This window comes from Curtobacterium sp. AB451 (assembly GCF_050585845.1).
GTDB lineage: Bacteria > Actinomycetota > Actinomycetes > Actinomycetales > Microbacteriaceae > Curtobacterium.
Genome location: NZ_JBOBQG010000003.1, coordinates 459,418 through 515,327, shown reverse-complemented (window position 1 = coordinate 515,327; position 55,910 = coordinate 459,418). Strand labels below are relative to the sequence as shown.

Below are 55,910 nucleotides of genomic sequence, written 5' to 3'. Positions count from 1 at the left end.
TCTCGGCCGCGGCGATGTGGAAGTCGGTCTGCACGCGGGCGCCGGTCGCGAGCCACCGGGCGACCTGCACCACCGACCGCAGCCCGTCGACGACGAAGAACGCGCCGACCGCGGCGACCACGAGCACGGTGGTCTCCGACGGACGGAGCGCCACCCAGAGCGCGAGGGCGTCGAAGCCGAGCACCACGAGGATCCCGAACCAGTTCCGCACGAAGCAGAGCGCGACGAGCCCGACGACGCCGAGGACCACGACGGGCAGCCACCTCGACCCGTGCAGCACCCCGGTCACGAGCAGCACGCCCGCCCAGAGCGGCGCGCTGTACCCGGCGTACAGGTTGAGGATCCGCACGAGCCAGCGGATCCCGCCCGGCACCCTGCCGAGCTGGACCCAGGCCTCGCCGGACCCGTCCGGGTGGAGCTCGATGCGCCGGATGCGCCCGCCGAAGGGCACGACGACGACGGCGTGCCCCACCTCGTGCGCGATGGTCGCGGCGATGCGTGCCACGCGACCGACGAACGGCACGAACGGCAGGAGCGCGCCGACGAGGAGCGCGACGACGACGAGGGGTGGGGCTGCGGTGGTCAAGGCCCAAGGATCGCAGCACCCTCCGTGGAGAACCCGGCAAGACCCTGGGGGAGCGACGGCGGCGCCAGCGTCGCGGCGATCACGATGATCGTCGCGACGATGGCGAGCGCCGTGAGGACGGCGAGGAACACCGTCAGGCGGTTGAAGCGCGTGTGCCTGGCTATTCGACCGTCACCGACTTGGCGAGGTTCCTCGGCTTGTCCACGTCGCACCCGAGCTGGAGGGCGAGTTCGCGGGCGAGCATCTGCAGGGGGACGACGGCCTCGAGCGGGCCCCACGGCGCGGTCGCACGACCCCAGGCGAGGTCCCCGACGACGCGACGACCGAGCGCCGGGATGTCCGACCCCTCGCCGCCGATCGTGATGACGAACCCGCCGCGGGCCCGGACCTCGGCGATGTTCGCGCGGAGCCGGTGGTCACCGTGGTCGACGACGACCACGGGGGTGCCCTCGTCGACGAGGGCGAGCGGGCCGTGCTTCAGCTCGCCGGCCGGGTACGACTCGGCCCACCGGTAGCTGAGCTCCTTGAGCTTCAGGGCACCCTCGGCGGCGTACGGCAGTCCGGCACCGCGCCCGAGGAAGAGGAAGCCGGTCGCGTCCTTGACGCTCGACACGAGCAGCGGGATGCGGTCGGCGGCGATCGCGGCGGCGTGGTCGAGGCGTGCGGGGAGGTCGGTCAGCTCGCCGACGAGCGCAGCGGCGCGTTCGCCGTCGATCCGTCCGGAGGCGACGAGTGCCGAGATCACCGCGGCGACACCGACGACGACCTGGGCGGTGAACGTCTTCGTCGCCGCGACGCCGATCTCCGGACCGGCGTGGCAGTCGAGCACCGCGTCCGCCCGCCGGGCGAGGGACGAGTGCACGTTGTTCGTGAGCGCGAGCACCGGGTGCCGGTCCTCGAAGCGGTCCAGGGCGCGGAGGACGTCGGCGGTCTCGCCCGACTGGCTGATGGCGACGACGAGCGTCCCCGGTCCGAGCACCACCTGGTCGGCCTCGCTCGCGACGACGATGTCGGTCGGGACCCCGCCGATGCTGCGGAGCGCGGTGGCGATCACCTGCCCGGCGTTCAGGGAGGTGCCGCACGCGACGATGGCCAGTCGGTGGAAGCCGGGGAGGCCGAGGCCGACCCACGTGCTGCCGTCTGCGGCCCCCCGTGCGAGCCGGTCGAGGAGCGAGGCGACGACCTCGGGCTGCTCCTCGATCTCCTTCGCCATGTGGTCCGGGTGGTCGCCGAGGTCGAGCGCGGTCGCGGCGAAGGGCGACGGCGTCGGGAACGGCACCGGGACGGTCACCCCGGAGGACGACCACGTCCAGGCCTCACCGAGTTCGACGACGTCGCCGTCGCGGAGCGCCACGAACGTCTCGCACCACTCGGCGACGGCCCCGATGTCGCTCGCCACGAAGTCGCCTCGGGCCGAGCGGGCGACGACGAGCGGGGAGCGTTCGGCGGCGACGACCATGCGGCCGTCCCGGGCGTCGAGGACGACGATCGCCCACGAGCCCTCGAGCTGCGCGGTCGCGATCTGCACCGCGAGCATGAGGTCCGGGTCCACCGCGAGCGCCCGCTCGACGAGGTGCGCGATGACCTCGGAGTCGACGTCCGACGAGAACACGTGTCCCTGTCGTTCGAGCGTGGCACGGAGCTGGTCGGCGTTCTCGACGATCCCGTTGTGCACGATGCTGATCCGTCCGGAGCAGTCCGCGTGCGGGTGGGCGTTCGTCTCGCGCACCACGCCGTGCGTCGCCCACCGGGTGTGCCCGATGCCGATCCCCGTCAGCGCGTCGCCGGACCGCGCGGCGACGAGCGTGCGCAGGTCACCGACGCGGGACACCGACCGGATGGTCTCGGTCCCGCCGTGGGCGGTCCGGACGGCGATGCCCGCCGAGTCGTACCCGCGGTACTCGAGGCGTTCGAGTCCGTCGAGCAGGTAGGGGGTCGCGTCGCCGGCGACGCGGGCAGCGATGATGCCGCACATCTTCGGGTCCCTTCGGATGGGGAGGAGCAGCTCGGGTGGGGGAGGAGCCTTGCGGCACCGACCGCCGTCGGGTCTGCCGTGCGTCCGGTCCGCCGGCCCGGGCCGCCGCCCGTCCTCGGATCAGGCGAGGACGGACGGCGGCGTTCGTGGGCCGACGGTTCGGGTACCGGACGGGGTACCACGGGCTGGCTCCCGGGGGAGCGCGGCGGTCGGTGCACCAGAAGCATCACCCGCGGTCGGTGACACGGCAACGGTCCTCGCCCGCTCTTGCGGTTCACCGCGAGCGGTCCTCCGTTCGGGGGACGGTGCGTGCGGAGTCCCGCAACCCGCATCGACGGCCCGCACCGACGACGAACGGGAGGCGCGGTGCCAGCTGGCACCGCGCCTCCCGTCCTGTGGAGCTCCTGTCCGGACTACGTGAGCAGCGCGACCAGGTGCGAGCGCGACCGCGCGCCCACCTTGCGGTAGATCTGCGTCAGCCGCAGCTCCACCGTCCGTTGCGACATGAACAGCGACGAGGCGATCTCGCGGTTGCGGTACCCCTCCGTCACCTTCTGCACGACGGCGCGCTCCTCCGCGGTGAGCGAGGTGAGCACCGCCGAGGCGTCCGGCGCGCTGCGCGGCGTCCCGGGCAGCTGTGCGGAGAGGACCGGACCGGAGCGGACGGACGACGGCGAACCGAAGACCGGCATCGCGACCGTCGCCGCCGGGGTGGCGAGCGGACGCCGGAGCCCCGCCGCCTCGTACGCCGCCGCAGCGGCCGCGCCGAGACGCGGACGCTCCGTCGGGCTCCCCACCGCAGCGAGCGCCGCGAAGGTCCGAGCACGCTCGAACTGCGAGTCGTGCGGCTGGAACAGCTCCAGGGCACGGCGACGGGCGGTGTCACGGGTGGTGTCGTCCGCCACGAGCGCGAGGCTCCGCGCCAGCACCAGGGCGCCCCAGCGGGACGGACGGGCGTGGTGGTCCGCCGCGAGCCGGGCCGCGATGGTCCGGGCATCGTCGATGCGGTCGAGGCGCGTGTACGCCTCCACCAGGTCGCCGAGGTGCCGGAGCACCGCCGGGTTCCGCAGTGAACGACCGATGGCGTCGGCCGCCTCCAGCGAGGCCGCGGCCTCGTCGAGCCGACCGTCGAGCAGGAGCACCCGGCCACGCAGGGCGTGCAACTTGGCGGTCGCACCCCACAGACGGTTCGTGGAACGCTGCGCGAGGCACCGGTCGATGACCTCGAGCGCCTCGGGGGACCGCCCCTCGGCGAAGTGCCGCCACGCGAGCGCGATGGCACGGGACGGCTCGCGGAGCCGCTCCACCACCGACGAGCCGGCCTCCCACACGTCGATCGCGCGGAGCGCCTGCCGGAAGTTCCCGGAGCGCACCTCGTTCTCGGCGGACAGGTAGCGCGCCGCCTCGGTCCAGACCGGCATGGCCTCCTGGCCACGGGCGAGCACCAGGGCGAACACCCGGCGGGCGCTGCGGTACCGCTCGGCGATGCTCAACGCGTGGGCGAGGAGCAGCAGCGCCGGGTCGGACATGCCCACCAGCGTCGTGGTGGACAGCCCGTCGTGCAGGGCGGTGTCGGCCGGGAGGGTCCCGTCGACCGCGGCGATGAGCTCGTGCGCGGTCTCCGTGATCTCCCGGGTGTGCGCCGATGCCGACCGCCGGAGCGGTTCGGCCCGGGCGAGCAGGTCGCGGGCGTGGTCGAGTTCCCAGGCCTCGGCCCGGAAGCAGGCGACCATCGCGAGGAGCCCCGCGAGTGCGTCCGCCTCGGCCGCGTTCTCCGGGTCCACCGGCACGAGGAGCTCGTCCGCGTGCACCGCGTCACCGCTGAGGTACTGCACCGAGTACGACAGCCGGAGCCGCCGGGTCTCGTCCGCGGTCGAGCGGAACGGCCGGATCGCGGCGAGGTACCGTGCCGCGAAGCCGAGCAGGCGGTTCGCGAGCAGCGCCTCGGCGACACCGAGGAGCGCGACGTGCTCGTCCTCGTGCCCCGAGCCGATGTGCAGTGCGCGCTCGGTGAGCACGACCGCGGCCTGGGCGTTGCCGTCCACCACGTACGAGCGGGCCGCACGGAGCAGCGCGACCACGTCCGGGACGTCGTCGACGAAGCTGCGGTGCCACGCCGCCGCACGCGGGTCGGACTCGGCGCTCGCCGCGGCGAGCTCGGTGTGTGCGGCACGGCGGTCCCGGGCGGGCATCCGCCAGTACAGCGCGGAACGCACCAGGGGATCGCGCACGGTGACGGTCTGTCCCTTGACGGAGACGAGTCCGGCGTGGGCGAGGTCGTCGAGCTCGTCGCGGTCCCAACCACTGGTCTTCGCCACGGGGACGAGCGCCAACCGCGCCAGGACGTCCAGATCTCGTCCTGCTGCGGAACCGAGCGCCAGGGCCGCGATGGCCTCGGTGGTCGGGGTGGGTCGGAGCGGCAGCACGAGCGGCTCGGAGCCGTTCAGCTGCTCGCGGCTGAGCACGGCGAGCTGCTCGCGCAGCGCGCCCGGGTTGCCACCGGTCTCCTCGGCGAGGACGGCGAGGACGCCGTCGTTCGCCTCTTCCGGTGCCATGGCACGGGCGAGCACGAGTGCCTCGTCCGCCGGCAGCGGTTCGATCCGGAGCGTCGGCAGGGCCGCGAGCGGTCCGTCCGACGGCACGGTGCGGACCGTGGCCACGACGCGGAGTGCGGTGCCGGCGAGCCGGGACGCGAGGAACGCGATGAGCTCCTGGCTCTCCACGTCCATGCGGTCGAGGTCGTCGATCAGCACGAGCGTCGGCGGCAGGGTCAGGGCGTGCACGGCGTCGAGGAAGTCGTGCGCCGCTGCCAGCCCCGGCGTCTGCCGGTCGGTGGGTGCGCCCCCCTGGAGGAGGTGCGCGATGTGGGCCGTCGCACGCGGATCGTCGAGTGCGGTGAAGAGCGAGGTGACGCCGGCCAGTGGCCAGTGGGACTCGCTCCCGTTCACACCGACGCGCACGACGGGGAGGGAGACGCGGTTGGACACCGCGTCGAGGACGCTGCTGCGTCCGGAACCAGGGTCGCCGACGACGACCATCGCGGACTCACGAGGGAGTACAGCGAGGGTCGCGATCCGGTCGACCTCGAGACGGCGACCGGTGAGTGCCATGACTCACCGGCCTCCGGGTCCGGAAGCGGATGCAGCGGAGGAGAAGGACCGGTCGGAGGCACGGCGGGTGACCGCGCGCAGAGCCGGGCGTGGGGCACGCAGGGAAGAACGCGCGCCGGAGCAGTCGGATTCGGAATGCGGATGACGAGTGAGGGTGCACTCGGTTCCGCTCGGGAACGATGAAGTCATCGTCTGTATCACCCCTCGGGTTAGGGTCTTCGGACGAAGCACGACCGGTCTGGCGGGCCGTTCGGAGCTAGGGACTCCGACGCGGTTCCCGACCTGTCGCCTGGAAGCAAGATAACTCAGGTTCTGGCCGCGGTGGCCGTTCCCCGCAATCCCTTGTCCACCGTCCGTGTCCCCAGTCCGGGGGCCGTGTGCCCCCCTCGGGGGTCGTTTCGCGCTTGACGTCGCCGGATCGCGGTACGAGATCGGGGTACAGCGGGCGTCCGTCGTGGGGTGGACCGGTGGGTGGGGGTTGGGTGGGCGGGCGGGTCGGTCGGGCGGGCCGACTCGGAACGACATTGTCGCTGTCGTGCGACATCGACGTTGTCGACCGCGCGCGGCCGCAACTGTTGCACGCGCGGTGTAGCGACGAGACCGCTGTCGTGCGACATCGACGTTGTCGTACCTCGGCCCGCGCAACAGTTGCACGCGCTGGACGGTCTCCGCGGTCAGCGGCGGATGACGTCGACCACTGCGTCGTGCACGAGGCCGTTCGTCGCGAGCGCACTGCCGTGCCAGGGGCCGGGGTCGCCGTCGAGCGAGGTGAAGCGCCCGCCGGCCTCCTCGACGATCGGCACGAGCGCCGCCATGTCCCACGGCTTCAGGTCGGGTTCGCCGGCGACGTCGAGGACGCCCTCGGCGACGAGCATGTAGGACCACATGTCGCCGTAGGCCCGGGTACGCCAGACCCGTCGGGAGAGCGTGACGAGGGCGTCGAGGCGGTCGTCGTCGTCCCACTGCTGGATGCTGTTGTAGCTGAGGCTGGCCTCGGCGAGGGAGTCCACGCCGGACACGTGCAGGGGGCCGTCGAAGGAGTGCGCACCGAGGCCCTCGGCCGCCCACCAGCGCTTGCCGAGGGCCGGCGCGCTCACGACGCCGAGGACCGGCCGGCCGTCGACCGCGAGGGCGATGAGGGTCGCCCAGACCGGCACGCCGCGCAGGTAGTTCGCGGTGCCGTCGATCGGGTCCACGACCCACTGGCGGTGTCCCTCGCTGACGGCCTCGGCCCCGGTGTCGGCCGTGGTCTCCTCGCCGAGGAACGCGTCGTCCGGGCGTTCGGCACGCAGGCGCTCGCGCAGTGCCCGCTCGACCGCCTGGTCGGCGTCGGTGACGTGGGTGCTGTCGGCCTTCTTCGACACGTGCAGGTCGGCGGCGCGGAACCGCTCGAGGCTGATCGCGTCGGCGGTGTCGGCGAGGGAGCGGGCGAAGTCCAGGTCGGCGCTGAGGTCCACGGACGCCAGCGTAGCGGCCTACGCCGCCACGACCTCCTCCTCCTCGAGGGCGGTCACCTCGTGCTCGCGGGCGATGCGGGCACGGCGGGCGACGAGCCCGTGCACGACGACCGCGAGCAGCACGGCCGCGGCGAGCCACAGGGCCAGGACGAGCGACGAGCGGCCGAGGGAGGCGCCGGGGAAGTACTGCAGGTCCTGGGCGGCCTGCAGCCAGGCGGCACCGCTCCAGAACGCGTTGAGCCCGGCGAAGAAGCCCGGCTGGAACGCCGGCTGGAAGATCCCGCCGGACGACGTGAAGTTCAGCATGACGAACAGCATCGTGAGGATCGGTGTGGTCCAGCGGCCGAGCAGCGGGTGGAGCCCCACGCCGAGCGCGACGATGATCGCGTCGTACATCCACGCGAACAGGAAGACCTCCCACCGGTTCGTCGTGATGATCCCGTACAGCGGACCGGCGATGAGGATCCCGATGCCCGCCACCACGCCCGCAGTGGCCAGGCCGACGACGGCGGTCCAGAGCGGGCGGAGTCGGGTGGCGAAGGCGGCGACGGCGATCGCGGACGCGTAGCCGCCGACGCTCAGGGCGACGAGCAGGAAGAACAGGCCCTGCCCGGTGGTGTCCTGGTCGCCGGCGGGCACCACGTCCTGCACGGTGAAGGGCAGGTGCGACCGGTACGCGATCGGCATGAAGATCTTCTGCGCCGCGCTCGCGGTGGTCTCGGACGCCGCGGTCGAGACGTAGAGGGTCGCGCCGGTCGCGGTGGGGGCGTAGACGGCGGCGAGGTCCCGGTCGCGCACCTGGCGCTCGGCCTCGGCGGTCGACGCCACCACGTGCGTCACGAGCGCGCCGTCCGACTCGTCGGTGACGGTCTGGGCGAACACCTGGGTCGCCGCGCCCTGTCCGACGATGCCGACGGGGAGGTCGTGCGGCGTCGGGGCGTGGAAGGCGCCGAGGTAGGCCAGTCCCATCCCGACCGCGAGGAAGAGGGGGACGAGGATGTGCGAGCCGAACCCGAGCAGGGTGCGGCCGAGGTGCTGCGGTCGGAGGGTGGACCCACCGGCAGGGCGGCGCGTGGCCCTGGGGGACCGGGCCGCCGCGTGGGCGTGCGGCTGGGCGGGGGTGGTGTGCACGTGCGACGTCGTCGTCGTCATGGGGGAGGACGGTGCGTCGACGGCGGAGGTCGGCGCAAAGTTGTACTTTGCAACTTCAGACACGAAGGGCAACTGTACAACGTCGGTGCAGACCTGTCGACCCTGGCGGGGCCGTGCGCGGTCCTACTCGGTACCCGGGTCCTCGGCGCCCATGCCCGTGAGCAGGGCGCGGAACGAGTCGAGCCGCTCGACCCCGGTCGGGCCGAGTTCGCCCGCCTGCACCCGGTCGACGATCTCCCAGTCGTGCGCCTGGTCGAGGGGGATGCCGTCCGCCGGCTCCCGGACGGGGACCGCGTGCGACGCGAACGCCCGGAAGACGTTGGCGGGGTCGACGTGGCCGAGCCCGAACGAGCGGACCCCGGGGGTGTCGATGATCCAGCCGCCGTCGCGGACCCGCAGCGCGATCGACGACGACGAGGTGTGGCGACCGCGACCGGTCACCGCGTTGACGACCCCGGTCGCCCGGGACGACCCGGTCAGCGCGTTCACGAGCGTCGACTTGCCGACGCCCGAGTGCCCCACGGTCACGGTCACCCGGTCGTCGAGGACCTCGTGCAGGGCGTCGAACGGGACGTCGTCGGACCGGCTCGTCACGATCCGCAGGTCGAGGCAGTCGAAGTGTGCGAGGAACGCGGTCGGGTCGGCGAGGTCCGTCTTCGTGATGCAGAGGATCGGGTCGAGGCCCGCGTCGAAGGCCGCCACCAGGTACCGGTCGATGAGGCGTGTCCGGGGCTCCGGGTCGGCCGCAGCGACGACGACGAGCATCTGGTCGGCGTTCGCCACGATCACGCGCTCGACGTCGTCGGTGTCGTCGGCGCTCCGTCGGAGCAGGGTGGTCCGCTCGGCGACCTTCACGATGCGCGCGAGCGAGCCGGCGTCCCCGGAGACGTCGCCGGCGAGCGACACGTGGTCGCCCGTGACGACCGACTTCTTGCCGAGCTCGCGGGCCTTCGTCGCCGTGATCACCCGCTCGTCGTCCGCGCCGGAGGCCACCAGGACGCCGAACCGCCCGCGGTCGACGTTCGTCACCCAGCCGGTGGGGGCGTCCTCGTACGTCGGGCGGACCTTCGTGCGCGGGCGGTTGCCCTTCGGGTTCGGTCGGACGCGCACGCTCGACTCGTCGTACTGTCCGTACGGCTCGTCCGCGTCGGAGTCGTCACCGTCGACGTCGTCCCACCAGCTCATCGTCTCAGGCCCCCGCGTCGCCGGTCGCGACGAGCGCCGCCCACAGCTCGGGGAACTGCGGCAGGGTCTTCGCGGTCGAACCGATGTCGTCGACGGCCACGCCGTCGACGACGAGCCCGACGATCGCCCCGGCCGTCGCCATCCGGTGGTCGTCGTACGCGGCCCAGGCGCCACCGTGGAGCGCGGCAGGCTCGATCCGGAGGCCCTCGGCGCGTTCGTGCACCGAGCCTCCTGTGCCGTTGAGGTCCGCTGCCAAAGCGGCGAGGCGATCCGTCTCGTGCCCACGCAGGTGGCCGATCCCGTCGATCTCGGACGGGCCGTCGGCGAGGGCCGCGAGCGCGACGAGCGCGGGCGCGAGCTCGCCGCCGCGGCTCAGGTCGAGCAGGAGGCCGGGCAGGGAGGCGCCACCCCGCACGCCGACACCGCCGTCGAAGACGAGGTCGGCGCCGTCACGGGTCACGGTCGCGCCCCATCGGGGCAGGAGCGTCTCGAGGTCGGCACCGACCTGGGTCGTGGCCGTCGGCCAGGTCCGGATGCGGACCGTCCCGCCGGCGACGAGGGCCGCCACGGCGAACGGTGCGGCGTTCGACAGGTCCGGCTCGATGGTCACGTCGCGTGCGGCGATCGGGCCGGGGTGCACGACCCACTCGCCGACCGCGGGTTCGTCGACGCGGACGCCACGGGCACGCAGCGCGGCGACGGTCATCTCGATGTGCGGCATGCTCGGCAGGCGGTCGCCGACGTGCGTGAGGTGCAGCCCCTCGTCGAAGCGCGGTGCCGAGAGCAGCAGCCCGGAGACGAACTGGGACGAGGCCGATGCGTCGATCGCGAGCGACCCGCCGCGGACCGACCCGGTACCGGTGAGGGAGAACGGCATGGCGCCGCCACCGTCGTCGGTGACGTCGACGCCGAGGTCGACGAGGGCCTGGATGATCGCGTGCATCGGGCGCTTGCGGGCGTACGGGTCCCCGTCGATCGTGACCGGGCCGACGGCGAGGGCCGCGAGCGGCGGCAGGAAGCGCATCACGGTGCCGGCGAGACCGCAGTCCACCCGGACGTCGCCGTGCATCGGTGCCGGCGTGATCCGGAGGTCCGGGCCGTAGGGGTTCGGGGCCTCGCCGGGGCCGGGGGCGACCTCGTCGACGCCCACGCCGAGCTGGCGGAGGGCCTCGACCATGAGCGCCGAGTCCCGCGAGTGCAGCGGCAGCCGGATGGTGGACGGACCGTCGGCGAGGGCCGCGAGCACGAGCTCGCGGTTGGTGAGCGACTTCGACCCCGGGAGCGACACGTCACCGCGTAGCGGACCCCGCGCGAGCGGTGCGGTCCAGGGCTCGGTCGGGGACTGGGAATGCGTCGTGACTGCCATCGGTTCACAAGGGTACTGAACGCACCGGGAGGATCAGTGGCGACAGCGACACTCGTACGACCGCGGACGACCATGCCCGCCGTGCCGACGACGCTCGGGGGCACCCTCGGCCTAGACTCGACGGCGATGACGACCGACGAACCGCACGCAGCACCGCACGACCTGGTCGAGGAGACCGAGGCGCAGCTCGACGCGGTGTCCGACGAGGCCGAGCTGCGCGACGACGCAGCCGACGAGCGCGACGCATCGGACGCGGACGACGCGACCGACGAGGTCGTGGCGCTCGGCCAGGACGACACCGCCGACGCGGTCGTGGACGCGAAGACGGTCTCCGAAGGCGAGCTGCGCGCCCTCTTCGAGGACCAGGCGCTCCCCTTCATGGACCAGCTGTACGGCGCGGCGATGCGGATGACCCGCAACCCGGCCGACGCGTCCGACCTCGTGCAGGAGACCTTCGTCAAGGCCTTCGCCGCGTTCCGGCAGTTCCGGCAGGGCACGAACCTCAAGGCCTGGCTGTACCGGATCCTCACGAACACGTTCATCAACACGTACCGCAAGAACCAGCGCAACCCGTACCAGGGCACGATCGACGAGCTCGAGGACTGGCAGCTGGGCGGCGCGGAGAGCGTGACGCAGTCGATCTCGGCGCGCTCCGCCGAGGCCGATGCCATCGACCACCTGCCGTCCTCCGCCGTGAAGGACGCGCTGCAGGCCATCCCCGAGGACTTCCGGATGGCCGTCTACTTCGCCGATGTCGAGGGGTTCTCCTACCAGGATATCGCCGACATCATGAAGACCCCCGTGGGGACGGTCATGAGCCGCCTCCACCGTGGCCGCCGGCTCCTCCGCGGGCTCCTGGCCGACCACGCACGTGAGACCGGCATCGTCCCGGACGCAGCGTCGACGGCGACGATGCGCGGACGAGGCCGGAAGGTTGCCGCGGCGTCGAGCCGCGTCGAAGGGAAGGAAGCGCGATGAGCGGCTGCGACTGCTCGAAGGCGAAGGCCGAGCTCGAGGAGTTCCTGCACGGGGAGCTCTGCCGCGAGGACGCGGCGGACATCCGTGAGCACATGGAGGACTGCGAGGACTGCACGACCGAGCACCGCGTCGGCGTCGTCCTGATCGAGACGGTCCGTCGCGCGTGCAAGGAGACCGCGCCCGAGGAACTCCGCACGGAGATCCTCGCCCGCATCCGACTGGAGCAGGCGACCCACTGAGCGTCCTGGCAGCCGTCGTCACACGGGCGGGGCTGTCGGTAGTGTCGCGGGCATGACCCTCTCCGTCGAGTCGATCACCACCTGGTCCGACACGGACGTCTCCGACGTCGCCGCCCTCGTCCGCCTGCTCGGCCACGAGGTCGACGACGCCGCGATGCGTGCCCGCCTCGAGCGGCTCACGCCCGAGGCCGGCCACCGGACCTGGCTGGTGCGGGACGACGACGGTCGCGCGATCGCCGTCGCCGGCGCCCAGGTCACGTGGGCGTACGCCAGCGACGAGCCGACCGCGCAGCTGCTGCTCATGGTGGTCGACGAGTCGGCCAGGAGGCTCGGCACGGGTTCCGCGCTCATCGGCACCTTCGAGGCGTGGGCGGTCGAGCAGGGCGCGCGTCGCCTCAGCGCGGTCAGCGCCGCGGCCACGGACAGCGCGCACCGCTTCTACCAGAAGCGCGGCTACCACGACGCCGGGGTGCGCTACACGAAGCTCCGGTGACGATCGCGCGGGCGCCCATCGCGCCAGCGCTGATGGCGCGGGCGCGATTGCGTGGGCGCCCATCGCGCGGCCGCTGATCGCACCCCCTGACGAACACTGCGCCCCGTCGAGACGGGGCGCAGTGTTCGGTGCGGGGCGCGCTCTGGCCCTCGGGATCGCCGGGGCGTCGGCGATCCCGACGGCCCCCGGAGCGTCGGCGAGCCCGACGGACGCCGGGGCGTCGGCGAGCCCGACGGCGCCCGGCTAGCCCAGGGCCTTCGTGATGACCTCGGTCGCCTCCTGCGCGGAGCGCTTCGAGGAGCCCGTCGCCGGAGCGGCACTCGCAGGGCGAGCGGCGACCGACAGCGGGCGGCCGTCGAGGTGCGGCGACAGGTTCATGCAGACGAACGGCCAGGCGCCCTGGTTCTCCGGCTCCTCCTGCGCCCAGACGACGTCGGCCTCCGGGTAGCCCGCGAGCACCTCGAGGATCTGGTCGAGGGGGAGCGGCGCGAGCTGCTCGAGCCGGACGAGGGCCACGTCGGTGACGCCGCGCTTCTCGACCTCGGCGCGCAGGTCGTGGTGCACCTTGCCGGAGTGCAGGACCACGCGGCGGACGGCGGACCGGTCGGTCACGCGGTCGTCGTCGATGACCTCGGCGAAGGTGCCGCTCGTGAACGCGTCCACCGGGCTGGTCGCCTGGCGGAGGCGCAGCATGGCCTTCGGGGAGAACACGATGAGCGGCTTCTGCGGACGCTCCCACGCCTGGCGGCGCAGCAGGTGGAAGTACGACGCCGGGGTCGACGGCCGTGCGACCACCATGTTGTCCTCGGCGCAGAGCTGCAGGTAGCGCTCGATGCGCGCCGACGAGTGGTCCGGCCCCTGGCCCTCGTAGCCGTGGGGGAGCAGGAGCACGAGGCCCGAGCGCTGTCCCCACTTCTGCTCGGCCGACGAGATGAACTCGTCGATGACGGTCTGGGCGCCGTTCGCGAAGTCGCCGAACTGCGCCTCCCACAGCACGAGGGCCTCGGGGCGCTCGACCGAGTAGCCGTACTCGAACGCCATCGCGGCGTACTCGCTGAGGAGCGAGTCGTAGATGTACAGGCGGGCCTGGTCCTCGGTGAGGTTCGCGAGCGGCAGCCACTCCTGGCCGTTCACCCGGTCGTGGAAGACGGCCTGGCGCTGCACGAACGTGCCGCGGCGGGCGTCCTGCCCGGCGAGCCGGACCGGCTTGCCCTCGACGAGGATCGAGCCGATCGCCATGAGCTCGGCCATCGCCCAGTCGACGCCGCCGTTCCGGGTCATGTCGGTGCGCTTGGTCAGCAGCTGCTGCAGCTTCGGGTGGACCTGGAAGCCGGCCGGCGGGTTGCTGTGCGCGTCGCCGATCGCCCGGACGAGGTCCTCGGAGACGGCGGTGTCGTGCACCTCGACCTCGGAGTCGTCGCGCTGTGCCGCCGGCCGTTCGAGGCCCTGCACGGCGCCGTCGTCGTCGACCGTGACGACCGGGATCGTGCCGGTCTGGGCTTCGTGGGTCTCGGCGAAGGCGCGTTCGAGGCGGTCCTGGAAGTCGCGGTGCGCCTCGTCGTACTCCTCCTGCGTGATGTCGCCGCGGCCGACGAGGGCCTCGGTGTAGAGGGTGCGGACGGAGCGCTTCGCCTCGATGAGGTTGTACATGAGCGGCTGCGTCATCGAGGGGTCGTCGCCCTCGTTGTGCCCGCGGCGGCGGTAGCAGATGAGGTCGATGACGACGTCGCGGTGGAACTCCTCGCGGTAGGCGAAGGCGAGCTCGGCGACGCGGGCCACGGCCTCGGGGTCGTCCCCGTTCACGTGGAAGATCGGTGCCTGGATCGTCTTCGCGACGTCGGTGGAGTACACCGAGCTGCGAGCCGACTCGGGCGGGGTGGTGAACCCGACCTGGTTGTTGATCACGAGGTGCACGGTGCCGCCGGTGCGGTAGCCGCGCAGCTGCGACATCTGCAGGGTCTCGACCACGACGCCCTGTCCGGCCATCGCCGCGTCGCCGTGGACGAGCACCGGCAGCACGCCGAACGTGCCGGGTGCCTGGCGGTCCTGCTTCGCGCGGACGATCCCCTCGAGCACGCCGTCGACGGCCTCGAGGTGGGACGGGTTCGCGGCGATCGTCACGGGGATGGCGGTGCCGTCGCTCGCGCGGAAGACGCCCTCGGTGCCGACGTGGTACTTCACGTCGCCCGATCCCTGGCCCGAGACGGTGCCGGGGAGCGCCGAGCCCTCGAACTCGCGGAAGATCTGACCGTAGGTCTTGCCGGCGATGTTCGTCAGCACGTTGAGGCGGCCGCGGTGTGCCATGCCGATCGCGACCTCGTCGAGGCCGGCGGTCGCGGCGTGCTGGATGAGCGAGTCGAGGAAGGCGATCGTCGACTCGCCACCCTCGAGCGAGAAGCGCTTCTGGCCGACGTACTTCGTCTGCAGGAAGGTCTCGAACGCCTCGGCCTCGTTGAGCTTGCCGAGGACACGGAGCTGCTCGTCCTTCGAGGGCTTCGAGTACGGCACCTCGATGTGCGCCTGCACCCAGCGGCGCTGCTCCGGGTCCTGGATGTGCATGTACTCGATGCCGACCGTGCGGCAGTAGGCGTCGCGGAGGATCCCGAGCACGTCGCGGAGCGGCGCGTTGGTCGTGCCGGCGAGCCCGCCGGTGACGAACTCGCGGTCGAGGTCCCAGAAGGTCAGTCCGTGGCTCTCGATCTCGAGGTCCGGGTGGGTGCGCTGCCGGTACTCGAGCGGGTCGATGTCGGCCATCAGGTGCCCGCGGACGCGGAAGCTGTTGATGAGCTCCTGCACGCGCGCGGTCTTGTTCACCCGGTGCGCGAGGTCGACGTTGATGTCGTTCGCCCACTGGATCGGCTTGTAGGGGATCCGGAGCGCCGAGAAGATGTCCTCGTAGAAGGCGTGCTCGCCGATGAGCCGCTCGTGCACCTTCTTGAGGTACTCGCCCGACCCGGCGCCCTGGATGACGCGGTGGTCGTAGGTGCTCGTGAGCGTGATGGTCTTGCCGATGCCGAGCTCGACGAGCGTCTTCGCCGCGGACCCCTGGAACTGTGCGGGGTACTCGAGCGCACCGGCGCCGATGATCGCGCCCTGCCCCTTGGTGAGGCGGGGGACCGAGTGCACCGTGCCGATGCCGCCGGGGTTCGTCAGCGAGATCGTCGTGCCCTGGAAGTCGGTCGGGGTGAGCTTGTTGTCGCGGGCGCGCTTGACGAGGTCCTCGTAGGCGGAGAGGAACTGGCCGAACGTGAGCGTCTCGGCGCGCTTGATGCTCGGGACGAGCAGGGACCGGGTTCCGTCCTTCTTCGGGACGTCGATCGCGATGCCGAGGTTCACGTGGGCGGGGGCGACCACGAAGGGCTTGCCGTCGCGCTCCTCGTAGAACACGTTCTGGCTCGGGAACTCCTTGAGCGCCTGCACCATCGCCCACCCGATGAGGTGCGTGAACGAGATCTTCCCGCCGCGGGCCCGACGGAGGTGGTTGTTGATGACGATGCGGTTGTCGATCATCAGCTTCGCCGGGATCGTCCGCACGCTCGTCGCGGTCGGGACCGTGAGCGAGGCGTCCATGTTCGACGCGAGCGTCTTCGCCATGCCCCGGAGCGGGGTCGCCACGTCCTCGTGGGTCTCCTCGTGGTGGTCGGCCTCGTCGTTCGCCTCGGCCGGGATCGGCTGCGGGGTGGGCTGGCGCGACGTGGTCTTCGCCTGGATCGGCCCGGCCTTCGCCTCGCCGGGGGCGTCACCGGTCGCGGGCTGCTGGGTCGTGGACTGCTGCTGCTCGGGTGCGGCCGGCGCTGCGGGGGTCGGGCTCGACGTGGCGCTGCCCTGGGTGCGGTGGTAGCTCTCGAGGACCGGCCACCAGGACTTGTCCACGGACTCCTTGTCGGCGACGAACTGCTCGTAGAGCTCGTCGACGAGCCACTCGTTCGCCCCGAATTCGCCCGCGGTCTCGTCCGTTCCGGTCAGATGGCTCGACACAGCCGATCGCCCACTCTCCGTCGATAGATGCTCGTGTGTGTCGTGCGTGGCAACCCTGCCTCGCACAGGTGCCAAGCCTAGCCGCTCGCGGATGACCGTTCGGTGTCAGGCGGAGGCGGGTCGCGCACGGCGAGGGGGTGTCGCGCGTGTCGCGCCGGAGGCGTGCCGAGCCGCCCCGACCGACCACCCCGACCGGCCACCCCGCATCGCCGTACAGTGGGGCCCATGAGGTTCTACGAGACGCGGCCGACACACGACCTGACCTACTCCGACGTCTTCCTCGTCCCCAGCCGGTCGGCGGTGACGAGCCGGTTCGACGTGGACCTCTCGGCGAACGACGGATCCGGTGCGACCATCCCGATCGTCAGCGCCAACATGAACTCGGTCACCGGGCCCCGCCTCGCCGCGACGCTCGCCCGACGCGGCGGCCTCGGCGTCCTGCCGCAGGACATGCACCTGCAGGACCTCGACGCCGCGATCCGCTGGGTCAAGGAGCAGCCCGTCGACTTCGACACCGCCTACGACATGGGCGCCGACACCACCGTCGCCGAGGCGCTCGAGCAGCTGCTGCCCGTCGCCGGCCGCGGGGTCGTCGTGCGGGACGCCGCTGGTGCGTACCTCGGCTGCGTCCCCGCCGGTCGACTCGGCACCGCCGGACCCGACGCGACGCTCCGCGACCTGCTGCACGGCGCCTCGACCGCGATCGACGCCGAGGACGCCGGCACCCCGCGGCACGTGTACGACGTGCTGAGCGCCGCCGAGGTCGACTTCGCGCCGGTCATGCGGCACGGCAAGGTCGTCGGCACGGTCAGCCAGACCAGCGCGATCCGCTCCGACATCTACCGCCCCGCGGTGGACGCCTCCGGCCGCCTGCGCGTCGCCGCCGCGATCGGCATCAACGGCGACGTCGCCGCCAAGGCGCAGGCCCTCGCGGCCGCCGGCGTCGACGTGCTCGTCCTCGACACCGCGCACGGCCACCAGGAGGGCATGCTCCGCGCGCTCCGCACCGTCGCCGCCCTCGGGCTGGACATCCCGCTCGTCGCGGGCAACGTGGTCACCGCCGACGCCGTCGCCCACCTCGTCGAGGCCGGCGCGAGCATCATCAAGGTCGGCGTCGGACCCGGCGCGATGTGCACCACGCGCATGATGACCGCCGTCGGGCGCCCGCAGTTCTCCGCGGTGCTCGAGACCGCCGCCGCCGCCCGCTCGCTCGGCGCGCACGTCTGGGCCGACGGCGGGGTCCGGTACCCGCGCGACGTCGCGCTCGCCCTCGCGGCCGGCGCCTCCGCCGTGATGATCGGCTCGTGGTTCGCCGGGACGCTCGAGGCGCCGGGCGTGCTCCGCCGCGACGCCGCGGGCAAGGCCTACAAGGAGAGCTGGGGCATGGCGTCGGCGAAGGCCGTCCGCGAGCGCTTCGAGCGCCTCGACCCGTACGAGCGGGCCCGCAAGGCGCTCTTCGCCGAGGGCATCTCGTCGTCGACGATCTACCTCGACCCGGAGCGGCCGAGCGTCGAGGACCTGCTCGACATGATCACCACCGGTGTCCGCAGCTCGGCGACGTACGCGGGCGCGTCCTCGCTCGCCGAGTTCTCCGAGCGGGCGCTCGTCGGCATCCAGTCGGCCGCCGGCTACGAGGAGGGCAAGCCGCTCCCCGTCAGCTGGTAGCGCGCGCCAGACTCTCGCGCTGAGCGACAGCTCACGGGCGAGGCAGCGCGTGACGTGTCGCTGGGCGCGAAACGCATGCCGACGCCGTGGTCGCGACCACGGACGGACGGGAGGCGCGGTGCCAGCTGGCACCGCGCCTCCCGTCGATCAGTCGCGCGCGGCTACCGCCGCCGGGTCGCGTCCTCGACGGTGCCGACGAGCTCCTCGAGGATGTCCTCGAGGAAGAGCACGCCGAGCGTCCGGCCCTCGGCGTCGAACGCCCGGGCGACGTGGCGGCCCGCGGCACGCATCGTCGCGAGCGCGTCCTCGAGGTCCATCTCCGTGTAGAGCGAGATGAGCTGCCGGATGCGCTTGGGCGGCACCGGGTCGTCGTACTCGTCGGGGCGGAGGTCGATGACGTCCTTCACGTGCACGTAGCCCGTGGGGGAGCCGTCCTCGGCCACGAGCACGTACCGCGAGAACCCGCGCTGCGCCACGGCCCGTTCGACGTCACCGGGGGTGGCGTCCTCGGGGAGCGTGACGAGCTCGGCCATCGGCACGGCGACGTCCTTGACCTTCTTCTCGGTGAACTCGAACGCCAGGGCGAGCTTGCCGTCGTCGGTGAGGGTGCCCTCGCGACGGGACTGCTCGACGATGGTCTGCACCTCTTCCACCGTGAACGCGCTGACGGCCTCGTCCTTCGGCTCGACCTTGAACACGCGCAGCACGGCGTTCGCGGCCTCGTTCAGGCCGACGATCACCCAGTGCAGGCCGTGCCCGATGTACCAGAGCGTCGGCACGAGCAGGAGCGCGGCGCGGTCCGGCATCGAGAACGAGATGTTCTTCGGCACCATCTCGCCGAACACCACGTGCAGGAACGAGACGAGCAGCAGGGTGAAGACGAACGCGACCGTGCCGATCACCTCGGCGCTCCACCCGGTCAGGTGCAGCGGGACCTCGAGCAGGTGGTGGATCGCCGGCTCGGACACGTTGAGGATGAGGAGCGAGCAGACCGTGATGCCGAGCTGCGTGGTGGCCAGCATGCGCGTGGCGTGCTCCATCGCCCAGAGTGTCATCTGCGCGGCCTTGGAGCCCTCCTCCGCACGCGGCTCGATCTGCGAGCGGCGGGCGGAGATGACGGCGAACTCGGCCGCGACGAAGTAGGCGTTGCCGAGCAGCAGCACGACGAGCCAGAAGATGCCCCACCAGTCGGAGCTCATCGGGTGCTGCCCTTCGTCGTGGTCTTCGTGGCCGGGGTCTTCGTCGCGGGGATGATGATGCCCGTCGCCGGGGTCGGGGGCGGGGTGGGCGTCCAGCGGATCCGGTCGATGCGGCGGCCGTCGAGGCGCTCGACGCGGAAGACGCCGTCGTCGAGCCGGACCTCGTCGCCGACCACCGGCAGGCGGCCGAGCGTCGACATGATGAAGCCGCCGACGGTCTCGTACGGGCCGTCCTCGGGGACGGTCACGCCGGCGCGGTCCTCGAGCTCGTCGGGGCGCAGCAGCCCGGGGAACGTCAGCCAGTCGCGGGAGCGGACGACGTCGATCCGCGCGCGGTCGTGCTCGTCGGACACCTCGCCCACGATCTCCTCGATGAGGTCCTCGAGGGTCACGACCCCGGCGGTGCCGCCGTACTCGTCGACCACGATCACCATCTGGTAGCCGCGACCGCGGACCTCGGTCAGGAGGGTGTCGCCGGGCATCGTCTCGGGGACCCGTTCGGCGTCGGTCATGAGGGCGCCGACGGGCACCTCCGGACGCTTCTCGCGCGGGACGGCGACGGCCTGCTTCACGTGCACGATGCCCACGACGTCGTCGGCGTCCTCCTCGATCACGGGGAACCGGCTGAACCCGGTCCGCCGTGCGAGGGCGATGACGTCGTCGGCGGACTCGGAGACCCGGATCGTCGACAGACGCGGGCGCGGGGTCATCACGTCGCTCGCGCTCAGCTCGGAGAACGAGATGGTGCGCTCGAGGAGCGTCGCGGTGTCCTGTTCGAGGGAGCCCTCGGACGCCGACCGACGGAGCAGCGAGGTGAGCTCCTCGGCGCTGCGGGCGCCGGACAGCTCTTCCTGGGGCTCGATCCCCATGGCGCGGAGCACGGCGTTGGCGGTGCCGTTCAGCACGGCGACGGCCGGCTTGAACACCGTCGTGAACGCCACCTGCAGGGGCACGACGAGCTTGGCGGTCTGCAGGGGCAGCGCGAGCGCGAAGTTCTTCGGCACCAGCTCGCCGAGGATCATCGACAGCAGCGTCGCGATGACGAGCGCCACGATCGAGCCGACCGTCTCGACGATCGCCTCGGGGAGCCGCATCGCGAGGAACGGCGCCTCGAGCAGCTTCGCGACCGACGGTTCGAGCAGGTAGCCGGTGAGCAGCGTCGTCAGCGTGATGCCGAGCTGCGCGCTGGACAGGTGGGTCGAGGTGACCTTCAGCGCGCCGATGACGGGCGCGAGGCCGGTCTCGCCGCGGTCGCGCCGTGCCTCGACGTCCGCGCGGTCGAGGTTGACCAGCGCGAACTCGGACGCGACGAAGACGCCGGTGCCGAGCGTCAGCAGGATGCCACCGATCAGCATGACGATGTCGATCGGGCTCATGATCCACCTCCCGCAGGGCGCGAGGGAGTGCAGCTCACCGAGTGAGCGGCGGATGAGTGAGGCGAGGAACTATTCGGAGGATCGTCCACAGTGCTACCCATCGTACTGCCTGGCGCGGGTCGGAACCGAGAGGACGTACAGGATGCGGGTCGCGCCTCCCGGACCGCGGGTGGTTCCAGGAGGCGCGACCCGCGTCGCGCACGCGGCCTACGCCGTGACGCGGGCGCGGTGGTACTGCTGCGGCTCGTAGTCGACCCTGACCCCGAGCTCGGCGGCGGCGCGGAGCGGGAAGGCCGGGTCGCGGAGGAACTCGCGGCCGACCATCACGACGTCGGCCTGGCCGGTCGCGACGATCTGCTCGGCCTGGAACGCGTCCGAGATCATCCCGACCGCGATCGTCCCGATGCCGGCGTCGCGCTTGATCGCGTCGGCGAAGGGCACCTGGTAACCCGGCCCGACGGGGATCGGCGCGCTGGCCACGTTGCCGCCGGTCGACACGTCGGCGAGGTCGGCGCCGTGCTCGGCGGCCCAGCGGGCGACCTCGGTGGTCTCCTCGAGCGTCAGCCCGCCCGGGGTCCAGTCGGTCGCCGAGAAGCGGACGACGACCGGGAAGCCCTCGCCGACCTCGGCACGCACGGCGTCGAGCACCTCGAGGAGCGCGCGGGCGCGGTTCTCGAGCGAGCCGCCGTAGGAGTCGGTGCGGTGGTTGCTGAGCGGCGAGAGGAACTGGTGCAGCAGGTACCCGTGGGCGGCGTGGATCTCGACGAGGTCGAAGCCGGCCTCGACCGAGCGGCGTGCGGCAGCGGCGAACGCCAGGGCCACCACGCGGATGTCCTCGACGGCGAGCTCGCGCGGCTCGGCGTACCCGTCGAAGGCGACGGCGGACGGCGCGACGGTCGACCAGCCGCCCTGCTCGGCGGGCACGGACCCGTGCGTCGGCTCCCACGGGCGGAACGTCGACGCCTTGCGGCCGGCGTGGGCCAGCTGGACGCCGGCGGCGGCCCCCTGCGCGTGGATGAAGTCGACGATCGGGCGGAACGCGTCGCGCTGCTCGTCGTTCCAGAGGCCGAGGTCCTGCGGGCTGATGCGCCCCTCGGGCACGACACCGGTGGCCTCGACCACGACCGCGCCGGCACCGCCCTTGGCGAACCCGCCGAGGTGGACGAGGTGCCACGGGGTGGGCAGGCCGTCCTGGGCCTCGGCCGAGTACTGGCACATCGGGGAGACCCAGATGCGGTTGCGGACGGTGAGGTCACGGATGGTGATCGGTTCGAACAGGGCGTACGTCACGCGGGCTCCTTCTCGGCGGTCGCACCGGTGTCCGCGAGTCCCAGCAGGAACGCGCGGAGTGCGGCGGGCGACGTGTAGTGGTGGCCGACCGCTCCGATCGCTTCCGCGCCGGCGGCGTTCTCGGCCCTGTTGTCGACGAACACCATCTGCGCCGGGACGATTCCCAGTCGCTCGCACGTGTCGTGGTAGATCGAGGCGTCCGGCTTCAGGACGTGCTCCTCGGCGCTCACCACGACCGTCTCGAACAGGGAGCCCATCGGGGACCGGCGGTACGGGTCGCCGAAGTCGAACCCGGCGTTCGAGAGCAGGGCCAGTCGGGTGCCGGCGTCGTGCAGCTCCTCGACGATCGCGAGCGTGTCCGGGTCGACCTCGAACCAGCCGGTGAAGTCGATCGCCCAGAACCGGTGGATCTCGGCGGTGCTCCACGTCCGGCCGGTGCGCTCGGCTATCGCGCGCCAGTACGCCAGCACGGAGAGGTCGCCGCGGTCGAGGTCGTGCCGGAGCTCCTGGTACACGGGGAACAGCTCGTCCGCCGGCACCCCGGTCGCCGCGACGAGTGCGTCGCGGGACGCGTGCGGCGTCCGGCTGATCACCTCGCCGTAGTCGAAGACCACCACACGACCGGGCAGGAACAGGCTCATGCGCTCCACCGTAACGTGGCGGTCGTGAACGACTTCGTCCCCTTCGCCCCGACCGACGCCGCCGCCTGGACCACCGCCCCGCACGGCGACTCCACGAAGTACCGCCGCGGGGTCCTCGGCGTCGCGACGGGCTCCGACCAGTACCCGGGAGCCGCCGTGATGGGGGTCGACGCGGCGGTGCACACGGGCGTCGGGATGGTCCGGTACGTCGGACCGTCGCGTGCGTCGGACCACGTGCTCGCGCGGCGTCCCGAGGTCGTCGCCGGGGTCGGCCGGGTGCAGGCCTGGCTCGTCGGCTCGGGCATCTCGGCGGGCTCGCTCGACGACCTGGACGACGTGACGGCGGAGGGGTTCCGGCACGCCTCGGACGACGGGGTCCCCGTGGTCGTCGACGCCGGCGCGATCCCGCTCGTCGAGCTCGGGCCCCTCGCGGTGCTGACGCCGCACGCGGGGGAGCTCGCCGGCGTCCTGCACGAGTCGCGGGAGTCCATCGAGCAGGACCCGGCCGCGGCAGCGCTCCGGGCCGCCGCGCAGACCGGGAGCGTCGTGCTCCTGAAGGGGTCCGCCACGCACGTCGCGACGCCGGACGGGTCGGTGCGGCTCGTCGCGTGCTCGGCGACGCCGTGGCTCGCGGCCGCCGGCGCCGGGGACGTGCTCGGCGGGGTGCTCGGGGCGCTGGTCGCGGCCCGGCAGGGAGCCGCCGAGGCGTCCGGGTCCACGCTGACGCCGTCCGACCTCGCCCACCTGGCGGCGACCGCGGCGGTGGTCCACGGGATCGCGGCACGGCGGGCGTCCGGCGGCGGACCGTTCACCATGACGGCACTGATCGAGCAGCTGCCCGGGGTGGTGCGCGACCTCGTCGTCGCGGGCGACGCTCGGGGGTAGGGGCGGGGCGGGGCGGGCGGCTGGACCGACTCGGAACGACATGTCCGACGTCGTACGACAGCGGAGAGGTCGTTCGTTGCGGGCGCAACGGTTGCACGCGCGCGGCTGCGACATCGCCGCTGTCGTACGACAGCGCAGGGGTCGTTTGTTGCTGGCGCAACGGTTGCAGGCGCGCGGTTGCGACATGGCCGCTGTCGTACGACAGCGCAGGGGTCGTTTGTTGCTGGCGCAACGGTTGCAGGCGCGCGGTTGCGACATGGCCGCTGTCGTACGACAGCGGGACGACGCCCCGGACGCACGCACATCTGGGACGGAGCGGGATGACGCTCTGGGCGCACGCGCGTGCGGGGACGGGAGGTGCAGTGCGGGCCGGCACCGCGCCTCCTGGCCGTCAGATGGTCACGTCGACGGCGTGACGCGCGTCGGGCGCGTCAGCTCGCAGGGGTGGCGTGCACGAGGAACTCGACCGCACCCGCGTCGTCGACCTGCACGAAGCCGAGGCTGGGCGCCTGCACGCCGAAGTCCGAGAAGGTGACCGGGATCGATCCGGAGACGTCGACGCCGTCGCCGTTCAGCCCGACCTCGAGCGTCGCGGTGACCGACTTGCTGACCCCGTGCAGGGTGAGCCGGCCCGTGGCCTCGACCTTCGTCGTGCCCGAGCCGGAGGGGACCGCGTCCGCGATCGGCTCGGTGAGGGTGAAGGTCGCGGTGGGGAACGCGGACGTGTCGAGTGCCGAGTCGCGGAAGTACGAGTCGCGCTGGGCCGAGTCCGTCGTGATGTCGGCGACCTGGACGGCGATGGTGGCCTTCGTGATGGCGGTGCCGTCGACGGTGGCGCTGCCGGTGACGCGGTCGGTGCGTCCGGTGACGGTGACGTCCGAGCCGTTGAGGACTTCGTGGACGCGGTACCCAGCCTCCGAGTCGCCGCCGACCGTCCACGTGCCGGACAGGTCGGCGGTGTCGAGCGTCGAGGGTGCGCGGCTCGCGGCGACGCTCGGCGCTGCCGACGCCTTCGCGTTCTCGCTGCTCGTGTAGAGCTTCGTGGCGACGACCGCGGCGACGACGCCGACGACGACGACCGCGGCGACGACGGCGATCCAGATGACGGCCTTGCGGCGCCTGCGCGGGGTGTCGGAGGTCACGAGGGGAACGGTGACACGTCATGCTCGGGGGAACCTGTGACGGGCGTGCCGCTCCGCTCGACCGCTACGCTCGTCCGGTGCAGAGGACGGTGGAGCGGTCGGCGTGGCGCTCGCGGTGGCGCGCCCGGTGGCCCGAGGTCGTGGCCTTCGTCGTGGCGTTCGCCGTCGTGCACGCGGTGCTCTGGTGGTCGACGTCCGTCTCGGCGAACCTGCCGCTCGGCGACGTGACCATCACCTACCGCCGGTGGATCGAGACGGGCCACGCGTCCGGCTTCTGGGTCGGCATCGACGAGGACTGGGTGTACCCGATCCTCGCGATCGTGCCGATGGCTGCCGCCGCGCTCGGGGGAGTCGCGTCGATCGGCACCGGGTGGCTCGCCCTGATGATCGTGCTCGACGCCGTCGCCTGCGGGTTCCTCTGGCGCTTCCGTGGCCTCGGCGTCCGCGTCGTGTGGTGGTGGCTCGCGTTCCTGCTCGCGCTCGGCCCGATCGGCCTCGGCCGCATCGACACCGTCGCGACCGTCCTGGGCCTGGTCGGTGTCGCCTTCGTCGCGTCGCGTCCAGCGGTCGCCTCGGCGCTCTTCACCGCCGGCGCCTGGACGAAGGTGTGGCCCGCGGCGCTCGTGGGCGTCCTCCTCCTGCTCCGACGGGGGCACCGCCGCGGAGTGCTCGCCGGGGCGGTGGTCCTCACGGCGCTCATCATCCTCGTCGACGTGCTCTACGGGGGTGCGGCGCACCTGCTCTCGTTCGTCGGCGAGCAGAGCGGTCGCGCGCTGCAGATCGAGGCGCCCCTCGCGACCCCGTTCATGTGGGCGGCGGCCCTCGGCGTCCCCGGTGCGGCGGTCTACTACGACCAGCAGATCCTGACGTTCGAGGTGTCCGGCGCCGGGACGCACGCGGCAGCCGCGGCGTCGACGCCGCTCATGGCCGTCATCGTCGTCGGCGGGGTGCTCCTCGCCCTGTGGGCCGTGCGCCGCGGAGCCCACCGGGCCGAGGCGGCACCGCTGCTCGCCCTGCTGTTCGTCGCCGCGCTCGTCGCCGCGAACAAGGTGGGGTCGCCGCAGTACATCGGCTGGTTCGCCGTGCCGATCGTGTGGGGGCTCGTCGCCGGGCGGCCGAGCGCGCGGCGGTTCCTGCCCGTGGCGGTGGCGGCGATCCCGATGGCGGTGTTGACGCAGGTCATCTACCCCGGGTTCTACGACCAGGTGCTCACCGTGCAGCCGTGGGTCCTCGTCGTCCTGACGCTCCGGAACGCCCTCGAGGTCGGGGTGCTCGTGTGGAGCGTCGTCGCGATCGTCCGGCTGGGCGTGCGGGCCCGGGTCACGCCCGTGCCCCTCGCCCCGGCAGCGGGCAGGATGGACGCATGATCGTCGCGTTCTCCGTCGCCCCGTCCGGTGGTCCCTCCGCGTCGTCGGACGGCTCCGTCCACGATGCCGTCGCGGCGGCCGTGCGCATCGTGCGCGAGAGCGGGTTGCCGAACCGCACCTCGTCGATGTTCACCGAGATCGAGGGGGAGTGGGACGAGGTCATGGACGTCGTCCGGCGCGCCACCGAGGCGGTCGGGGCGTACGGCACGCGGGTGTCGCTCGTGCTCAAGGCCGACATCCGCCCGGGGCACACCGGGGAGATCGACGGGAAGCTCGACCGGCTCGAGACCGCGCTCGGGGACTGACCGCGGTCGGGTCTGACTCCGGCCGGGTCTGACTCCGGCCGGGTCTGACTCCGGCCGGGTCTGGCCGGGCTCGGGGTCTGCCCGACGCCGGTCAGAAGTACATGCGGCCGCGGGCCGACTCTGCCTCGGCCTGGCGGAGTGCCTCGGCGACCTCGGGGTCGGACCCCTCGTACCGGCGCGAACGTGCGCCCAGGTCCGTGTACCGGTGCATCACGAACCACAGCACCGCGAGCCCCGCGAGGACGACCACCGTCACGATCCACCACCCCATGCCGTCACCCTAGCGCTCGTGGGGACGGTCGTCCGGTGGTTCGGGGCCCGCGTCCCGTGCCCGTGCGACACGCCGGGGGCCTCCCGGCGATGTCGGTGGTCGGGTGTCTCATGGTGCCCATCGAGCCGCACCCGGCGACTCGGAACCGCCCTGGTGGCGAAGCGACGACGAGGAGCACGTGATGATGCACGACGGCTGGTGCCCCGACTGCGACCTGCGGACGGTCGTCATCGACACCGACGAGCAGGGCCAGAGCGCCTGGGCGAGCTGCACCGAGTGCGGCGCCGGGTGGGTCCACCGCGACGAGCTTCCCGATCGCGCCGCCGCGGCTCCGCGGGTGCCGGAGCGTCGCGCCGCCTGACGTCGGTCGAATCGATTCGTCCGCGCCGCTTCCGTTCCGGCTTTGGAGCGGTCTACACTGCTGGGACCGGTCGCCTTCCGTGGCCGGTCGTCCACGTTCACCGCTGAACCAGGACCACCCTCCGCACGCCGTCGGTCGCACCACCCGCGACGCGCACGTCCCGGAGGCTCGGTGCGGCGACCAGGCGCACCCACGGTCCCAGCCGACTCACGTGAGTCGACGTCCGGAACCCGTCCCGCTCCTCCCGTCCAGAACAGGCACCATGTCCCAGCTCACGCCTGCGCGCCGCGCGCTCGCGCTCGTCGCCCTCGCCCTCGGTGGGTTCGCCATCGGTTCGACCGAGTTCGTCGCGATGGGGCTCCTGCCGAACATCGCCGAGGCACTCCTGCCGCGGCAGTACGGCCTCGACCCCGACGCCGGGATCGCTCACGCCGGCTGGCTCGTGAGCGCGTACGCCCTCGGCGTCGTCGTCGGTGCCCCCACGATCGCGGCGATGTCGGCGAAGTTCCCGCGCAAGGGGCTGATCCTCGTGCTGCTGGTCGGGTTCGTCCTGGCGACGGTCGCGAGCGCGGTCCTGCCGTCGTTCGGCCTCGTCCTCGTGGCACGGTTCGTCGCGGGGCTGCCGCACGGTGCGTACTTCGGCATCGCCTCCATCGTGGCGGGGGACATCATGGGCCCGGGCAAGCGTGGCAAGGGCATCGCGATGGTGCTGCTCGGCCTGTCCGTCGCGAACGTCGTGGGCGTCCCGGCGATCACCTGGGTCGGGCAGGTCGCCAGCTGGCGCATCGCCTACGGCGTCGTCGCCGTCCTCTTCGCCCTGACGTTCCTCGCGGTGTGGGCCTTCGTGCCGCGCAGTGCCCGTGACGAGCACGCGACGATCGGCCGCGAGCTCCGGGCGTTCCGCGTGCCGCAGGTCTGGATGGTGATGGGCCTCGGGGCCGTCGGGTTCGGCGGGTTCTTCGCGGTCTACTCGTACATCTCGCCGCTCGTGCAGAACGTCACCGGTCTGCCCGAGTCGTTCGTGCCGCTCGTCCTCGTGGTCGTCGGCATCGGCATGGTCGTCGGTGGTGTGCTCGGCGGGCACCTCGCCGACCACAGCGTCAAGCGGACCATCTACGTCGGCATGTTCGCGCTGATCGGCGCCCTGCTCGTGACCGTTCTCACCGCGCAGTGGGTGTGGGGCATGTTCCTCGGAGCGTTCCTCCTCGGAGCCACCTCGTCCGCGATCCCACCGGCCGTGCAGTCCCGCCTGATGGACGTCGCCGGTGACGCCCGGACGATCGCGGCGGCGCTCAACCACTCGGCGTTCAACATCGGGAACTCGCTCGGGGCGGCCCTCGGCGGCGCGGTCATCGCGGCTGGCTTCGGCTTCACCGCCCCGGGGTGGCTCGGCATCGTGCTGGCGTTCCTCGGGGTCGGCATGACGATGATCAGCTACGGTGCCGAGCGTCGGGGCTCGCGCCGCGCCTCGCTGCGGGCGTCGTCGCCGACAACCGGGCCGATCACTGCGCCGATCCCGCTCGGCTGACGCGGCTCTGTCTCCTATCGTGAGCAGAATTGGTCGGGTCCTGTTCGAGGACCCGACCTTTTCTGCTCACGAAGCGCGTGCGGTGGGCGCGACCGCCCTCGGGACGGGAGGCACGGTGAGGAGCCGACCCGCGCCTCCCGTCGGTCGGGTGCCGCGGTCGATCCCGAATGGTGAGCAGAAGAGGTCGGGTTCCGTGACGGAACCCGACCTCTTCTGCTCACGAAGCGCGTGCGCGCGTGGGCGCGTTTGCGCTCGCTACAGGCCCAGCGGGCTGCCGTCCTGCACGATGATGCCGTCGGTGATCGCGCGCTTCCGGAGCGCGACCTTCGTGCCGACGTCGAAGCCGGCGACGCGGTACTTCTCGCGGATGCGCTTGAGGTAGCTCTTCGCGGTCTCCTCGGAGATGCCGAGCTGGTACGCCACGCTCTTCACGGGCTCGCCGCCGCCGTAGAGCGCCATCACGCGTCGCTCCTGCGCGCTGAGCTTCGGCACGCCACCGACGTCGCCACTGTTGATCGCCAGGTCGAGCTCGGCCGAGACGTACTGCTCGCCGCGCTGGGCGGAGCGGATGGCCTCGACGATCATCTCGGCGTCCTCGCTCTTCACGAGGTAGCCGAGGGCGCCGGAGGCGAGGGCCTCACGGACGACGTTCGGCTCCGAGTAGGTGCTCATCACGACGGTCTTGACGCCGGCGGTCTTGAGCGTCGAGATCTTCAGCGAGACCGGGATCGAGTCCTTGAGGTCGAGGTCCAGCAGGACGACGTCGACCGGGAACGCCGGGCTCGTGAGGAGCTCGGGCCAGGTGGTGACGGCGGCGACGAGCGTGATGTCGTCGGCTGCGTTCCGGATCCACTCGGTGAGCGCTCCGAGGAGCATCCTGTGGTCATCGACGAGTGCGAGTCGGATCGGTTCCTCTGGAGTCGCCATCGTGGCGTCCTTTCTCGGGGGCGGTCGTGGCTGATCCTAGGCGGACGGGCCACGTGGCACGGGCAGGCTGGTCAGGGTGTCCGGCAGTCGGGCCAGCCGGTTCCGTGCGACGACTACATCGACGGGTGCCGATCGACGACGCAGTGGGCGACGACGTGCAGGACACCGTCGCGGACGGAGTCCTGGTAGGGCCCGATCCGCTGCAGCGCGCTCCACGCGGTCGGACCGAGCCGACGCCGGGGGACACCGCGGGACTCGAAGACCACCGGGACGTCCATCGTCTCGTCGGTGACGGGGTGACCGTCCGAGCCGACCGGGCCGAGGGTGACCGAGACCACGGGCGAGCCGGCCTGGGTCTGCTTGCCGTCGCCGACCATCTGCCACAGCGTCTGCAGCAGGCCGTCCCGTTGCGCGGGGGAGAGGTGGCCGGCGAGCGACTGCGGATCCGCGACGCTGACCGAGCGGCCGAGGTTGTCGGACTCCGTGATCGCGTGGTAGAGCCAGGTCTCGCGGCGCCCCTCGATGAGGTGCAGTCGCAGTTCGGTCGCGAGCGAGGCCGCGACGGACGCGGAGGCGTCGGAGAGCGGGAGCGGGTCGCTGCCGTTGGCGACGGCGTCGAGCAGCTTCTCGGCGGCGAGGTCGAGCCGGGCGAGTTCGTCCGACGCGAGCATCCCGACGGCGAACTGCGGTGCTCCGACGTTGCTCTGCACGAGCACCCGGTCGAGTTCGCGCTGCACGAGCTGCCGGAACCGGTGCACGACGAAGAGCGCGATCGACGGCGGGACGGTCACGAGTGCGACGGTCGACACGATCGCGGGCAGCGTGTCGCTCGTGATCGGGGTGGAGGCGACGGCCATCGCGACGAAGGCGAGGCCGAGCACGGCGATGGCGGCGGCGACCTCGCGGGCGGGGCGGAGCGTCGCGATGGGCAGCAGGGCGAAGCCGGCGGCGACGGAGGCCGACGCCGTGTGGGCGATGTCGTGCTCGGGCCAGATCCCGATGAAGTCGAGCGTCACGACGCAGCCGAGGACGACGCAGATGAGCACGAACGCCGGGCCGGTCAGTCGTTCGCCGTAGGTGAGCAGGCTCAGCCCGACGCCGACCGCGGCGATGAGGTAGAGCGCCCACGCGGCGGCCGGCAGCCACGGGTTCGTGAACTCGGTCCAGCGGATGAGGAAGAAGACGATCCCCGCCACGGCCTCGATCCCGGTGAGGACGGCGGCGCCGAGCCCCAGGTATCCGGCGCCGAGCGAGGCGCCGGGCTTGGCGGCCTGCCGCAGCGACCGGGCACCGGTCGAGGTGGAGGGGAGGCCGCGCGCCTGTCGACGTTCGCTGCCCCGGTACCGCTCCCGCGCCTCCCGTCGGGTCCGCGGAGCGGGCTGCACGGTCTCGCCGGGGAGTCCGGCGCTCATGGTGTCCTCGGGGATGCGGCTCATCGCGGTGCCTCCAGGACGACGGTGGTGCCGGAGCCCGGCGCGGAGAACAGCTTCGCGTCGCCGCCGACCTCGCGGAGGCGGTTGACGACGCTCTCCTTGAAGCCGAGGCGCTCGGCGCTGACGTGCGTGAGGTCGAAGCCGACGCCCGAGTCGGTGACCATCGCGCGGACCATCTCGTTGTCGTGCACGATCGTGACGTGCGCCTCGCCGACGCCGGCGTGGCGGCGGACGTTCTCGAGGCACTCGCCGAGCGCGAGCAGGAAGGCGTCGAGCACGTTCGACGGCAGGAGGACCTGGCCGGTGCCGTGCCAGCTCACCTCGAGCCCCATGCGGCCGAAGCGCTGCTTGACCGACTCGAGCGTCTGCCCGAGCGGGGACTCCTCTTCGCGGGTGAGCGAGTAGTCCCCGGACTGCTGCGGCTGCGGCGTCGCGCCGAGCCGGAGGTGGCGGAGGAGGCGCGCATCCTCGGCTGCCTGCTCGCGCATCGCCTGCTCGGAGACGCCGACGCCGGAGTGCGCGAGGAGCGTCAGCGTGGCGAGCACGGTGTCGTGCAGGAGTCGGGCGCCCTGTCGACGCTGCGCCTCGGTCTCGCTGGCCTGCCGTTCGGCACGGTGCGCGGTGCCGATGCTGTAGATCCGTCGGGCGACACGCGGGATGCTCCGGGAGATCCAGATGGTCACGACCGTGATGAGGACCCAGCCGAGGAGCGCACCGGTGACCGGGGCGGCGAGGATGCCGCCGCTCGCCCAGACGATGGCGACGACGACCGCTGCTCCGGCGAAGATGGTCATCCCGAGTCCGACGGGGTTGCCGCGCTGGGACATCAGCGGCGCCGAGATGCTGCCGGCGGCGAGGGGCATCACCGCCGAGGCGATCACCGGGCGTGCCACGTCGTCGACGCCGAGCAGCAGGAGCGCGAGGGCGCCGAGGCCGGAGGCCAGGATGAGCGCCGTCCACCACACCGAGGCGTTCCACCCGAGGACGAGGAACCCGGCGATCATGATCGCGATGCAGGCGAGGCCGCCGAGCAGCGGGACGACCGGGACCGCGAGGGCGCAGATGACCGCGACGACGGACACGAGGGCGCAGACGATGCCGACGACACGGGTCGTCGACCGGAGCAAGCGGTCGCGTTCCTGTGCGATGAAGTCCATCGGTGTCCTGGTCGTGGCGGTGGTGCGGAGGGAAGGCCGAGCCTGGTTCGGGCTGGGCACCACGCCATCATTCCACGCGCGACACCCGTTGGGGGGTGTTCGGCGCGCCCGGTCCGACCGGATGGTGCCGCGATTGTTATGGCGGATGCGATGAGAACGGCGCGCGAGGGTGCGCGGGCGGCGCGCGAGGGTGCGCGGGCGGCGCACGGGGGTGTGCGGGCGGCGCGCACCCCGTCGCCCGTCGTTCAGTCGAGCAGCCGCCGCAGGTGCGCGCCGACCGCTTCGTGCTCGATGAGGAACCCGTCGTGCCCGAACTCGCTCTCGATGACCGCCGCACGGTCACCGTCGAGGGCGTCCGGCACACCGGCCGCGATGCGGTGCTGGTCCTCGATCGGGAACAACCGGTCGCTCGACACCCCGACCACCAGCGTGCGCGCCGTCACCTGCGCGAGCGCCGCCGCGACACCGCCCCGCCCGGCACCGACGTCGTGCGAGTCCATCGCGTGCGTGAGGGTGACGTACGAGCTCGCGTCGAACCGCCGCGTGAACTTGTTGCCGTGGAAGTCGAGGTAGCTCTCGACCGAGAAGCGGCCGTCGTCGCCGAGCGGTGAGACATCGCTCTGCCACGACCGGGCGAACCGGCCGTTCAACTCGTCCGAGGCCCGGTAGGTCATCAACGCCATCCGCCGTGCGAGCGCGAGCCCACGGTGCGGCCCCTCGCCGGCGTCCGCCTCGTAGTAGTCGCCGCCGGCGAACGCGGGGTCCATCTGGATCGCGGCGCGCTGCAGCGAGTTCGCGGCGATCTGGTCGGCTGTGGTCTGCGCCGTGCTCGCCAGGACGGCGAGGCGCGCCACCCGCGACGGGTGCGTGACCGCGAACTCGAGCGCGTGCATGCCACCCATCGACCCGCCCACGACGGCGGCGAAGGTGTCGATGCCGAGCCGGTCGGCGAGCTGCGCCTGCACCGCGACCTGGTCGCGCACGGTGACGAACGGGAAGCGGGAGCCCCACTCGAGGCCGTCCGGCGACACCGACGACGGTCCGGTCGTGCCCTGGCAGCCGCCGAGCATGTTCGGTGCGACGACGAACCAGCGGTCCGTGTCGATCGCGCGGCCCGGTCCGACGACGTCGCCCCACCAGCCGGCGGTGCGGTGTCCCGGTCCGGGAGCCCCGGCCACGTGCGAGTCGCCCGTCAACGCGTGGAACACGAGGACCGCGTTGCCGCGGTCGGCGTCGAGGGTGCCCCAGGTCTCGTAGGCCACCCGCACGGTCGGGATGCGGCCGCCGCGGACCCACTGCTCGCCGATCGACGCGAAGTGTCGGGCACCAGGGTTGTCGCCCGGGCGCCAGGCGCCGGTGACCGGCGGCTTGCCGAGCGTGCCGAGTTCCGTCCCGGGCACGAGGGTGGACGGCACGGAGTCCTCGGGAGTCGTCTGCCAGTCCATCGGGTCCAGTCTGCCGGGAGGCGCGGTGCGAGCCGCCAGTGTTACGTCACGTCCGGCGCGTCGCGGGTCCACGGCGGCGGGTCGCGGGTGCTCGCGGGCGTGCGTGCGGCGTCGTGCTGGTCAAGCGCCGAGTCGGAACGACTTCGTCGACGTCGTACGACATCGACGTTGTCGCTCCCGGGCGCACGCAAGTGTTGCGCGTGCAACGAACGACGTGGCCGTTGTCGTACGACAACGACCACGTCGTTCCGAGTCGACCCGGCGAGGGCCCAGAAAGCCCCCGCGCCCGGGGCCGCTACGCGCGCTGACCCTCCTGCGCGACCGAGCGGGCAGCAGCGAGCCCGGCCTCGAGGTCGGCCTTCAGGTCCTCGACGTTCTCGATCCCCACCGAGAGGCGCACCAGGCCGGGCGTGACCCCGGTGGTGAGCTGCTGCTCGGGCGTGAGCTGCGAGTGCGTGGTCGACGCCGGGTGGATCACCAGGGAGCGCACGTCGCCGATGTTCGCCAGGTGCGAGAACAGCTGCAGGTTGTCCACGAAGGCCTTGCCCGCCGGCACGCCGCCCTTCAGCTCGAACGACAGCACCGCTCCGACGCCCTTCGGCGCGTAGCGGTTCGCCGCGGCGTACCACGGCGAGGTCGGCAGCCCGGCGTAGGCGACGGTCGCGACGTCCGGGTGCCGGTCGAGCCACTCGGCGATCTCCTGCGCGTTCGACACGTGCCGCTCGATCCGGAGCGACAGCGTCTCGATGCCCTGCAGCAGCGCGAACGCGGTGTCCGCCGAGTTCGACGCACCGAGGTCGCGGAGCAGCTGCACCCGGGCCTTGACGATGTAGGCGAGCTCGTTGCCGACGGCCTCGGCGAAGACCGCGCCGTGGTACGAGGGGTCGGGGGTGTTGAACTCCGGGAACTTGTCCGGGTGCTGCGACCACGCGAACTTCCCGGAGTCGACGATGATCCCGCCGATGACCGTGCCGTGGCCGCCGAGGAACTTCGTCGCCGAGTGCACCACGATGTCCGCACCGTGCTCGAACGGACGGATGAGGTACGGGGTCGCGATCGTGTTGTCGACGATGAGCGGCACGCCGGACTCGTGGGCGACCTCGCTGACGCCGGTGATGTCCAGCACGTTGATCTTCGGGTTGCCGATCGTCTCGGCGAAGAAGAGCTTCGTGTTCGGTCGGACCGCCCGGCGCCACTCGTCGAGGTCGTCCTGGTCCTCGACGAAGGTCGTCTCGATGCCGAGCTTCGCGAGCGTGTACTTGAACAGGTTGTACGTGCCGCCGTAGATCGACGAGGAGGACACGATGTGGTCCCCGGCACCCGCGATGTTGAGCACGGCGTAGGTCTCGGCGGCCTGTCCGCTCGACACCAGGAGGGCTCCGGAGCCGCCCTCGAGCGCCGCGATCCGCTGCTCCACGACGTCGTTCGTCGGGTTCATGATGCGCGAGTAGATGTTGCCCGGCTTGGCCAGGGCGAAGAGGTCACGTGCCTCGTCGGAGTTCGCGAAGACGTACGAGGTCGTCTTGTAGATCGGGGTCGCACGGGCGCCCGTGGTGGGGTCGGGCTGCGCGCCGGCGTGGATCTGCGTGGTCTCGAAGCGCCACTGGGCGGCGTCGTTCTGGGTCATCTCGTGCTCCTGTCCGGTGGCGGTCAACGGGTCGTCGGGTCGTCCAGCGCTCGGCCCGGGAGGCGCGGCGCGGCTGTGCGTCGCCCGTCACGGTACGCAGGTGGTCGCGCTGGCACCAGCGCGCCCGCCTCGGGACGTAACGACCGCGGTCGAGGCGCCCCGCGCCTCCCGGCCCGCCCCGCCCAGCCAGCCCCGCACCGTGCGAGGTTCGCGAGCGGGTGCCGCGTCGGTGGCTCGGTGCGGCGCTGTTTCGTCGCACCGGGCGTGGAACGTCGCACCGGGTGACGCCGTCCGCACGGTGCGGGGTTCGCCAGCGGGTGCCGTGTTGGTGGCTCGGTGCGGCGCTGTTTCGTCGCACCGGGCGTGGAACGTCGCACCGGGTGACGCCGTCCGCACGGTGAGAGGTTCGCCAGTGGAAGCCGGGTCGGTGGCTCGGTGCGGCGCCGTTGCGTCGCACCGAGCGTGCAACGTCGCACCGGGTGACGGCGTCCGCACGGTGCGTGCGCGGAGCAGGCCGCGCCGAGCGCGCAGCCCGACGGGAGATGGGCGAGCCGGCACGGTGCGAGGTTGGTCGCCGGGTGCGGTGGCGACCGCTGGGTGCGGGGTTCTAGCGGCGCACGCAGCGTGCAACCTCGCACCAGGTGGCGGAGTCGGCACGGTGCGGGGTCCGCGCCGGTCCGCGCCGGTCCGCGCCGCGCCGCGCCGGCCCGCGCCGGCCGCTACGCGGGGTCGCGGCGGAACAGCCAGCGCACGTTGGGCTCGAGCAGCCACCGCATCCCGCGCCGGACGAACGGCTGCGCGAGGAACAGGCTGACGGCGCACGCGATCCCGACCATGAGCAGGACGTAGGGCCACGCCGAGTGCTGGCCGGCGAGCACCCCGGACTCGCGGATCGGGTAGAGCACGAACGTGTGCAGCAGGTACACGTACATCGTCGCGGCGCCGAACTGGGTGATCCACACGTTCCGACGGGGCACGAGCAGCAGGAACGACGCGGTGAGGACGGTCGCGAGCAGCATCAGGCCGAACCGGACCCCGCCGGCCCACCAGGCGTCCTCGCCGAGACCCGAGTAGGAGTCGTCGTAGAAGAACCAGTGGTGCAGGTCGAACTGCTTGAACTGGGGGATCCAGATCGCACACGCCACCGCCCACGCGGCGAACACCGCCCCGGCCGCGATGCGGATCCGGACCACCGTGCGTCGCGGGGCCTCGTACCAGCGATCGAAGAGGCCCCACTGCTTCACCTGCCAGCCGAGCAGGAAGAACGGCAGGAGGCTGATCGCCCGGGACAGCGACAGCGTGGAGTCGACGTTGTCGAAGTAGCCCACGCCGATGCTGAACACGACGGCCCAGAACAGCGGCCAGCGCAGCTGCGCGAGGTACGGGAGGATCAGCTTGAAGATCCCGAGCGCGAGCAGGAACCACAGGGTCCAGGTCGGCTGGGTCGGGTTGAACTTCTTGCCGCCCTCGACCAGCGCCTGCACCACGGTCCAGATCGTCTGCATGATGATGTACGGCACGACGATGTCCGTGATCGTGCGCCGCATGCGCTTCGCGGTCGGGGTGTCCGCGGAGGAGAAGTACCCGCTGATGACGCCGAACGCCGGCATGTGGAACGCGTAGATGAAGGTGTACAGCGCGAGGGCGTGCTCGCTCGCCGCCGTCTGCCGCTGGATCGCGTGGCCGATCACCACGAGCGTGACCGCGAGGAACCGCGCCGTGTCCCACATCGGGATACGACGCTTCGCGCGGCCGGGCTCGAGCTCGGTCGCGGGCGCCGAGGGCGCTGGAGGCGCGGCTTCCGTCGTCATGCCCGGTCACGTTACCGGATCGTGACCTCCTCGGATCGGTACGGTTGACGGGACACCCCACCCCGTCCACGGAGGAAGCACATGGCATCTCGTCGCGCAGTCGTCACCGGAGCGAGCTCGGGCATCGGAGCCGCGACCGTCCGGCTGTTCCGCTCGCGCGGGTGGGACGTCCTCGCCGTCGCCCGGCGCGCCGAGAAGCTCGAGGCGCTCGCCGCGTCGACCGGTGCCGACGTCCTCGTCGCGGACGTCACGAGCGCGTCCGACGTCGAGGCAGTCGCGGCGCGCGTCGAGGAGCTCGGGGGAGCGGACGTGCTCGTGAACAACGCCGGCGGCGCCCTCGGGTCCGCATCGGTCGAGGAGTCCGACGTCGACGACTGGCGCGCGATGTTCGAGGTGAACGTCCTCGGGACGAAGCGGGTCGTCTCGGCCCTGCTCCCGCACCTCCGTCGCCGCGCGGCCGACGCCGGGAGCGCCGACATCGTCACGGTGACGAGCACCGCCGGGCACGTGGCGTACGAGAACGGCGGCGGCTACAACGCCGCGAAGTTCGCCGAGCACGCCCTCGTGGCAGCGCTCCGGCTCGAGCTGAACGGCGAGCCCATCCGGGTGGTCGAGATCGCGCCCGGGCTGGTGAAGACCGACGAGTTCGCGCTGACCCGGTTCCGCGGCGACGCCGAGAAGGCCGCCGCCGTCTACGAGGACGTCCCGGACCCGCTCGTGGCCGAGGACGTCGCCGAGGCGATCGTGCACGCGGTGGAACTGCCCCCGCACGTGAACCTCGACCTCGTGACGGTCCGGCCGGTGGCCCAGTCCGCCCAGCACAAGCTCGCGCGCGGCACGCTGACGCCCCGGGCCTGACCCGCACGCGCCCGGGCAGCACACGCGGGTCGCGGGCGCGGGGTCCGTGCCGGTACCGTTGTCGGATGCCGATCAGCAGCGAATCCGGGTCACCCGCCCAGGCTCCCTCGACCGTGACCGCGACGAGCGGGCCCGAGGTGCTCGGCTGGCTCGAGTTCGGTGACGCCGCACGCCTGCTCGCCAAGGACGTCCTGTCTTCCGGCTTCGAACCCGAGGTGGTCGTCGCGGTCGCCCGCGGTGGGCTCATCATCGCCGGTGCGGTCGCCTACGCGCTGGGCACCAAGGAGTGCGGCTCGATCAACGTCGAGTTCTACACCGACGTCGAGCAGCGCCTCGAGGAGCCGGTGATCCTGTCGCCCGCACTCGACGCCCCGAGCCTGTCCGGCAAGCGCGTCCTCGTCGTCGACGACGTCTCGGACTCCGGCCGCACCCTGCGCCTCGTCGTGGACATCATCCGGAACGCCGGGGCCGACGTCCGCAGCGCGTGCCTGTACTCGAAGCCCGGCACGGTGCTCGAACCGGACCACGTGTGGCGTCGGGTGGACGGCTGGATCACCTTCCCGTGGAGCGCCCTCGCCCCGGTGACGGCCGAGTCGTGAGCATCCACCTCGTCGGCGGCGGACCCTTCGCCGCCTCGGACGCCGCCGCGCCGTTCGTCGCCGAGGCCACGGCCCGGTCCGCAGCCGTCGGCCGCACCGTCCCGCGCATCGCCCTGCTCTCGGTCGCCGGACCGTCGGGTGCGAGCCCGTCCTCGACCGCCGACATCGCCGAGGTGCTCGGCGGCCCGCGCACGGCCGAGGTCCTCGTGACCGAGATCGCCGCCGGCCAGGTGTTCGACACCACGGTCCTGAGCGACGTCGACGCCCTGGTGGTCGGCGGCGGGGTCACGCCGGACTACCTCGATGCCGTCGCCCCGCTCGTCGACCAGATCCGCCTGCTCGTCGCCGACGGCCTGCCGTACCTCGGCTACTCGGCCGGCGCGATGATCGCCGCCGACCGCGCCCTCGTGGGTGGCTGGCGCATCGGCGGGGTCGAGGTCTGCCCCGAGGAGGCATCCGAGGGACTCGACGAGGTCGAGCTCCGCGAGGGCCTCGGACTCGTCGACCTGACCATCGACGTGCACGCCGTCCAGGCCGGCACGCTCGCCCGGCTCATCGCGAGCGCCGAGGCCGAGTTCGTCACCGCCGGGCTGGCGATCGACGAGGACACCACGCTCGTCGTCGGTGAGGGGGCGCTCGAGGTCCGCGGGACGGGCAGCGTCTGGCGCGTCGTCGCCGGCGAGGAATCGGTCGCCGTCGCCACGATGGGCGCCTAGCCGTGACGAACCCGAACCCGGACCGTCGCTTCGCCACGATGGGCGCCTAGCCCGTGCAGCCCCGTCCGCTCGCCGACCTCGTCGACCCCGGCTGGGCCGAGGCCCTCGCCCCCGTCGAGGACGACGTCCACCGGATGGGCGACTGGCTCCGCGCCGAGACCGCTGCCGGCCGGCAGTACCTCCCCGCCGGCGAGCACGTCCTGCGCGCGTTCGCCGACCCGTTCGACGACGTGCGGGTGCTCGTCGTCGGCCAGGACCCGTACCCGACGCCCGGGCACCCGATCGGCCTGTCCTTCGCGGTCGACCCGCACGTGCGCCCGGTCCCGCGCAGTCTGGCCAACATCTACCGCGAACTCGAGGCCGACCTCGGTGTGACGCCGCCGCCGCACGGGGACCTCCGCGCGTGGTCGGCGCAGGGCGTCCTGCTGCTCAACCGCGTCCTGACCGTCGAGGCCGGCGCTGCGGGCAGCCACCGTGGCAAGGGCTGGGAGGCCGTCACCGACCAGGCCGTCCGCGCCCTCGTGGCCCGGGGGACGCCTCTCGTCGCGGTGCTGTGGGGTGCGCAGGCCGCATCGATCCGACCGCTCCTCGGCGACACCCCCGTCGTCGCCTCGGCGCACCCGAGCCCGCTCAGCGCCTCGCGGGGCTTCTTCGGCAGCCGCCCCTTCTCGCAGGTGAACGAGCTCGTGGTCGCGCAGGGCGCCGCACCGGTCGACTGGACCCTGCCCGCCGAATAGGCTCGGACCCGTGCTCGAGGAGGAATACCAGCGACGGCGGGTCCTGCCGCGACACCTGCGTGCCCCGGTGCCGGCCGAAGCCGCGTTCACGTACACGATCCGTGCGGCCGAGCCGACCGACCTCCCCGACGTCCGCGAGATCCACACGCACTACGTCCGGAACTCCTCGGTCACCTTCGACCCGACGGCGTTCACGTTCGCGGCGTGGAAGCGCCGGTACGACGAGATCCGCCGCCGCGGGCTGCCGTTCCTCGTCGCCGAGAACCCCTCCGGGCAGGTGCTCGGGTACGCGCTCGTCGACCCGTGGAACCCCCGCGACCGCTCGAACCGGGTCGTCGAGGACTCGATCTACCTCGGTGCGGCATCCGGCGGGAAGGGGCTCGGCCGGGCACTCATGGAGGCGCTGATCGACGAGTGCCGCTCCGCCGGCGTGCGTGAGATCGTCGCGGTCATCGCCGACCGGCAGGCCGAGGCGTCGATCCGCCTGCACGAGCGCCTCGGCTTCGAGGAGGTCGGCCGCATGGGCAAGGTCGGCTACAAGTACGACCGGTGGCTCGGCACCGTGACGATGCGGCTGCGCCTGCGCGGTCCGCGCCTGTTCGCGCGCAAGTAGCGAACGCGTCACGGACGGGGTGGGGTCGAGGTCGCACGATCGGCCGCGTCCCGCGTGGGCTCGCGGCGCGTCGCGCGACCTGGGCGGAGCACGCGCGGCGTGTCCTGTGACCCGGCCACGGTCGGACGGGAGGCGCGGGTCGGCGCCGCACCGCGCCTCCCGTCCGTCGGCCGGTCGCGTCCCGGCCCCGCGAGGTCGCGCGATCTGCCGCTCCCGTCGCACGCACGCGGCGTGTCCCGCGACCTCGGCGACCCGCCTGCGGCGTGTCCCGCGACCTCGGCGACCCGCCTGCGGCGTGTCGTGCGACCGCGGCGACCCGCCAGCCGGAGCGTACGGCGTCAGGCCTGCGGCGCCTCGGCGATGAACTCGTCGCGCGTCACCCGCACCAGCTCGCCCGCCGCGGCCGACGCGCCCGCCGCGTCACCGGCGACGAGCGCCAGCCCGACCGCCTCGTGCCTGGCCGCCGCGTCGCGGGTCCAGCGCGTGATGGTGTCGCGCGACTCCGACGTGCGGGTCCGGAGGAGCGCCTCCACGGTCCCGGCGAAGTGCGTGAACACGGCGTTCCCCGAACCGGTCAGGAGCGCCCGGTGGAAGCGGACGTCGGCCTCGAGGTAGGCGCGGCTGTCCTCCCGGCCGCAGGCGGCGGTCATGTCGGTGGCGGCGGCGAGCACCGCGGCGGCCCCTGGTGTCCCGGCCGTCAGCGTCGCGGCGACGGGCTCCACGCCGAGGCGCAGCTCGAGGAGCTCGCGCTGCTGGATGAAGTACGACGGCGAGGCCCCGCGCCACCGGATGACGGTCGGTGCGAGCAGCTCCCACGAGCCGATGCCGAGCACCTGCGTGCCGACCCGTTGCCGGGGTTCGACGAGCCCGAGGGACTGCAGGACGCGGAGCGCCTCGCGGACGACCGACCGCGACACGCCGAACTCGCCGGCGACGAGCTCGGGCCGGACCACGGTACCGGCGGCGAGGGTGCCGTCGACGATGCGATGCCCGAGGGTCTCGAGCACGTGGGCGTGCAGTCCGCGGCCGGTCGGCATCGTTCCTCCATGCAGTACGCGGCACGCAGTGGACGTGACGCGGTCCCCATCGAATCGGCAGACTGCCCCGGAGGGCGGATGCCGCGCGGTGGATCGTCGTATAGTCTGATTAATCAGATTATTCGCGGTCGGCGTGCGAAGCACCCGCCGCACTCGACACGAAGGCGACGGAGCCGCACGGCAGCGGCTCCAGGAAGGGGCACCGATGCCTCACGCTCTCCCGGCCGATCCGGCCACGGCCCACGCGGTCGCGGCCCACGCGGTCACCGTCCTGGCGGCGGAACCAGCCGGCACCCAGGCGGTCGACCCGTCGGGGCCGGTCGCGCAGCTGATCATCGCGGCCGTCATCGGCATCGTCGTGATCATCGCCCTGATCACCTGGCTCAAGGTGCACCCGTTCATCGCGTTGACGATCGGTGCGCTCGGCGTCGGGATCGGCGCGGGCCTCGCCCCGGACAAGGCCGTCACGAGCTTCGGCAACGGGTTCGGCGCGACGATGACGAGCGTCGGCATCCTCGTCGGCCTCGGCTCGATGTTCGGCAAGATGCTCGTCGACTCCGGCGCGGCGGACCGTGTCGTCGACACCCTCGTGCGCCGGTCGTCGAAGGCGGCGCTCCCGTGGACGATGGCCCTGATCGGAGCGCTCATCGGGTTGCCGATGTTCTTCGAGGTCGGCCTCGTCCTCCTCATCCCGATCATCGTGCTCGTGGCGAAGCGCAGCTCCGTCCCGATCATGAAGATCGCCGTGCCCGCGCTCGTCGGCCTCTCGACGATGCACGCGTTCGTCCCGCCGCACCCCGGCCCGCTCGTCGCGATCTCGACGGTCGGCGCGAACCTCGGCACGACGCTCGCGTTCGGCATCGTGCTCGCGATCCCGGTCATCGTCCTCGCCGGTCCGGTCTTCGCGCGGTTCGCGGCGCGCTGGGTCGACATCCCCGCACCCGACATGTTCGGCACGCGTGGGTCGGCATCCGGCCCGGACGACCCCGCCTCCGGCGGACGGGAGGCGCGGCGCGGCCCCGCCACGCAGGACACCGCCTCCCTGCCCCACGGCAAGAGCGACTTCACCCGCGTCATCAGCGAGCCGCGCAGCCCGTCCTTCGCGGTCGCGCTCGTCGGCATCCTGCTTCCCGTCGTCCTGATGCTCGCGCAGGCGATCCGCGAAGCCACCGTCCCGGACGCCTCGGGCTCGTGGGTCAGCCTGCTCGACTTCCTCGGGTCGCCGATGATCGCCATCGGGATCGCCGCGGTCTACGCGATGGTCTTCTTCGCGATCGGCGGCGGCATGGACCGCTCGGCCGTGTCGAAGTCCCTCGAGAGCGCACTGCCCCCGGTCGCGGGCGTCCTCCTCATCGTCGGGGCCGGCGGTGGCTTCAAGCAGGTCCTCATCGACACCGGCATCGGCGGGGTGATCGCCGACGCCGTGAAGGACTCCGGCATCTCGGTGCTGCTCGTCGCGTGGGTGGTGTCCGCGCTCGTGCGCGTCGCCACGGGTTCGGCCACGGTCGCGACCGTCACCGCCGCGGGCATCATGGCGCCGATCGCGCACGACCTGTCCTCGCCGATGACCTCGCTGCTCGTGCTCGCGATCGGTGCCGGATCGGTGTTCCTGTCGCACGTGAACGACGCCGGGTTCTGGCTCGTGAAGGGGTACCTCAACACCACGGTGGGGCAGACCTTCAAGACCTGGACGATGCTCGAGTGCCTCATCTCGGTGTTCGGTCTGCTGGGCGTCCTGCTCGCGGGGGTGTTCATCCGTTGAGCGCCGACAGGGCACCCGACGCACGCGTCCTCGTCGTGATGGGCGTCTCCGGATCCGGCAAGTCGACCGTCGCCGCGATGGTCGCCGAACAGCTCGGGTGGGAGTTCGCCGAGGGCGACGCCATGCACCCGCAGGCGAACGTCGACAAGATGCACGCCGGGACCCCGCTCACCGACGAGGACCGCTGGCCGTGGCTCGACGTGATCGCGGCGTGGATCCGGTCCCACCTCGACGAGGGGACCCCCGGCGTGGTGACCTGTTCGGCGCTGAAGCGCTCCTACCGGGACGTCCTCCGAGCGCCCGGCGTGGTGTTCGTGCACGTCGCCGGCGACGGGGCGCTCATCGAGGACCGGATGTCGAAGCGTTCCGGCCACTTCATGCCGACGTCGCTGCTGCAGTCGCAGCTCGCCACGCTCGAGGTCCCCGGCGACGACGAGGCGCACATCACCGTCGCCGCCGACCGCACCCCGGACGAGGAGAGCGCCGAGGTCATCGAGCGGCTGGGCCTTCGTCGCTGACCGTCCGGGCGCACGTCCGGACCACGGTGTAGGCCGGGGGCATGCCGCACTTCGTCGTCCTCATCCACGGTGGCCCGGGCGAGGCATCCTTCGAGGAGCTCGCCGCCCACGACCGGCACGCCTCGGAGCTCATCGACTCCGGCGTGCTCGTCGCGGCCTTCGCCTTCGGTCCTGCCGCCGAGTCGGTGCGGATCGACTGTGACGGCCCGTCGAGCGGTCCCGGGGTGACGGCCGCGCTCGACGGCATCGGGGTCATCGAGGCGCCGGACCTGGACGCCGCCGTCGCGATCGCCCGGCGGAACCCCGCCACCGAGCAGGGCGGCTTCGTCGAGGTGCGTCCGGTGGCCGATTCGTGGACGCGGGGCGGCGGAGCGACCGCGGGCTCCGCGCCCGGCGTCCCGACGCCCTGACCCCGACCGGCAGCCCTGGTGCCGCAGGGCCGCCGTGCTGCCGACCGGCTGCCGTGATGCCGCTCGGCGGCACCGACGGCGAGTCCGTGCGGCGGTCGGTCAGGCCTCGGTGACGTGGCCGGCCCCGACCCGCCACTGCCGGTCGAGGCGGACGGTCTCGAGCATGCGGCGGTCGTGCGTGACGAGGAGCAGGGTGCCGTCGTACGAGTCGAGCGCCTGTTCGAGCTGCTCGATCGCGGCGAGGTCGAGGTGGTTGGTGGGTTCGTCGAGCACGAGGACGTTCACGCCGCGGGCCTGCAGCAGCGCGAGGCCGGCGCGGGTCCGCTCGCCGGGGGACAGCGCGTTCGCGGGACGACCGACGTGGTCCGCCTTGAGCCCGAACTTCGCGAGCAGGGTCCGGACGTCCGCCGTCGTGGACTCGGGCACGATCGCCTCGAACGCGTCGGCCAGGGGCTGCTCGCCCGTGAAGGCCGCGCGTGCCTGGTCGATCTCGCCGACCGCGACGCTGGACCCGAGGGACGCCGTGCCGGTCGTGGGCGCCTGCTTGCCGAGCAGTGCGCGGAGCAGCGTGGACTTGCCGGCGCCGTTCGGTCCGGTGATGCCGATGCGGTCACCGCCGTCGACCTGCAGCGAGACCGGGCCGAGCGTGAAGTCGCCCTGCACGAACGTCGCGTCGGACAGCGTGGCGACGACCGCCGAGGACCGGGGCGCGCTGCCGATCGTGAACTCCAGCTGCCACTCCTTGCGCGGCTCCTCGACCTCGTCCAGCCGGGCGATGCGGGACTCCATCTGACGGACCTTCTGCGCCTGCTTCTCGCTCGACTCGGAGGCCGCACGACGACGGATCTTGTCGTTGTCGGGGTTCTTGCGCATCGCGTTCCGGACGCCCTGGCTCGACCACTCGCGCTGTGTGCGGGCGCGGGAGACGAGGTCCGCCTTGGTGGACGCGAACTCCTCGTAGGCGTCGCGCTTGTGCTGGCGGGCGATCTCGCGTTCCTCGAGGTACGAGTCGTAGCCACCGCCGAAGAGCCGGTTCGAGGACTGCGCGAGGTCGAGCTCGAGGACGGCGGTCACCGAGCGCGCCAGGAACTCGCGGTCGTGGCTGACGAGGACGACCCCGCCTCGGAGGCCGCGCACGAAGCCCTCGAGCCGGTCGAGGCCGTCCAGGTCGAGGTCGTTCGTCGGCTCGTCGAGCAGCACGATGTCGAACCGCGAGAGCAGCAGGGCGGCGAGGCCGACGCGGGCGGCCTGCCCGCCGGACAGCGCGGTCATGAGCGACTCCGGCCCGACGCCGTCCTCGTCGGCGCCGACGGCCAGGCCGAGGTCGGCGAGCACGACGGGGATGCGGTCGTCGAGGTCGGCCGCGCCCGCCGCGAGCCAGCGGTCGAGCGCCGCCGAGTAGGCGTCCGCCGCGGCGTCCCCGGCGCCGGGATCGCCGAGCGCGGCAGCGGCGGCGTCCATCGTCGCGGTCGCCTCGGCGCAGCCGGTCCGCCGGGCGATGTACGCGGCGACGGTCTCGCCGGGGACGCGTTCGTGCTCCTGCGGCAGGAAGCCGACGAACGCGTCGGTCGGTGCGAGCGACACACTGCCGGCGAGCGGTTCGTCCACCCCGGCGAGCAGGCGCAGCAGGGTGGACTTGCCGGCGCCGTTCACCCCGACGACGCCGATGACGTCCCCGGGGGCGACGGTCAGGTCGAGGGCGTCGAAGAGCGTGCGTGCGGCGTACCCGCCGGAGAGTCCCTTGGCGACGAGCGTGGCGGTCATGCCCCAATCGTCCCATCCCCGGGCACGGCCGGCCGACCGCCCTCCCCGGGCACGGCCGGGGGACCGCCCGCCCCGGGCACGACCGGGGGACCGCCCGCCCCGGGGTCAGTCGAGCGTGATGGTCCGGTCGAACGTCCGGGTGACCGGCGGCGCGGCGACGACGGCGGCGAGGGCGTTCGCCGCCCCCTCGGGGGTGCCGCGCCACGCGACGTAGGCGTCGTGGTCCGCAGACGTCGTCCACCGTTCGAGGACGACCACGCGCGACGCGTCGGCGTCGTCGACGAGGACCTCGAGCGACTCGTTGCCGGCGAACGCGGCGGTCTGGGCGAGGGTCTCGCGGATCGCGGCCTCGACGGTCTCGGTGGGGACGTCGGTCCGGAGCTGGACCTCGAGCAGGACGGTCATCGACATGGTGCACCTCTCTCGTCGTCGCCGGAGCGACTCGGGGTCGCCGGGGCGACACGTCGCCGCCACGTGCGACCACGCCCGTGCTGCAACCGGTCGGCGGTCCGGTGTGTTCCGGACTCGTCGACGGTCGGTGCGGCGGGGTGGAACCGATCCGGCCGTCCCGGACACTGCAGGGTATGGACAGCGGGGACTGGGCGATGGCGCTCGAGGGTGACGGCGAGGCGTTCGGGCGGGTGTTCGACCGGCACCGCCACCGGGTGCAGCGACACTGCATGCGACTCGTGCCGGTCGACACGGACGCGGCCGACACGGTCGCGATCGTGTTCCTCGAGGCCTGGCGGAACCGGGCTCGGGTGCGGCTCGTCGACGGGTCGCTCCTGCCGTGGCTCCTCGTCACCGCGACGAACGTCGCCCGCAACCAGACCCGTGCGGCCAGGCGCTACCGGGCCGCCCTCGACCGGTTGCCACCACCCGAGCCCGTCCCCGACCACGCGGACCGGGACGACGACGGGGACGCCGTCCGTGCCCTCCGCACGCTCGGGCACCGCGACCAGCAGGTCCTCACGCTGTCGGTCCTCGAGGGCTACAGCGAGCGGGAGATCGCCTCGGCGCTCGGCATCGCGCCGGGGACCGTGAAGTCGCGCCTCTCCCGGGCGCGCACCCGCCTCGCCGCCGCACTCGGCGCGAGCGCACCCACCACCCGACCGGCCGTCGAACGGAACGGAGCACGATCATGAGCACCTCCACGAACAGGGAGCCGGGCGACCGCGACCGGGCACTGCGGGCGCTGCTCGTCGACACCGTCGAGCACACGCCCCGGCGGCGTCGACGGTGGCGGGCGGCGACGATCGCGGGAGCGGTGGTGTGCGTCCTCGGCGGAGCTGCCGCCGGTGGAGCGATCACCGCGGCGGCGAGTCCGGACCCCGCCGCTCTCGAGGCCCAGAGCCAGGCCGCGACGGTCGTCGGCGGGTCGGGCGCGACGTACCTGCGGGTCGTCGGCAGCCCGGTCGGGCGGGTCGGGTCGTCGGACGAGACGATCACGGTCGGACGCGCGCCCGCCCGCGCCGACACGTTCACCTGGGTCGCCACGTGTCGCACCGGGAGCGGCGAGATCACCGAGCGCGGGTCCGGTGTCACCGGGGGCAGCGCGTCGTGCGCCGCCGGGTCGCACGTCACGGGCTCGTACGCATCGTCGGAGATCGCCGGCCACCGGATCCGGCTCAGCGTGGACGGGGACCTCGGGTGGACGCTGTCGTACGGCTGGCTGCGCACGCCCCCGATGCCCGCGGCGAGCGCGGCGCAGGACCAGGCGACCGAGGACGGCGTCGTCACCCGCAGCGAGTACCTCGCGGCGTTCGACCGGCTGCAGGGGTGCATGACCGCACGGGGAGAGTCGCTCGGACGGATCCCGAGGTCGTCGTTGTTCGTGGCGCCGGTGGCCCACGACGCGTACGTGCTCGACTGGTGCAGCGCGTCGGAGTGGTCCGCGGTCGACGTCCTCTGGCAGAACGAGCACCCCGCTCCGACGTCGGACGACGGCTCGTGGGGGGTGCAGCCGTACGACCCGGCGGCCGACCCGGAGTACGCCGGCTGAGTCAGTCGAGGACGCGGAACCGGATCGCGTCGCCCGGCCGGAGCTGGGCGGCGCGGTCCACCGACGCGGGGGTGAGCACCGCGACGACGGGGTAGCCGCCCGTGACGGGGTGGTCGGCGAGGAACAGGACGGGGTGGCCCGCCGGCGGGACCTGGAGCGATCCGGTCTCGACGCCCTCGCTCGGCAGCTCGCCGGGGACACGGCGCACGAGCGGTCGGGCAGCGGTGGTCCGCACGCCGACCCGGTCGCTGTCCGGGGTGACCTGGTGGAGCTGGTCGACGAGGACCGCACGCCACGCCGGGGTGAACCAGTCGTCCCGGGGACCAGCGGTGACGTCGAGGACGACCGCCTCGCCCGGAGCGGGCCAGCGCGGCGGCGCGACGGCGTCGACGGGCGGCCATGCGCTGGCGGCGTCCCCGATCGGCAGGACGTCCCCGGTCGTGACCGGCGGCGGACCGAGGCGCGCGAGCGAGTCCCACGATCGACTGCCGAGCACCGCTTCGACGGCGAGGCCTCCGCGGACCGCGAGGTACGTGCGCAGCCCGGACGTGGCGGCCCCCACCCGGAGCACGTCGCCGGGTGCGAGGGCGACGATCTCGAAGCAGGCGGCGCCGCGCACCCGACCGTCCGCCCGCTCGACCGTCACCGGGCAGGGTGCGCCGGTCAGCGCCGCGACCACGTGCGCGTCCGAGCGGAGCGTGACGGAGCCGAGCAGCGCCTCCAGGACCGCCGCCTCGGGACGGTTGCCGACCAGCCGGTTCGCGAGCGCCGCGGCAGCGCGGTCGACGGCGCCGGAAGCCCCGAGTCCCGCGTCGCTGAACCCGGGGCGGCCGAGGTCCTGCGTCGACGTCCCGGGGCCGACCTGCAGGACGGTGAGGCCGCTCATGCGCGGGAGACCTCGACGAACCGGATCCGCGTGCCGGCCGGTGCGAGCGCGGGTGGCTCGCGATCCAGTGACCACATCGGCACGTCGGTGCGGCCGATGAGCTGCCAGCCGCCCGGGGACGCACGCGGGTAGACGGCGCTGAACTCCCCGGCGAGCGCGACGCTGCCGGCGGGCACCGCGGTCCGGGCGGTGGTGCGCCGCGGCAGGCCGGGCGACGGAGCCGTCCCGGTCAGGTAGCTGAAGCCGGGGGCGAAGCCGCAGAACGCGCTCGTCCAGACCTGGCCGGTGTGCCAGGCGACGAGCCCGTCCCGCGTGGTGCCGACCAGGGCGGCGACGGTGTCGAGGTCCTCACCGTCGTAGGTGACGGGGATCGTGGTCACCGCGCCGAGGTCGGCTCGGGTGGGCAGGACGGGTTCGACGGCCTGGAGGCGCGGTGCGAGTCGCGCGGGATCGGTGCGTTCCGGGTCGAAGCGGACGAGCAGCGTGCGCGCGCCCGAGACGAGCTCGGTCACGCCCGGCACCGGCGCGGCCTCGATTCCGGCGCGGAACGCGGTGACCTCGGCGAGCGTGTCGAAGGTGACGAGCACCGCACGGGTGCCCGCGCGGCGCACCTCCGGGATCGGTCCGGCGTGCGCGACCGGCGCGCTCACGGTGTCGGGGCGAACGGGGTGGTCGCGACCCCGTGACGATCGAGGAGCGAGCGGATGGCCCTGGCCATCGCGACGGCATCGGGGGAGTCGCCGTGCACGCACACCGAGTCCGCCCGGACCGGCACGACCGAGCCGTCCACGGCGACCACGGTGCCGTCGGTGATCATCCGGAGCACCCGCTCGGCGACCGTCGCCGGGTCGTGCAGGACCGCACCCGGGCGGCTGCGCGCCACGAGGGACCCGTCGGGTTCGTACGCCCGGTCGGCGAAGACCTCGGACACCGCGCGGAGCCCGTGCGCGGTCGCCGCGCGGAGGAGCTCGGAGTCCGGCAGGGCCAGGACCGCGAGGGTCGGATCGACGTCGCGCGTCGCCCGGACGACGACGTCGGCCTGCACCGGGTCGGCGCAGGCGGTGTTGTAGAGGGCGCCGTGCGGCTTCACGTACGTGACGGTCGTGCCGGCCACGTGCGCCGTCGCGAGCAGGGCGCCGATCTGGTGGACGACGTCGGCGTACAGCGCCTCCGGCGTGACGTCGACCGCGCGCCGGCCGAAGCCGACGAGGTCGCGGTAGGCCACGTGCGCCCCCACCGCGACACCCCGCTCGGCGGCCAGGCGGCAGGTGTCGAGCATGATCGCGGGGTCGCCGGCGTGGAACCCGCAGGCGACGTTCGCCGACGACACCACGTCGAGCATCGCCCGGTCGTCGCCCATCGTCCAGGCGCCGAAGCCCTCGCCGAGGTCGCTGTTGAGGTCGATCGTCGTCACGCTGTCAACCTACCGGCGGCCCCGTATCCTGCGACGGTGGAAACGACACAGCCGTCCGGCACGACCAAGCGCCGCGTGGAACTCCGGATCACCCGCCCGACGCTCACCTGGTTCGCCCGACCGACCGTGACCATCGACGGCGTCGGCCACCCCGCGCAGTGGGGGACCGGGACGTGGGCGGTCCCGGACGAGGGCGGCACGCGGATCGGGGTCTACCTGTACAACCGCGTGTGGCGGTTCGGGACGGCCACCAGGACCGTGACCGCGGCCGACGTCTCGCTCGTCTACCGGTCCGGTCCGCTGCCGGTCGGCGCCGGTCGCCTGGACGCCGCCTGAGCATGGCGGGCATCACCTACCCGAGGCCCCTGGTCGCCGGCGGACGCGTCGAGGTGCCGGCCCCCTCGATGGGCGTCTCCGAGCACCTGCACGGCCGGCTGCAGGACGGCGTGGACGCGCTGACGGCACGGGGACTCACCGTGCACGTGCGGCCGCACGCCACCATCCCAGGGCTCGTCCCCGCCGCTGCTGCCGAGCGTGTGGCCGACCTGCACGACGCGTTCCGGACCGCCGACGCGGTCCTCCCGCCCTGGGGCGGGGAACTCGCCGTCGAGCTCGTCGCGTCGATCGACTGGCACACCCTCGCCGCCTCGCGTGCCTGGTTCGTCGGCTGGTCGGACGTCTCCACGCTGCTCCTGCCCATGACCACGATGACCGGCCTCGCGACGCTGCACGGTGCGAACCTGATGGACGAGCCCTACGAGCTCCCCGCCGAGTTCGCGCGCTGGACCGACGTGGCAGCGCTCCCGCCGGGCGGGACGATCGAGCAACGCAGCGCCCCGCGTCGCCGGAGCCGCCCGTGGGGAGCCTGGGCCGACGAGGCCCTCGACCGCGACGGCGCCTACGACACCCCGACCAGGTGGCGTGCCCTCGACGGCGCGTCCGAGGTCGCGATCCGCGGACGCCTCATCGGCGGGTGCCTCGAGACGGTGTCGCTGCTCGCTGGCACCCCGTACGGCGACGTGCCCGGCTTCGCGCGGCAGTACGCGCCCGAGGGCACGATCGTGTACCTCGAGGTCGCGGAGTCGAACGCCGTCAGTGCGCTCCGGATGCTCACAGCGCTGCGGCTCGCCGGATGGTTCGACGACGCGAACGGCCTCCTCATCGGCCGTACCGAAGGCGCAGCGGTGCCCCGGCTGGACCAGGACGAGGCCGTGCGGCGAGCACTCGGTGACCTCGGCATCCCGGTGGTGCTCGACTTCGACACCGGCCACCAGCCGCCGCAGCTGCCGCTGGTGAACGGCGCGCTCGCCGACGTTTTGCTCGACGGATCGGTCGGCAGCATCACCCAGCGGCTGGTCTGACGGACGGGAGGCGCGGTGCGGGCCCGACCCGCGCCTCCCGACCGGCGGTGCGCACGTCCTCACCGCGGGCGCGGCGCGAGCGTCACCCACTCCTCGTCGCGGACGTAGCCGAGGGCGGCGTTCGCCGCCGCGATCGCGGTGTTCTCCGCCGATCCGCCGGTGCGGAACCGGGTCGTGCCCGTGTCCGCCAACGCGAGCACCGACGCAGCCTTGACCGCCTGTCCGAGCCCGCGGCCGCGCAGCCCGGGGTGGACGACCGTGAAGTCGGTCTCCGCGTGGGGCCCGTCCATGTCGACGAAGGTCATCGCGACGAGTTCACCGTCCGGCGTGACCGTTCCGAACGCCGGCCTCGTCGTCGTCGGGGTCGCTGTCCTTTGGTCGAGCGGGGTGTGCTGGGTCGCGACGCCGCCGGGGTAGTCGTGGGCCGTCTGGGCGTCGAGCCGCAGGACCGCGTCGACGTCGTCGGGGCCGAGCGGCCGCGTCGTCCCGGTGCCGGCGGTGCGGTCCACGAGTGACTGCAGCCGCTGCCGGTCGATCCGGTCGACGTCGAGTTGCGCGCCGAACGACCGGGCGGTGAGGCGCCAGCCCTGCGCTTCGAGTTCCGCGACTTCGGGCGCGTCCGCTGGCAACACCTTCGTTTCCCCCACGGCCGGATCCTCGCACGCCCGGAGGATCGACCCCCGCTAGTGTTCGGGGACACCGATGTGAGGGAGGGCGCGCATGGCGAGCACGGATGTCCTGACGGGCACGATCGACCCACGGTGGGCGAAGGTCCGCCCCCTGGTCTTCAAGACGATCATCGGTGCCGTCGTCGCCGCTGGACTGGTCGGCATCGTCGCGGTGCTCCTCGGGGACTTCGGTCGGGTCGCCGTGCAACTCCTGCTGACCGTCGTCGTGGTCGTCGTATTCGCGCTCCTGTCCTGGTACGACGCCGACGTGTCGTCGAGACGGTCCGGGAGGTTCGCGTTCGCGAGCATCATCGTCTCCCTGTACCTGCTCGCCACCGGCCTCGCCAAGGTCTGGATCGTCCCGGCCGACCCCTTCGGCGGTGACGGGATCTGGATCGTCGGCGAACAGTTCATGCAGTGGGTCGGCATCGTGTTCGTCGCACGCTTCGCGCTGCTGCACGTCCACCTGCTCCTCGTCATCCACCGGCGCTACCCGACCCCGCTGCTGCAGCTCGTGGCGAAGACGACCGTCGGGGTGATCGCGCTGCTCGCCCTGCTGCTGTCGGTGCCGCTCCTGGCTCCCGGCCTCGACCTCGCCAGCGGGTACTGGCGACTGGTGTGGGTCGTGGTGATCCTCGACCTGCTCGGAACGGTGGTCGTGCCGCTGAGCAACGCACTGTTCCGACCGCGCGATCCCGCCCTCGCATGGCCGGGTGGGTCCTCCGCGCCGTCTGCAGCCACAATGCCCCAGCCGGCGCCGGCCGGATCGTCGAAGCCCGAAGTCGCGGCGGAGACCGTCCCCACGGTGTCCGTCCTCGACAGGCGGGGTACGGCCGTCCCGATCGACGACGCGTGGTCGGGCGTCCCCGGTCCAGCCGGTCCCGCGGCGGCGTCCGAGCCGTCCGCCGGCCACGGGATGTCCCGAGCCGAGGTGACCCGGTCGACCACCGCGGACGGCACGTCGACCCCTGAAGCCACGGCCGTGACGGTCGCGGGCAGCGACGGTCTGCTCTACGAACGTCGACCGGACGGAGCCCGCGCGCTCGCCTGGCCGCGCTACGTCGACGGGACGCCGCTGCCAGCGGCGCCGGACGGCTCACCGGACTTCAGCGGCGTCGCCCGCCCCTGACGGTTCGACGCCGGCGGTCGAGGCCTCCGAGCGGCCGACCGGTCAGACGTCCCCGAGCACCTTCCGCCAGGCGGCCGTCAATGTCGCGTACTCGTCGTCCGAGACGAGGTCACGGACCCCGGCGGCGAGCACCGCGGATCGGACCGCCTCCTCGGCGCCCGCCCGGTCGCGGAGGCGCGCATCCGAGTGTCGCACCGCGCGTCCGGCCTGCTGCGCGGCCTCGATCTCCTCGACGCGGCCCGCTGCTCCTGCGGCCTCGAGCGCGTGCTGCCACGCGGCCACGAGGTCGGCGTTCGTGACCATCCGCCCGTCAGCGCCTCCCTGGATCGCGAGGGATGCACTCGGTTCCGGCAGCAGGATGCCTTCGTCGGCCTTCCACGCAACGTCGAGCGACTCTGCCTCGTCGGCGGTGATCCGCCCGGCTCGCTCGATCATGGGCTGCAGTCCGGCATTGCTGATGTCGTCCGACACTCTGTCCTCTCCGACCGACGCGCTCGCGTGGTCCGGTCCATCCTGGTGGCTCGCCCACGTCCCGCGCACAGGCGCCACCCAGAGGAGGACGAAGCGTCGCGATGGGTCATCAGTCGTCGGAGGTTCTGACGCATCGAGCCGGCGCATGGTGGACTGGCAGCATGCGCATCCGATCCGCGGCGGTCGTCCGAGGGAGACGAGCCACGCGCGGCGACGACTGTCGCCGTGCAAATAACGTGTCTCCTTCGCACGCAACTTGCCGCCGTCGCGCGGGCGGGTGTCGCCACGGTCCTTCCCGTCAGGCCAGGACCGGGCAGCTCGCGTGACAAGTCCGCATGACGCACCTCCTCGCAATAGATCGCGGACCAGCTGTGTGAGACGGAGACTGCCGGGAGCAAGCGCGAGTAGGAACGCCTCAGCGATGCAGTGACCTCGGTCGTAGCCAGAGACCCGCGTGCGCGACGCTGCCGAGTCCGGCTGCCGATCGGCTATTGAACGGGTGAGCGGGAGGCGCTTCGCCGAGTAAGGGGCAGGAGAGCGACGGGCGCGACGGCGAGAGCGGCGCCGATCATTGCCACGGCCGTCATCGCCCAGTCTGCCTCAGGGATTGTCACGTGTTGACCAGACGGGCCGGAGAGCGTGCAGTCGGTACCGAGCGGCCAGTACGACGGGGTGACGCTGACGCCGACCCCTTCACTGACTACCGCACCGACAGCAGCGGGGTTCGTGATGCAGTCGGCTCCATCGTCGCCTCCGACGAGGCGTCCCTGAGCTGCGATCACTGCACCGCCGACGAGCATCAGGCCGACGGCGACGGCGACCGCAGTCAAGAACCAGAAGCGCGCCCAACCCCATCCGGTCGGTTGATCGTCGCGTGCACCCATGACCTCGAGTCAAGCCCATCAATCCGAAGCACGCTGCCCGGAACATACTGATCCGCCGTGGTCTACCGGACGCCCGACAGAGGCTTCCTGCTGCTCATCGGTCGAGCGTCCGGTCGCCGATTGGCTATCGAGACGTCATTGGACAGGCCGGAAGGACCGATGAGCGCGATCCTCCCGGCCTAGTTCCCATTGCCCGGGCGTAGTCGACAGTTGGGTACGGGATGAAACCAAGGGATTCGTACAGCGCTCGCGCCGGCGCGTGGAACTCGTCACCACCGGTCCCGATGTGCACGACGGTCACTCCGAGCTGGTCGAGGCTGTTCAGAACGGTCGAGCAAAGGGCTCGTGCGACTCCTCGACGTCGAGCGTCCGGGTGGACAGCGACCATCTCTAGCCGTCCGGACAAATCGCCCGTGGTGTTCCAGCCGACGTATCCGAGGGGCTTGCCGTGTTCTTCCGCAAGAGTGATGAACCGACCCTCGTGGGGAGCGAGCAAGGACGGGACCTCGTGGCGGTAGTCGTCTTCCCAGCGTCCGTGGTCGTGCGCGGTCACGTCGGGTCGAAGTTGAACGAGCGAGCCGGCGAGAAGCGGCCGAAAGACCTCGATCGTCAAGTCGGTCAGCGCGGGAAGGTCGAGCGGGGTGCAGTCGCGGATGTGCATGGTGCGCTTCTTTCGTGAGCTGTCGGAAGGCTCCACGCCCGTCATCGGGGTGGAGGAGAGCGACGGCCGGGGCCGTCCCTTCAGTAGCGCGTGCGCCAGCTCGCGAAGCAGTCCATGCGGCCACGGTACCCAGCGGGACGGCGCCGGGGAAGAGTCCGCCTGCCTTTCGACTATCGGGACCGCCGCAGAGCTGTCGGCATTGCGACAGGATGTTTGGTCGAATCGAGAGACACGGGCGAGGTCGCCGAGACTCGTGAGCCGGGGTGGCGACAAGTTCTGAGTCCGTCGACATCGACGTTCCCTCGGACGGCGACAGCGACCAGGGAGAACACTGGCCCCATGACGACCAAGATCACCCTCATCATCGACAACCCGGCCGACCCCGCCGCCTTCGAGCAGGCCTACCCCGCGCTCGAGGAAGCAGCCGGCGCCCTGCCGGAGCTCCGCCGTCTCGAAGCCGGCAAGGTCTGG

General features: G+C 72.6%; 53 protein-coding genes (2 of these 53 only partly in view). 23 read left to right on the top strand and 30 right to left on the bottom strand.

The features are described 5' to 3' along the window. The 8 genes from ACQXVK_RS09380 to aroA all read right to left on the bottom strand — a co-directional run. On the bottom strand, positions 1–586 hold the 5' portion of the coding sequence (locus ACQXVK_RS09380; RefSeq protein ID WP_430853380.1) for a M50 family metallopeptidase. 128 nt of this gene lie to the left of the window's left edge; only the first 586 of its 714 coding nucleotides appear in the window; its start codon is at positions 584–586; its stop codon lies beyond the left edge, outside the window. After that, positions 583–717 (bottom strand): hypothetical protein, encoded by a 135-nt coding sequence (locus tag ACQXVK_RS09375; protein ID WP_022907785.1) that lies wholly within the window; start codon positions 715–717, stop codon positions 583–585. Before ACQXVK_RS09375 ends, ACQXVK_RS09380 begins: the two co-directional genes overlap by 4 nt. A 29-nt stretch (positions 718–746) precedes the next feature. Continuing rightward, positions 747–2,561: a glutamine--fructose-6-phosphate transaminase (isomerizing) gene (gene glmS, locus ACQXVK_RS09370; protein ID WP_430853379.1), complete on the bottom strand. Its 1,815-nt coding sequence runs from the start codon at positions 2,559–2,561 to the stop codon at positions 747–749. Positions 2,562–2,974: 413 nt separating this feature from the next. Further along, a complete protein-coding gene (locus ACQXVK_RS09365; RefSeq protein WP_430853378.1) occupies positions 2,975–5,671 on the bottom strand; it encodes a LuxR C-terminal-related transcriptional regulator in 2,697 nt (898 codons plus the stop codon). 674 nt (positions 5,672–6,345) lie between these two features. Then, on the bottom strand, positions 6,346–7,128 hold the full coding sequence (locus tag ACQXVK_RS09360; protein ID WP_022907548.1) for an inositol monophosphatase family protein: 783 nt from the start codon (positions 7,126–7,128) through the stop codon (positions 6,346–6,348). Positions 7,129–7,146: 18 nt separating this feature from the next. Next, positions 7,147–8,343, bottom strand: a complete 1,197-nt coding sequence (locus ACQXVK_RS09355) for a hypothetical protein (protein WP_430853377.1) — start codon at positions 8,341–8,343, stop codon at positions 7,147–7,149. 60 nt (positions 8,344–8,403) lie between these two features. Next, positions 8,404–9,465 carry a ribosome small subunit-dependent GTPase A gene (gene rsgA / locus ACQXVK_RS09350; protein WP_430853376.1) on the bottom strand — a complete coding sequence of 354 codons (1,062 nt, stop codon included), beginning with the start codon at positions 9,463–9,465 and terminating at the stop codon, positions 8,404–8,406. 4 nt (positions 9,466–9,469) lie between these two features. After that, on the bottom strand, positions 9,470–10,831 hold the full coding sequence (gene aroA, locus ACQXVK_RS09345) for a 3-phosphoshikimate 1-carboxyvinyltransferase (RefSeq protein ID WP_430853375.1): 1,362 nt from the start codon (positions 10,829–10,831) through the stop codon (positions 9,470–9,472). A 72-nt stretch (positions 10,832–10,903) separates the two neighbouring features. Between aroA and ACQXVK_RS09340 the strand changes: the two genes are divergently transcribed. The 3 genes from ACQXVK_RS09340 to ACQXVK_RS09330 are packed head-to-tail and all read left to right on the top strand — an operon-like array spanning position 10,904 to position 12,541. After that, positions 10,904–11,809, top strand: a complete 906-nt coding sequence (locus ACQXVK_RS09340) for a sigma-70 family RNA polymerase sigma factor (RefSeq protein WP_430853374.1) — start codon at positions 10,904–10,906, stop codon at positions 11,807–11,809. Next, a complete protein-coding gene (locus ACQXVK_RS09335; protein WP_022907553.1) occupies positions 11,806–12,048 on the top strand; it encodes a zf-HC2 domain-containing protein in 243 nt (80 codons plus the stop codon). The genes ACQXVK_RS09340 and ACQXVK_RS09335 overlap by 4 nt, the downstream gene beginning before the upstream one ends. A gap of 52 nt (positions 12,049–12,100) precedes the next feature. Continuing rightward, a complete protein-coding gene (locus tag ACQXVK_RS09330) occupies positions 12,101–12,541 on the top strand; it encodes a GNAT family N-acetyltransferase (protein WP_022907554.1) in 441 nt (146 codons plus the stop codon). 243 nt (positions 12,542–12,784) lie between these two features. Here ACQXVK_RS09330 and ACQXVK_RS09325 read toward each other — a convergent pair whose 3' ends face one another. Beyond that, entirely contained in the window at positions 12,785–16,519 is a 3,735-nt protein-coding gene (locus ACQXVK_RS09325) for a multifunctional oxoglutarate decarboxylase/oxoglutarate dehydrogenase thiamine pyrophosphate-binding subunit/dihydrolipoyllysine-residue succinyltransferase subunit (protein ID WP_430853373.1), read from the bottom strand. Positions 16,520–16,744: 225 nt separating this feature from the next. Between ACQXVK_RS09325 and ACQXVK_RS09320 the strand changes: the two genes are divergently transcribed. After that, complete coding sequence (locus tag ACQXVK_RS09320; RefSeq protein ID WP_402263559.1) at positions 16,745–18,184, top strand: GuaB1 family IMP dehydrogenase-related protein; 1,440 nt, start codon at positions 16,745–16,747, stop codon at positions 18,182–18,184. A gap of 161 nt (positions 18,185–18,345) precedes the next feature. Here ACQXVK_RS09320 and ACQXVK_RS09315 read toward each other — a convergent pair whose 3' ends face one another. The 4 genes from ACQXVK_RS09315 to ACQXVK_RS09300 all read right to left on the bottom strand — a co-directional run bounded on the left by ACQXVK_RS09315 (position 18,346) and on the right by ACQXVK_RS09300 (position 22,690). After that, positions 18,346–19,383, bottom strand: coding sequence for a hemolysin family protein (locus ACQXVK_RS09315; RefSeq protein WP_022907558.1), 1,038 nt, complete (start codon positions 19,381–19,383; stop codon positions 18,346–18,348). Next, positions 19,380–20,759: a hemolysin family protein gene (locus tag ACQXVK_RS09310; protein ID WP_430853372.1), complete on the bottom strand. Its 1,380-nt coding sequence runs from the start codon at positions 20,757–20,759 to the stop codon at positions 19,380–19,382. The genes ACQXVK_RS09315 and ACQXVK_RS09310 overlap by 4 nt, the downstream gene beginning before the upstream one ends. Before the next feature lie 207 nt (positions 20,760–20,966). After that, on the bottom strand, positions 20,967–22,049 hold the full coding sequence (locus tag ACQXVK_RS09305; protein ID WP_430853371.1) for an NADH:flavin oxidoreductase/NADH oxidase: 1,083 nt from the start codon (positions 22,047–22,049) through the stop codon (positions 20,967–20,969). After that, a complete protein-coding gene (locus ACQXVK_RS09300) occupies positions 22,046–22,690 on the bottom strand; it encodes an HAD family hydrolase (RefSeq protein WP_430853370.1) in 645 nt (214 codons plus the stop codon). Before ACQXVK_RS09300 ends, ACQXVK_RS09305 begins: the two co-directional genes overlap by 4 nt. A gap of 24 nt (positions 22,691–22,714) precedes the next feature. Here ACQXVK_RS09300 and ACQXVK_RS09295 point away from each other — a divergent pair, with 24 nt between their 5' ends. Then, a complete protein-coding gene (locus ACQXVK_RS09295) occupies positions 22,715–23,575 on the top strand; it encodes an ADP-dependent NAD(P)H-hydrate dehydratase (protein WP_430853369.1) in 861 nt (286 codons plus the stop codon). Positions 23,576–24,006: 431 nt separating this feature from the next. Here the strand turns inward: ACQXVK_RS09295 and ACQXVK_RS09290 are convergent, their stop codons facing one another. Next, entirely contained in the window at positions 24,007–24,717 is a 711-nt protein-coding gene (locus tag ACQXVK_RS09290; protein WP_430853368.1) for a YceI family protein, read from the bottom strand. Positions 24,718–24,794: 77 nt separating this feature from the next. Here ACQXVK_RS09290 and ACQXVK_RS09285 point away from each other — a divergent pair, with 77 nt between their 5' ends. Together ACQXVK_RS09285 and ACQXVK_RS09280 are read left to right on the top strand one after the other, a co-directional pair. Then, positions 24,795–26,084: a glycosyltransferase 87 family protein gene (locus ACQXVK_RS09285; protein WP_430853367.1), complete on the top strand. Its 1,290-nt coding sequence runs from the start codon at positions 24,795–24,797 to the stop codon at positions 26,082–26,084. Beyond that, on the top strand, positions 26,081–26,389 hold the full coding sequence (locus ACQXVK_RS09280) for a thiamine-binding protein (RefSeq protein WP_430853366.1): 309 nt from the start codon (positions 26,081–26,083) through the stop codon (positions 26,387–26,389). The genes ACQXVK_RS09285 and ACQXVK_RS09280 overlap by 4 nt, the downstream gene beginning before the upstream one ends. Positions 26,390–26,480: 91 nt before the next feature. Here ACQXVK_RS09280 and ACQXVK_RS09275 read toward each other — a convergent pair whose 3' ends face one another. After that, positions 26,481–26,660 carry a hypothetical protein gene (locus ACQXVK_RS09275; protein WP_402263537.1) on the bottom strand — a complete coding sequence of 60 codons (180 nt, stop codon included), beginning with the start codon at positions 26,658–26,660 and terminating at the stop codon, positions 26,481–26,483. A 181-nt stretch (positions 26,661–26,841) separates the two neighbouring features. Between ACQXVK_RS09275 and ACQXVK_RS09270 the strand changes: the two genes are divergently transcribed. Both ACQXVK_RS09270 and ACQXVK_RS09265 read left to right on the top strand, forming a co-directional pair. After that, positions 26,842–27,021, top strand: a complete 180-nt coding sequence (locus ACQXVK_RS09270; protein WP_416393751.1) for a hypothetical protein — start codon at positions 26,842–26,844, stop codon at positions 27,019–27,021. 262 nt (positions 27,022–27,283) lie between these two features. Then, positions 27,284–28,549 carry an MFS transporter gene (locus ACQXVK_RS09265; protein ID WP_430853365.1) on the top strand — a complete coding sequence of 422 codons (1,266 nt, stop codon included), beginning with the start codon at positions 27,284–27,286 and terminating at the stop codon, positions 28,547–28,549. A gap of 255 nt (positions 28,550–28,804) precedes the next feature. On the opposite strand, the gene ACQXVK_RS09260 is transcribed toward ACQXVK_RS09265, so the two are convergent. The 6 genes from ACQXVK_RS09260 to ACQXVK_RS09235 form a co-directional block, all read right to left on the bottom strand. After that, positions 28,805–29,476 carry a response regulator gene (locus ACQXVK_RS09260; RefSeq protein WP_070416359.1) on the bottom strand — a complete coding sequence of 224 codons (672 nt, stop codon included), beginning with the start codon at positions 29,474–29,476 and terminating at the stop codon, positions 28,805–28,807. Positions 29,477–29,589: 113 nt separating this feature from the next. Continuing rightward, positions 29,590–30,912 (bottom strand): hypothetical protein, encoded by a 1,323-nt coding sequence (locus tag ACQXVK_RS09255; RefSeq protein WP_402263527.1) that lies wholly within the window; start codon positions 30,910–30,912, stop codon positions 29,590–29,592. Then, positions 30,909–32,066 carry a sensor histidine kinase gene (locus ACQXVK_RS09250; RefSeq protein ID WP_430853364.1) on the bottom strand — a complete coding sequence of 386 codons (1,158 nt, stop codon included), beginning with the start codon at positions 32,064–32,066 and terminating at the stop codon, positions 30,909–30,911. Before ACQXVK_RS09250 ends, ACQXVK_RS09255 begins: the two co-directional genes overlap by 4 nt. A gap of 245 nt (positions 32,067–32,311) precedes the next feature. Then, complete coding sequence (gene metX / locus ACQXVK_RS09245) at positions 32,312–33,511, bottom strand: homoserine O-acetyltransferase MetX (RefSeq protein WP_430853363.1); 1,200 nt, start codon at positions 33,509–33,511, stop codon at positions 32,312–32,314. Positions 33,512–33,806: 295 nt separating this feature from the next. Next, positions 33,807–35,138 carry a bifunctional o-acetylhomoserine/o-acetylserine sulfhydrylase gene (locus tag ACQXVK_RS09240; protein WP_031261155.1) on the bottom strand — a complete coding sequence of 444 codons (1,332 nt, stop codon included), beginning with the start codon at positions 35,136–35,138 and terminating at the stop codon, positions 33,807–33,809. A 719-nt stretch (positions 35,139–35,857) separates the two neighbouring features. Beyond that, positions 35,858–36,949, bottom strand: a complete 1,092-nt coding sequence (locus ACQXVK_RS09235; RefSeq protein ID WP_430853362.1) for an acyltransferase family protein — start codon at positions 36,947–36,949, stop codon at positions 35,858–35,860. A gap of 81 nt (positions 36,950–37,030) precedes the next feature. On the opposite strand from ACQXVK_RS09235, the gene ACQXVK_RS09230 reads away from it, so the two are divergent. From ACQXVK_RS09230 to ACQXVK_RS09210, 5 genes are all read left to right on the top strand, one after another. After that, positions 37,031–37,807, top strand: coding sequence for an SDR family oxidoreductase (locus ACQXVK_RS09230; RefSeq protein WP_430853361.1), 777 nt, complete (start codon positions 37,031–37,033; stop codon positions 37,805–37,807). 65 nt (positions 37,808–37,872) lie between these two features. Beyond that, a complete protein-coding gene (locus ACQXVK_RS09225; protein ID WP_402263515.1) occupies positions 37,873–38,406 on the top strand; it encodes a phosphoribosyltransferase in 534 nt (177 codons plus the stop codon). Beyond that, positions 38,403–39,122: a Type 1 glutamine amidotransferase-like domain-containing protein gene (locus ACQXVK_RS09220; RefSeq protein ID WP_430853360.1), complete on the top strand. Its 720-nt coding sequence runs from the start codon at positions 38,403–38,405 to the stop codon at positions 39,120–39,122. Before ACQXVK_RS09225 ends, ACQXVK_RS09220 begins: the two co-directional genes overlap by 4 nt. Before the next feature lie 53 nt (positions 39,123–39,175). Next, complete coding sequence (locus tag ACQXVK_RS09215) at positions 39,176–39,859, top strand: uracil-DNA glycosylase (RefSeq protein ID WP_430853359.1); 684 nt, start codon at positions 39,176–39,178, stop codon at positions 39,857–39,859. Positions 39,860–39,869: 10 nt separating this feature from the next. Next, positions 39,870–40,472, top strand: a complete 603-nt coding sequence (locus ACQXVK_RS09210) for a GNAT family N-acetyltransferase (protein WP_402263506.1) — start codon at positions 39,870–39,872, stop codon at positions 40,470–40,472. Between the two features lie 338 nt (positions 40,473–40,810). Here the strand turns inward: ACQXVK_RS09210 and ACQXVK_RS09205 are convergent, their stop codons facing one another. Next, entirely contained in the window at positions 40,811–41,509 is a 699-nt protein-coding gene (locus tag ACQXVK_RS09205; RefSeq protein WP_430853358.1) for a FadR/GntR family transcriptional regulator, read from the bottom strand. A 205-nt stretch (positions 41,510–41,714) separates the two neighbouring features. On the opposite strand from ACQXVK_RS09205, the gene ACQXVK_RS09200 reads away from it, so the two are divergent. The 3 genes from ACQXVK_RS09200 to ACQXVK_RS09190 are packed head-to-tail and all read left to right on the top strand — an operon-like array spanning position 41,715 to position 44,199. Further along, positions 41,715–43,271, top strand: a complete 1,557-nt coding sequence (locus ACQXVK_RS09200; RefSeq protein ID WP_430853357.1) for a GntP family permease — start codon at positions 41,715–41,717, stop codon at positions 43,269–43,271. A gap of 38 nt (positions 43,272–43,309) precedes the next feature. Next, positions 43,310–43,789 carry a gluconokinase gene (locus ACQXVK_RS09195; protein WP_402263842.1) on the top strand — a complete coding sequence of 160 codons (480 nt, stop codon included), beginning with the start codon at positions 43,310–43,312 and terminating at the stop codon, positions 43,787–43,789. A gap of 41 nt (positions 43,790–43,830) precedes the next feature. Beyond that, entirely contained in the window at positions 43,831–44,199 is a 369-nt protein-coding gene (locus ACQXVK_RS09190) for a YciI family protein (protein ID WP_430853356.1), read from the top strand. 99 nt (positions 44,200–44,298) lie between these two features. Here ACQXVK_RS09190 and ACQXVK_RS09185 read toward each other — a convergent pair whose 3' ends face one another. Next, positions 44,299–45,963, bottom strand: a complete 1,665-nt coding sequence (locus tag ACQXVK_RS09185; protein ID WP_430853355.1) for an ABC-F family ATP-binding cassette domain-containing protein — start codon at positions 45,961–45,963, stop codon at positions 44,299–44,301. Positions 45,964–46,068: 105 nt separating this feature from the next. Then, positions 46,069–46,374, bottom strand: coding sequence for a putative quinol monooxygenase (locus tag ACQXVK_RS09180; RefSeq protein ID WP_022907267.1), 306 nt, complete (start codon positions 46,372–46,374; stop codon positions 46,069–46,071). A 173-nt stretch (positions 46,375–46,547) separates the two neighbouring features. On the opposite strand from ACQXVK_RS09180, the gene ACQXVK_RS09175 reads away from it, so the two are divergent. Then, positions 46,548–47,108 (top strand): RNA polymerase sigma factor, encoded by a 561-nt coding sequence (locus ACQXVK_RS09175; protein ID WP_430853354.1) that lies wholly within the window; start codon positions 46,548–46,550, stop codon positions 47,106–47,108. After that, positions 47,105–47,965: a hypothetical protein gene (locus ACQXVK_RS09170; RefSeq protein ID WP_430853353.1), complete on the top strand. Its 861-nt coding sequence runs from the start codon at positions 47,105–47,107 to the stop codon at positions 47,963–47,965. The genes ACQXVK_RS09175 and ACQXVK_RS09170 overlap by 4 nt, the downstream gene beginning before the upstream one ends. A 1-nt stretch (position 47,966) precedes the next feature. Here the strand turns inward: ACQXVK_RS09170 and ACQXVK_RS09165 are convergent, their stop codons facing one another. From ACQXVK_RS09165 to ACQXVK_RS09155, 3 genes are read right to left on the bottom strand one after another with little or no spacing between them, the layout of a single operon-like run. Further along, positions 47,967–48,851, bottom strand: coding sequence for a biotin-dependent carboxyltransferase family protein (locus tag ACQXVK_RS09165; protein WP_430853352.1), 885 nt, complete (start codon positions 48,849–48,851; stop codon positions 47,967–47,969). Further along, positions 48,848–49,501: a 5-oxoprolinase subunit B family protein gene (locus tag ACQXVK_RS09160; protein WP_430853351.1), complete on the bottom strand. Its 654-nt coding sequence runs from the start codon at positions 49,499–49,501 to the stop codon at positions 48,848–48,850. Before ACQXVK_RS09160 ends, ACQXVK_RS09165 begins: the two co-directional genes overlap by 4 nt. Then, positions 49,498–50,265, bottom strand: coding sequence for a LamB/YcsF family protein (locus ACQXVK_RS09155; RefSeq protein ID WP_430853350.1), 768 nt, complete (start codon positions 50,263–50,265; stop codon positions 49,498–49,500). The genes ACQXVK_RS09160 and ACQXVK_RS09155 overlap by 4 nt, the downstream gene beginning before the upstream one ends. Before the next feature lie 36 nt (positions 50,266–50,301). On the opposite strand from ACQXVK_RS09155, the gene ACQXVK_RS09150 reads away from it, so the two are divergent. Beyond that, the gene (locus ACQXVK_RS09150; protein ID WP_430853349.1) at positions 50,302–50,601 is read left to right on the top strand and encodes a hypothetical protein; all 300 of its coding nucleotides are present in this window, start codon (positions 50,302–50,304) and stop codon (positions 50,599–50,601) included. Between the two features lie 2 nt (positions 50,602–50,603). Further along, entirely contained in the window at positions 50,604–51,626 is a 1,023-nt protein-coding gene (locus ACQXVK_RS09145; RefSeq protein WP_430853348.1) for a S66 family peptidase, read from the top strand. A gap of 59 nt (positions 51,627–51,685) precedes the next feature. Here the strand turns inward: ACQXVK_RS09145 and ACQXVK_RS09140 are convergent, their stop codons facing one another. Beyond that, a complete protein-coding gene (locus ACQXVK_RS09140) occupies positions 51,686–52,273 on the bottom strand; it encodes an acetyltransferase (protein WP_430853347.1) in 588 nt (195 codons plus the stop codon). 73 nt (positions 52,274–52,346) lie between these two features. Here ACQXVK_RS09140 and ACQXVK_RS09135 point away from each other — a divergent pair, with 73 nt between their 5' ends. Next, positions 52,347–53,423, top strand: a complete 1,077-nt coding sequence (locus ACQXVK_RS09135) for a hypothetical protein (protein WP_430853346.1) — start codon at positions 52,347–52,349, stop codon at positions 53,421–53,423. A gap of 42 nt (positions 53,424–53,465) precedes the next feature. On the opposite strand, the gene ACQXVK_RS09130 is transcribed toward ACQXVK_RS09135, so the two are convergent. Both ACQXVK_RS09130 and ACQXVK_RS09125 read right to left on the bottom strand, forming a co-directional pair. Further along, positions 53,466–53,894 carry a hypothetical protein gene (locus ACQXVK_RS09130; protein ID WP_430853345.1) on the bottom strand — a complete coding sequence of 143 codons (429 nt, stop codon included), beginning with the start codon at positions 53,892–53,894 and terminating at the stop codon, positions 53,466–53,468. Positions 53,895–54,902: 1,008 nt separating this feature from the next. Beyond that, positions 54,903–55,439 (bottom strand): GNAT family N-acetyltransferase, encoded by a 537-nt coding sequence (locus ACQXVK_RS09125; protein WP_430853344.1) that lies wholly within the window; start codon positions 55,437–55,439, stop codon positions 54,903–54,905. Positions 55,440–55,778: 339 nt separating this feature from the next. Between ACQXVK_RS09125 and ACQXVK_RS09120 the strand changes: the two genes are divergently transcribed. Next, on the top strand, positions 55,779–55,910 hold the start of the coding sequence (locus tag ACQXVK_RS09120) for an EthD family reductase (protein ID WP_430853343.1). 174 nt of this gene lie beyond the right edge of the window; the window shows 132 of its 306 coding nt (coding positions 1–132); its start codon is at positions 55,779–55,781; its stop codon lies beyond the right edge, outside the window.

Excerpts from the sequence above, each read along its gene's own strand:
- glmS (WP_430853379.1), bottom strand. The coding sequence starts at position 2,561 with ATGTGCGGCATCATCGCTGCCCGCGTCGCCGGCGACGCGACCCCCTAC.
- ACQXVK_RS09365 (WP_430853378.1), bottom strand. The coding sequence starts at position 5,671 with ATGGCACTCACCGGTCGCCGTCTCGAGGTCGACCGGATCGCGACCCTC.
- rsgA (WP_430853376.1), bottom strand. The coding sequence starts at position 9,465 with ATGAGCTGGTGGGACGACGTCGACGGTGACGACTCCGACGCGGACGAG.
- aroA (WP_430853375.1), bottom strand. The coding sequence starts at position 10,831 with ATGGCAGTCACGACGCATTCCCAGTCCCCGACCGAGCCCTGGACCGCA.
- ACQXVK_RS09340 (WP_430853374.1), top strand. The coding sequence starts at position 10,904 with ATGCCCGCCGTGCCGACGACGCTCGGGGGCACCCTCGGCCTAGACTCG.
- ACQXVK_RS09335 (WP_022907553.1), top strand. The coding sequence starts at position 11,806 with ATGAGCGGCTGCGACTGCTCGAAGGCGAAGGCCGAGCTCGAGGAGTTC.
- ACQXVK_RS09330 (WP_022907554.1), top strand. The coding sequence starts at position 12,101 with ATGACCCTCTCCGTCGAGTCGATCACCACCTGGTCCGACACGGACGTC.
- ACQXVK_RS09320 (WP_402263559.1), top strand. The coding sequence starts at position 16,745 with ATGAGGTTCTACGAGACGCGGCCGACACACGACCTGACCTACTCCGAC.
- ACQXVK_RS09315 (WP_022907558.1), bottom strand. The coding sequence starts at position 19,383 with ATGAGCTCCGACTGGTGGGGCATCTTCTGGCTCGTCGTGCTGCTGCTC.
- ACQXVK_RS09310 (WP_430853372.1), bottom strand. The coding sequence starts at position 20,759 with ATGAGCCCGATCGACATCGTCATGCTGATCGGTGGCATCCTGCTGACG.
- ACQXVK_RS09300 (WP_430853370.1), bottom strand. The coding sequence starts at position 22,690 with ATGAGCCTGTTCCTGCCCGGTCGTGTGGTGGTCTTCGACTACGGCGAG.
- ACQXVK_RS09280 (WP_430853366.1), top strand. The coding sequence starts at position 26,081 with ATGATCGTCGCGTTCTCCGTCGCCCCGTCCGGTGGTCCCTCCGCGTCG.
- ACQXVK_RS09275 (WP_402263537.1), bottom strand. The coding sequence starts at position 26,660 with ATGGGGTGGTGGATCGTGACGGTGGTCGTCCTCGCGGGGCTCGCGGTG.
- ACQXVK_RS09270 (WP_416393751.1), top strand. The coding sequence starts at position 26,842 with ATGATGCACGACGGCTGGTGCCCCGACTGCGACCTGCGGACGGTCGTC.
- ACQXVK_RS09265 (WP_430853365.1), top strand. The coding sequence starts at position 27,284 with ATGTCCCAGCTCACGCCTGCGCGCCGCGCGCTCGCGCTCGTCGCCCTC.
- ACQXVK_RS09260 (WP_070416359.1), bottom strand. The coding sequence starts at position 29,476 with ATGGCGACTCCAGAGGAACCGATCCGACTCGCACTCGTCGATGACCAC.
- ACQXVK_RS09255 (WP_402263527.1), bottom strand. The coding sequence starts at position 30,912 with ATGAGCCGCATCCCCGAGGACACCATGAGCGCCGGACTCCCCGGCGAG.
- ACQXVK_RS09250 (WP_430853364.1), bottom strand. The coding sequence starts at position 32,066 with ATGGACTTCATCGCACAGGAACGCGACCGCTTGCTCCGGTCGACGACC.
- metX (WP_430853363.1), bottom strand. The coding sequence starts at position 33,511 with ATGGACTGGCAGACGACTCCCGAGGACTCCGTGCCGTCCACCCTCGTG.
- ACQXVK_RS09240 (WP_031261155.1), bottom strand. The coding sequence starts at position 35,138 with ATGACCCAGAACGACGCCGCCCAGTGGCGCTTCGAGACCACGCAGATC.
- ACQXVK_RS09235 (WP_430853362.1), bottom strand. The coding sequence starts at position 36,949 with ATGACGACGGAAGCCGCGCCTCCAGCGCCCTCGGCGCCCGCGACCGAG.
- ACQXVK_RS09230 (WP_430853361.1), top strand. The coding sequence starts at position 37,031 with ATGGCATCTCGTCGCGCAGTCGTCACCGGAGCGAGCTCGGGCATCGGA.
- ACQXVK_RS09225 (WP_402263515.1), top strand. The coding sequence starts at position 37,873 with ATGCCGATCAGCAGCGAATCCGGGTCACCCGCCCAGGCTCCCTCGACC.
- ACQXVK_RS09205 (WP_430853358.1), bottom strand. The coding sequence starts at position 41,509 with ATGCCGACCGGCCGCGGACTGCACGCCCACGTGCTCGAGACCCTCGGG.
- ACQXVK_RS09200 (WP_430853357.1), top strand. The coding sequence starts at position 41,715 with ATGCCTCACGCTCTCCCGGCCGATCCGGCCACGGCCCACGCGGTCGCG.
- ACQXVK_RS09195 (WP_402263842.1), top strand. The coding sequence starts at position 43,310 with ATGGGCGTCTCCGGATCCGGCAAGTCGACCGTCGCCGCGATGGTCGCC.
- ACQXVK_RS09190 (WP_430853356.1), top strand. The coding sequence starts at position 43,831 with ATGCCGCACTTCGTCGTCCTCATCCACGGTGGCCCGGGCGAGGCATCC.
- ACQXVK_RS09185 (WP_430853355.1), bottom strand. The coding sequence starts at position 45,963 with ATGACCGCCACGCTCGTCGCCAAGGGACTCTCCGGCGGGTACGCCGCA.
- ACQXVK_RS09180 (WP_022907267.1), bottom strand. The coding sequence starts at position 46,374 with ATGTCGATGACCGTCCTGCTCGAGGTCCAGCTCCGGACCGACGTCCCC.
- ACQXVK_RS09175 (WP_430853354.1), top strand. The coding sequence starts at position 46,548 with ATGGACAGCGGGGACTGGGCGATGGCGCTCGAGGGTGACGGCGAGGCG.
- ACQXVK_RS09170 (WP_430853353.1), top strand. The coding sequence starts at position 47,105 with ATGAGCACCTCCACGAACAGGGAGCCGGGCGACCGCGACCGGGCACTG.
- ACQXVK_RS09165 (WP_430853352.1), bottom strand. The coding sequence starts at position 48,851 with ATGAGCGGCCTCACCGTCCTGCAGGTCGGCCCCGGGACGTCGACGCAG.
- ACQXVK_RS09145 (WP_430853348.1), top strand. The coding sequence starts at position 50,604 with ATGGCGGGCATCACCTACCCGAGGCCCCTGGTCGCCGGCGGACGCGTC.
- ACQXVK_RS09135 (WP_430853346.1), top strand. The coding sequence starts at position 52,347 with ATGGCGAGCACGGATGTCCTGACGGGCACGATCGACCCACGGTGGGCG.
- ACQXVK_RS09125 (WP_430853344.1), bottom strand. The coding sequence starts at position 55,439 with ATGCACATCCGCGACTGCACCCCGCTCGACCTTCCCGCGCTGACCGAC.